The organism is Acidithiobacillus sp. HP-11 (assembly GCF_015100075.1).
Classification (GTDB): domain Bacteria; phylum Pseudomonadota; class Gammaproteobacteria; order Acidithiobacillales; family Acidithiobacillaceae; genus Acidithiobacillus; species Acidithiobacillus thiooxidans.
On the sequence record NZ_JACKYY010000022.1, the window covers coordinates 1 to 44,082 of the forward strand.

At 46.2% G+C, this 44,082-nt stretch carries 34 protein-coding genes and 2 pseudogenes; 22 read left to right on the forward strand and 14 right to left on the reverse strand.

Going from position 1 to position 44,082, the window contains the following annotated elements; all coding sequences use genetic code 11:
• A pseudogene (locus H7F08_RS08030) lies at positions 1-282 on the forward strand (IS630 family transposase); the annotation flags it as partial.
• On the opposite strand, the gene H7F08_RS08035 reads toward H7F08_RS08030, so the two are convergent.
• A complete protein-coding gene (locus tag H7F08_RS08035; RefSeq protein WP_193640299.1) occupies positions 274-1,260 on the reverse strand; it encodes an HlyD family secretion protein in 987 nt (328 codons plus the stop codon). The pseudogene H7F08_RS08030 and the gene H7F08_RS08035 sit on opposite strands and share 9 nt — an antisense overlap.
• A gap of 385 nt (positions 1,261-1,645) precedes the next feature.
• Positions 1,646-1,837, reverse strand: coding sequence for a hypothetical protein (locus H7F08_RS08040; protein WP_024893049.1), 192 nt, complete (start codon positions 1,835-1,837; stop codon positions 1,646-1,648).
• A gap of 679 nt (positions 1,838-2,516) precedes the next feature.
• Here H7F08_RS08040 and galU (H7F08_RS08045) point away from each other — a divergent pair.
• The 11 genes from galU (H7F08_RS08045) to mdoH (H7F08_RS08095) all read left to right on the forward strand — a co-directional run bounded on the left by galU (H7F08_RS08045) (position 2,517) and on the right by mdoH (H7F08_RS08095) (position 20,909).
• Positions 2,517-3,500 (forward strand): UTP--glucose-1-phosphate uridylyltransferase GalU, encoded by a 984-nt coding sequence (gene galU, locus H7F08_RS08045; RefSeq protein ID WP_065975280.1) that lies wholly within the window; start codon positions 2,517-2,519, stop codon positions 3,498-3,500.
• Between the two features lie 45 nt (positions 3,501-3,545).
• Positions 3,546-5,828 carry a UDP-forming cellulose synthase catalytic subunit gene (gene bcsA / locus H7F08_RS08050; RefSeq protein WP_193640284.1) on the forward strand — a complete coding sequence of 761 codons (2,283 nt, stop codon included), beginning with the start codon at positions 3,546-3,548 and terminating at the stop codon, positions 5,826-5,828.
• A gap of 14 nt (positions 5,829-5,842) precedes the next feature.
• Complete coding sequence (locus H7F08_RS08055; RefSeq protein WP_193640285.1) at positions 5,843-7,921, forward strand: cellulose biosynthesis cyclic di-GMP-binding regulatory protein BcsB; 2,079 nt, start codon at positions 5,843-5,845, stop codon at positions 7,919-7,921.
• Positions 7,918-10,767 (forward strand): cellulose synthase subunit BcsC-related outer membrane protein, encoded by a 2,850-nt coding sequence (locus H7F08_RS08060; protein WP_193640286.1) that lies wholly within the window; start codon positions 7,918-7,920, stop codon positions 10,765-10,767. Before H7F08_RS08055 ends, H7F08_RS08060 begins: the two co-directional genes overlap by 4 nt.
• A 25-nt stretch (positions 10,768-10,792) precedes the next feature.
• Positions 10,793-12,031 (forward strand): cellulose synthase complex periplasmic endoglucanase BcsZ, encoded by a 1,239-nt coding sequence (bcsZ, locus tag H7F08_RS08065; protein WP_193640287.1) that lies wholly within the window; start codon positions 10,793-10,795, stop codon positions 12,029-12,031.
• 25 nt (positions 12,032-12,056) lie between these two features.
• Positions 12,057-13,280, forward strand: coding sequence for a GGDEF domain-containing protein (locus H7F08_RS08070; protein WP_193640288.1), 1,224 nt, complete (start codon positions 12,057-12,059; stop codon positions 13,278-13,280).
• A 170-nt stretch (positions 13,281-13,450) separates the two neighbouring features.
• Entirely contained in the window at positions 13,451-13,873 is a 423-nt protein-coding gene (locus H7F08_RS08075; protein ID WP_193640289.1) for a hypothetical protein, read from the forward strand.
• 187 nt (positions 13,874-14,060) lie between these two features.
• Entirely contained in the window at positions 14,061-15,392 is a 1,332-nt protein-coding gene (locus H7F08_RS08080; RefSeq protein ID WP_193640290.1) for a protease pro-enzyme activation domain-containing protein, read from the forward strand.
• A 1,212-nt stretch (positions 15,393-16,604) separates the two neighbouring features.
• Positions 16,605-17,612: a hypothetical protein gene (locus H7F08_RS08085; protein ID WP_193640291.1), complete on the forward strand. Its 1,008-nt coding sequence runs from the start codon at positions 16,605-16,607 to the stop codon at positions 17,610-17,612.
• The gene (locus H7F08_RS08090; protein ID WP_193640292.1) at positions 17,609-18,754 is read left to right on the forward strand and encodes a polysaccharide biosynthesis/export family protein; all 1,146 of its coding nucleotides are present in this window, start codon (positions 17,609-17,611) and stop codon (positions 18,752-18,754) included. The genes H7F08_RS08085 and H7F08_RS08090 overlap by 4 nt, the downstream gene beginning before the upstream one ends.
• 1 nt (position 18,755) lies before the next feature.
• The gene (gene mdoH / locus H7F08_RS08095) at positions 18,756-20,909 is read left to right on the forward strand and encodes a glucans biosynthesis glucosyltransferase MdoH (protein WP_193640293.1); all 2,154 of its coding nucleotides are present in this window, start codon (positions 18,756-18,758) and stop codon (positions 20,907-20,909) included.
• A 436-nt stretch (positions 20,910-21,345) separates the two neighbouring features.
• Here mdoH (H7F08_RS08095) and H7F08_RS08100 read toward each other — a convergent pair whose 3' ends face one another.
• The 8 genes from H7F08_RS08100 to galU (H7F08_RS08135) all read right to left on the reverse strand — a co-directional run bounded on the left by H7F08_RS08100 (position 21,346) and on the right by galU (H7F08_RS08135) (position 27,507).
• Positions 21,346-22,806 (reverse strand): PQQ-binding-like beta-propeller repeat protein, encoded by a 1,461-nt coding sequence (locus H7F08_RS08100; RefSeq protein ID WP_193640294.1) that lies wholly within the window; start codon positions 22,804-22,806, stop codon positions 21,346-21,348.
• A 151-nt stretch (positions 22,807-22,957) separates the two neighbouring features.
• On the reverse strand, positions 22,958-23,407 hold the full coding sequence (locus H7F08_RS08105) for a hypothetical protein (RefSeq protein WP_193640295.1): 450 nt from the start codon (positions 23,405-23,407) through the stop codon (positions 22,958-22,960).
• Positions 23,408-23,635: 228 nt separating this feature from the next.
• Positions 23,636-24,571, reverse strand: a complete 936-nt coding sequence (locus H7F08_RS08110; RefSeq protein ID WP_193640296.1) for a sulfur oxygenase reductase family protein — start codon at positions 24,569-24,571, stop codon at positions 23,636-23,638.
• Positions 24,572-24,635: 64 nt separating this feature from the next.
• Positions 24,636-24,809 (reverse strand): CsbD family protein, encoded by a 174-nt coding sequence (locus tag H7F08_RS08115; RefSeq protein WP_077218490.1) that lies wholly within the window; start codon positions 24,807-24,809, stop codon positions 24,636-24,638.
• A 44-nt stretch (positions 24,810-24,853) separates the two neighbouring features.
• The gene (locus H7F08_RS08120; RefSeq protein ID WP_031572450.1) at positions 24,854-25,489 is read right to left on the reverse strand and encodes an ABC transporter substrate-binding protein; all 636 of its coding nucleotides are present in this window, start codon (positions 25,487-25,489) and stop codon (positions 24,854-24,856) included.
• Between the two features lie 28 nt (positions 25,490-25,517).
• Positions 25,518-25,976, reverse strand: coding sequence for a DUF3568 family protein (locus tag H7F08_RS08125; protein ID WP_051690624.1), 459 nt, complete (start codon positions 25,974-25,976; stop codon positions 25,518-25,520).
• 83 nt (positions 25,977-26,059) lie between these two features.
• Positions 26,060-26,320, reverse strand: coding sequence for a hypothetical protein (locus H7F08_RS08130; protein WP_051690625.1), 261 nt, complete (start codon positions 26,318-26,320; stop codon positions 26,060-26,062).
• 209 nt (positions 26,321-26,529) lie between these two features.
• Positions 26,530-27,507, reverse strand: a complete 978-nt coding sequence (galU, locus tag H7F08_RS08135) for a UTP--glucose-1-phosphate uridylyltransferase GalU (protein ID WP_010642609.1) — start codon at positions 27,505-27,507, stop codon at positions 26,530-26,532.
• A gap of 862 nt (positions 27,508-28,369) precedes the next feature.
• Here galU (H7F08_RS08135) and H7F08_RS08140 point away from each other — a divergent pair.
• From H7F08_RS08140 to H7F08_RS08175, 8 genes are all read left to right on the forward strand, one after another.
• Positions 28,370-28,528 carry a hypothetical protein gene (locus H7F08_RS08140; protein ID WP_193640297.1) on the forward strand — a complete coding sequence of 53 codons (159 nt, stop codon included), beginning with the start codon at positions 28,370-28,372 and terminating at the stop codon, positions 28,526-28,528.
• Between the two features lie 208 nt (positions 28,529-28,736).
• Positions 28,737-29,786, forward strand: coding sequence for a hypothetical protein (locus tag H7F08_RS08145; RefSeq protein WP_031573928.1), 1,050 nt, complete (start codon positions 28,737-28,739; stop codon positions 29,784-29,786).
• A complete protein-coding gene (locus H7F08_RS08150; RefSeq protein ID WP_158025154.1) occupies positions 29,741-30,913 on the forward strand; it encodes a polysaccharide biosynthesis/export family protein in 1,173 nt (390 codons plus the stop codon). The genes H7F08_RS08145 and H7F08_RS08150 overlap by 46 nt, the downstream gene beginning before the upstream one ends.
• Before the next feature lie 3 nt (positions 30,914-30,916).
• On the forward strand, positions 30,917-31,177 hold the full coding sequence (locus H7F08_RS08155) for a hypothetical protein (protein ID WP_031573934.1): 261 nt from the start codon (positions 30,917-30,919) through the stop codon (positions 31,175-31,177).
• Positions 31,164-33,218, forward strand: coding sequence for a glucans biosynthesis glucosyltransferase MdoH (mdoH, locus tag H7F08_RS08160; RefSeq protein ID WP_193640298.1), 2,055 nt, complete (start codon positions 31,164-31,166; stop codon positions 33,216-33,218). Before H7F08_RS08155 ends, mdoH (H7F08_RS08160) begins: the two co-directional genes overlap by 14 nt.
• Positions 33,219-33,347: 129 nt before the next feature.
• Entirely contained in the window at positions 33,348-34,463 is a 1,116-nt protein-coding gene (locus H7F08_RS08165) for an NAD-dependent epimerase/dehydratase family protein (protein WP_031572457.1), read from the forward strand.
• Position 34,464: 1 nt separating this feature from the next.
• On the forward strand, positions 34,465-35,448 hold the full coding sequence (locus tag H7F08_RS08170) for an NAD-dependent epimerase/dehydratase family protein (RefSeq protein WP_031572456.1): 984 nt from the start codon (positions 34,465-34,467) through the stop codon (positions 35,446-35,448).
• 368 nt (positions 35,449-35,816) lie between these two features.
• Positions 35,817-37,211 (forward strand): sigma-54 dependent transcriptional regulator, encoded by a 1,395-nt coding sequence (locus tag H7F08_RS08175; protein ID WP_031572455.1) that lies wholly within the window; start codon positions 35,817-35,819, stop codon positions 37,209-37,211.
• Between the two features lie 647 nt (positions 37,212-37,858).
• Here H7F08_RS08175 and H7F08_RS08180 read toward each other — a convergent pair.
• Together H7F08_RS08180 and H7F08_RS08185 are read right to left on the reverse strand one after the other, a co-directional pair.
• Positions 37,859-39,772 (reverse strand): hypothetical protein, encoded by a 1,914-nt coding sequence (locus H7F08_RS08180; protein WP_031572454.1) that lies wholly within the window; start codon positions 39,770-39,772, stop codon positions 37,859-37,861.
• 1 nt (position 39,773) lies between these two features.
• Positions 39,774-40,990: pseudogene (locus H7F08_RS08185) on the reverse strand (ISL3 family transposase).
• Positions 40,991-41,568: 578 nt separating this feature from the next.
• On the opposite strand from H7F08_RS08185, the gene H7F08_RS08190 reads away from it, so the two are divergent.
• Positions 41,569-41,850 (forward strand): type II toxin-antitoxin system RelE/ParE family toxin, encoded by a 282-nt coding sequence (locus tag H7F08_RS08190; RefSeq protein WP_010642617.1) that lies wholly within the window; start codon positions 41,569-41,571, stop codon positions 41,848-41,850.
• A 16-nt stretch (positions 41,851-41,866) separates the two neighbouring features.
• On the forward strand, positions 41,867-42,226 hold the full coding sequence (locus H7F08_RS08195) for a HigA family addiction module antitoxin (RefSeq protein ID WP_010642615.1): 360 nt from the start codon (positions 41,867-41,869) through the stop codon (positions 42,224-42,226).
• A gap of 433 nt (positions 42,227-42,659) precedes the next feature.
• Here the strand turns inward: H7F08_RS08195 and H7F08_RS08200 are convergent, their stop codons facing one another.
• Complete coding sequence (locus H7F08_RS08200) at positions 42,660-42,932, reverse strand: EexN family lipoprotein (RefSeq protein WP_029316460.1); 273 nt, start codon at positions 42,930-42,932, stop codon at positions 42,660-42,662.
• Positions 42,933-43,292: 360 nt separating this feature from the next.
• Positions 43,293-43,454 carry a DUF1328 domain-containing protein gene (locus H7F08_RS08205; RefSeq protein ID WP_010642612.1) on the reverse strand — a complete coding sequence of 54 codons (162 nt, stop codon included), beginning with the start codon at positions 43,452-43,454 and terminating at the stop codon, positions 43,293-43,295.
• Positions 43,455-44,082: the final 628 nt, after the last annotated feature.

Consider the following 44,082-nt stretch of genomic DNA (forward strand, 5'->3'; position numbering starts at 1 on the left):
GCGTCAGATGTGTATAAGAGACAGCACATGCACTTTACGCCCACTTCGGCATCCTGGCTCAACATGGTCGAGCGTTTCTTTCGGGATATCACGACCCAGCGATTACGTCGTGGGGTGTTCACCAGTGTGCCTGAACTCATCCAGGCCATTGAGGGGTACATCGACCACCACAACACCCATCCCAAACCCTTCATCTGGACCAAAACCGCCCGCGACATCCTGCAAAAGGTCATTCGCGCCAATAGCCACTTAAGCAGCAAACAGAATGCAACACTACACTAGCATGCCCGCCCGAAGAGGACTGTAATGACCATCGACACGCACCACAGAACGGTTCATGTGGACCAAAACCTGATACAGAGAGGCGGTGCTATGTTGCTGGGTTAATATGGCAATTTCGGCAGGTGTCAATGCACTTTCAGAAATTCTTTGTACAATCCCATGGAAGGCACCAAAACTGCTGTAGGGGAATGCAGCATAGTGCAGCAGGACAGGTGTTCCCCGATGCAGATAGGCCACAGCGCTGCTGGGAACGAGAAACTGAGCGATGAGGGAATCGCCTTTAGGCATGATAGACAAGACTGGAGAGCCGGCAATAACCGCCTGACCAGAGGTTACAATCAAGGCCGATACCCTGCCGGACGACGGTGCACGCAGTACTACAGCGTGTCCTCCTGCCGTTTTAGCCAACTCCTGTCGGAGTGATGCTAATTTGGTCTTAATATCGCCTTCCTGGTTTTGGATGTTGAGAGGCAACTCCAATAGTTCCTGATGGGTATCATTGAGTTGCTGGGCCAAGACACTTTGTTTGGTTTGCAGGGCCGCCAACTGGCTGCGGGCATTATAAACAGACAGGCGTTGTTGCTGTAGCTCAGGGTCAGATACAAGACCTCGACTTTTCACGCTTAGGAACTCCTGCAGCACTTTCTGAGTGCTGGTGATGTCTTCCTGCTGAATGTGAATCTCGGTACCCAGCTGGGCATATTCCTTCTGCAGATCGGCGAGTTTGATCGATAAAGTTGCTCGCTGCATATGAGAAAGAAGATTTTCAGAACTCAGGTTACGCTGAAGGATGGCCTCCTCCTCGTTAAGGGATTGCTCAATCAGCGTATTGACCATTCCCACTTTGGGACTGTCAAGGTTGCTCGTGATATCAAGGAGTGGCGTTCCCGCCTGCACAGATTGATTGGGGCGTACCAGTACTTTGGCGACGGTACCAGCTAGAGGGCTGGTCACAGACAATAAACCCTGGCTGGGCATTAGTGTTCCTGATACAGACAAATGTCTGGTATAGCGCCCAAATATGAGGATCAGAAAAACGCTAATGACTAAGATTAAGGCCGACCAAGCATAAATTCTGTGATGAACTGGAGAGCCCAACTGAATGGGGCCGAGCAAATCAACATTAGGCCTTTTATGGTGACCTGACATTGGAACACCCTTGGCATTGTATAATATTTTTCAAGTGTAGATAACAGGGATGAGCCTTTGTTTTTGTTATGTACAATATTTTTGCAGTTATTGATGTCATAATTATTGCTTTCATTATGGCACACTAAATCGCCATATTTTAAAAAATTTCTCTGATAATCCATGACCAGGACATTTTAAAAACGGCCTGGTCATGATGTCGAAGCTTAAAGTATCAAGCTTTTGATAACACGCCTCCTAGTGTGCTTCCGACTAATGAGAGAACAGGGGTTAGTATTGGCGAAGTTTGAACTTCGGCATCCAGGACGGGCAAACCTAACACGTCGACTCCAGCGCCAACAGCTAGACCGCCAGTTACTTGTGCTGCCTCTTCAAGGGTGATCTCGCGAATTGAGTTCTGTTCCATATAATTACTCCTTCGTAATAAATTTACCTGTGGCATAATAAAGCCATAAAACAAACCGGCAGAACAACCTGCCGAAACGTCATTAAACAACTGATGTGAACAGACGTCAAGATGCAACATTCTAACTTTATTGGTCTTATTTTTAAAATATTATTATAATACGTGATCGCCCGGCGATGGGTTCACGCTTACATAGGTAAGAGACTGGTATGCATTAATTGAGCGACATGTATCCCGGATTTTCAGATGCAGAGTAAAGATCACGCAAGATGTGCTCTGAGGAGATCTTGGGTAATTGCGAATTCCTCGCCACTCCATCCATCGGCATCAGACCACTGGTTCTACGATGATCCAGCCACCTAGCCCACGGCCAATCAGCCTAATCGGACATTAAGCAATTACTTCGGTTAGCAGAAAACATCAAAGGGTGTGCGTTGCTAAATATAGACAGTGCAAATCCAAAGATTATTAGGTATATAAGAAGCTGCTACGTAGCAGTGTGGCTTTATGGCTACACATGAAATTTAATCTTGTGTTAAAAACATTAGATATTGGTTCGAAATTCTTGTGAAAACAATGGTTGGCACAATGCTTGCAAGACTCAGTTCGGGACTCTATTGGTTTGTCTGAGAAATCCGAATATATGCTGTCGATCGTGGATCATAAGGAGATTATGTCAATGAATAAGTTTTCTCATTTTGATAGTAGATCATCAAAATCAAGGATAAGAACAGCCGTGTTCCCCGTTGCAGGAATGGGTACTCGCTTTCTTCCCGCGACTAAAGCTACAGCTAAAGAAATGATGCCAATTGTTGACAAACCGCTGATCCAATATGCGGTTGAAGAAGCATTGGAGGCCGGTTGTGACAGGTTGGTTTTTATCACGGGTCGTGGAAAACGAGCTATAGCTGACCATTTTGATGTCGCCTACGAGCTTGAACATGAACTGGAGCGAAAGGGGAAGCAACAGCTTCTGGATGAGATAAGGCATATTGTGCCCAAAAAGGTCAGTACGGTTTTTTTGCGGCAGCCCTATCCATTGGGATTGGGTCACGCAGTGTTGATGGCACGGGATGTGATTGGAGAAAACCCATTTGCAGTGCTGCTGGCTGACGATCTGATTTTATCCAAAAAGCCTGTACTTGCACAAATGATTGAGCAATATGAGCGTTATCATGCCGCTATTCTAGCAATCCAAACGGTGCCACCAGAAGAGACGAATAAGTATGGAATCATACAATGCCAGTCTTGGGAGGATCGAATCTATCACATCTCAAATCTGGTTGAAAAACCCGAACCACAAAATGCGCCCTCTAATCTTGCGGTTATAGGACGTTATATATTTCCTGCACGGATTTTTTCCTACTTGGAGGATGTAGGTGTAGGAAGTGGAGGGGAGATTCAGCTGACAGATGCCATCGCCGCGTTGTTATGCGAGCGCCAGGTATTAGGATATGCGTTTGAAGGCGATAGATTTGACTGTGGGGATAAACTTGGATACCTGAAGGCGACGGTCGAATTTGCACTACGACACAATGGAGTGGGTAAATCATTCGCCGAGTTTTTGCATGGCTTCGCGGCAGAAGGATTATGCTGTCGACTTAGTGAACATAATTCGGACAACCCCCCTCTGCAAACCATGAATAAGAAGCATGTCGCATAACTTCATGAAGCCAGATCGCTTATTTAACTAATAAGGATGCAACCCATGCAAATCAAAAGAATACTAAGCACCCTAATGACCGCAATTATCTTTGCTATTATTGTAGTTGGAATGGTTGGCGTCTTTGTTTTGGCTGCAACGCCTGTTACGACTACGGCTCAAGGTTATGTAGGTGGGGTCATGTTGGCTTTGATGATCCTCGTTCTTTTTTGGGGACGTAAACTGAAGTTTCGTGGACCGCTAATTGCACCCTTACGCATAATCAGTATTTTTCTTGCAATCTTTCTGACCATGAGATACATGGTGTGGCGTGTAGAGTTTACTATCGGTGGTTACGGACTCATTAGCCTGATTGCCGGAATAACACTGTTTGCTGCTGAAATATACTCTGCTGGATTTGCCTTGCTGGGATATTTTGTTAATGTAAATCCTCGACATCGTCAACCAGTCCCCCTGCCAACTGAAGAATCTACATTCCCTACTGTTGACGTTGTCGTGCCTAGCTATAATGAACCTGCTGATTTGCTTGAGGTGACTTTATTAGGGGCACTTAACATGGATTATCCTTCCAATCGCTTCCATGTACATTTGTTAGATGATGGAGGGACAGATGATCGTTGTCATCACCCGAAGACAGCAAAGCAGTCTCGTGAACGTCGTCAAGATCTGCAGCATCTTTGCAATAGACTAGGTGTAACGTACCATACAAGAATTAAAAATGAACATGCCAAAGCCGGTAACATTAATGCTGCTTTAAACTCTCTTGAATACGACCTTATGGTTATTCTTGATGCGGATCACGTGCCGACCAAAGACTTTCTGAAAAAAACCGTTGGATTCTTTATTCAGGATGATAAATGCTTTCTAGTGCAAACACCGCATTCTTTTATTAATCCAGATCCAATCGAGAAAAATCTGGGAACATATAATGATTCACCTCCGGAGACTGAATTATTCCACAACGTGATTCAGACCGGGTTGGATGGATGGAATGCTTCATTTTTTTGCGGGTCAGCTGCTGTCATGCGTCGAAGCATGCTCCTGGAGGTGGGTGGTATTCAGGGGGATACCATTACGGAAGATGCTGAAACAGCAATGATTCTGCATGCTAAAGGCTATCATAGTGTTTTTCTGAACGAATCCCTAAGCATTGGACTGCAGCCAGAAACAGTCATGAGCTTTATTGCCCAGCGCGTTCGTTGGGCACAAGGAGCATTACAGTTGCTGCATTTTAAGAACCCACTTTCATTACCGGGACTTAAAATTACTCAACGTATTGCCTATCTGGCAAGTTTTTCATACTGGTTTTTCCCATTTTCACGCATTATTACCATTCTGGCACCTTCCATGTTTCTTCTTTTCGGGATCATGGTGTATAACGCGACAACGGAGCAGTATGCCATATATGGTGTTCCATATTTCCTGTCTACCATGTTGTTTTCTGATTTTATTTTTGGAAAAATTCGCTGGCCGCTTATCTCCGATGTCTACGAAATGGTACAAACACCGTTGGCAGCTCCTGCATTAGCTGCAACCATTCTTCGGCCAGGAAAACTTTCTTTCAAGGTAACTCCCAAAGGTGAGCAACTTGATCGTGATTTTTTAGCTCCGACAGTTTGGGTACAGTATTTTCTGCTGGCATTGGTTTTTGTTTCCTTAATCGCTGGGGGATGGCGTTGGCTCGATCATCCAGGAGAACGTCCGCAACTGGTTTTTACCATGATGTGGGAAGTGATCAATTTTATGATTGTAGCTGCGGCTGTTGGCGTAACGTTTGAGCGCAAACAACGTCGTAAAGACTTTCGTATAAAACCAACGACGCCCATTCCAGCGGTGCTCCATAGCGACTCTGGTTCTCAGATCTCGGTACGCATCGCTGATTTGTCAATGGGTGGCGCATCTCTTTACCCATCCCAATCGGGGGATGCTCTTGATGCCCTGCATGGAAAGGTCACGCTGTGGTTGCAAAGCTGCCAGAATAAGAAACGAGTTATTTATCTTCCCGCACGCGTGAAAGGAGAGGCTTCAGGGAAGATCGGAATACAGTTTGAGTACCAGAACACGCAGCAAAAATCAGAAATCGTGGATTTGATTTATGGTAACAGCTCGCAATTAGAGGAACGCCTGGAGCAACGTCGGAAACGGATTTCATTTTTTTCAGCTTATCTTTATATTGCGAAAAAGTCTGCGTCTGGATTGGTTTCAAACATCCAATTCGCTATAACCCTGGGCATGCGATCTGTCGCACAGGCTGCTCATGAATTGTTTATGGTCCGGACACATCATATATGGTCTTTGGTATTTTCTGACCGGTCTGATCGTAGATAAATAAGGAATAATTCATGCTTCGATTTTATCTGACTAACGTTTTATGGGCTTCTGGAATCGGTGTCCTCTTATTGGGTACTGTTCCGGTATGTGCGCAAGCTGGAACTCTTCCTGTGGCGATGCCTCTCACTGCTTTGTCTCAGGGCAAAAAGGTTACAGTGCTTCGCCAGGGGCATGATATTGCCCAGCTAACCTGGAAGGTGCAACCTCACCACGAGGATGAAAATCCCGCTATTCAAATTCGTTATCTGACTAGTCCAGATACCCCAGTGGGTTCCCAACTGGTCGTTTCTGTCGATCACAAAATCGTGGGGGCAGTGCGTTTGAACCCCAAGCTTCCAAGAGGCAGTTTTACGGTGCTTCTTGGGCATCGTGCTTTTACGGCGGGCTCATACCCGATAGCGATTCAAGCCATTCTTGGACCTGTTGTTTCTAAAACCTTGGCTGCAGAAGCCTGGACACAGGTTGATTACAGTTCTTCGCAAATCCGTTACACGCCGAAGCCCATCCCATGGAAACACCTTGATTTTGGACATATGCCCACTATTTTGAGTGAAGCGGCTACGGGAGGACATTTGCTTTTACCGGTTCGATTTTATGGCCCTAAAGACCCCGCAATGCTCACAGCCGCACAAGAAGCAGTAGCTGGGTTAGCCTTGCGAACTAAAAATGTGCTTCACGTTGACGTGCAAATGCCATCCTCTTCATCAGTCCTGGCAAAAAATACACCGGCAAAACTGTCAGTGGTCATTGGGAAAGCTTCAGACTTGCCTACAGATCTGCTGCCCCACAGGCCTGTAGAAACTCCAACCGTGTACCTCATTCCCGACCCGGCAAATCGTGTGGGAGCGGTTCTGGTTTTTACTGGTGCTAATAATGCCCAGATACTGGAAGCGGCAAGCGCTTTTGCTATGAATCGCAAGATGTTGCCTTTGGGGCATCGCTGGGACGTGACTAGCGGCGATCAGCTCGCGAGTATGCACCTGGGGCCAGAAAATGGACTATACCCCGACCAGTTGATGCCGATCAGTAACCTGCAGGGAATGCAGTCCACACTGAGTAAACCCCGAGGGACCGCTGTTATTCGGTTTTGGATGCCTGGTGGTCTGTTTGCCTCGCGGCAAAGTCGACTAAAAATGAAATTGACGATGGCGACTGAACCACTACGTGCGACTACAGACCACCCGATTATCACCGTCATGGCCAATCACCATTGGATATCAAGTTGGAAACTTACGCCCGGAGTGGTTAACTACCAGACCACGATACCTTTTTCGGCGCTGGTTGGGGGCGAAAATCAAATTCGTTTTGATATTGCAGGGGGTAAGGTAGCAGTTTTCCCCGATTCCACTCTGGAGTTGCCTAGAACGCACCGATATGCCGTTCTGCCCAATCTCAGACTGTTTGCGCACACCGGGTTTCCACTGGTCGCGAATGGTGCTGCGCGCAACTTGGTCATATGGTATAGCCAAAGAACGGCTACAAATTGGTCTGCAGGGTTAACCTTGTTTAGTAAAATAGCTCAGGCGGCACACTCTCCGTTAGCTGGAGCTCAGGCAACATTCTCCATGCCCAACAAAAAGAATGCACTGGCTATCGGAACGGTAGAATCTATTCCAGCAACGTGGTTGGCCAATAGTGCCGTGCGTTTTATACAGAATCGCATCCAATGGCAGTTGGGGAGCCTTTCTGGCAAACAAAAAACATGGGTTGGAGCCAGCTTGTTTCCTTCCGCCGCTTATTTAACAGAAGCGCGAACTCCCTACGAAAATGGAGTGGCTGTAACTTTTTTATCCACTAAATCTCAATACTTGAAGTCTGCTGCCTGGAAACTGGCCGATAGAGCCAGTTGGAATAGTTTGCATGGAGACTTTGCCAGGCAACAGCTTCATGGCACTTATCAATCCACCATGGTGGGTCGTCACTTCATATATGGCAATCGCCAAAATGACTGGTTTTGGATCTTCCTGTTTTCCAAGAAACCCTGGTTTTGGGTGCTGACGGGATTGTCAGCGGTTCTTTTAGCCACTTTCGCTGTTTGGATATTCACCCTGCGAAAAAAAGCGCAATGGCGCGCAGAGGATGCCCTATGAAAAAGAATAATCACCAGAAGACTTCCCGTATCCCTTATTGGGTGAGCCTGATTGTTGCAGGAAGCTTTCCCCTTGGGGTAACCAATGCTTATGCTATGCCTGCAGCGGGGCAGATCCAGAGGGGCGGCAATGTCTTGCAGACGCACCAGTCCAGCAATCTAATCAGCAACATCTATACGAAAAAAAATCATTCACTAGCCACTATTGGGGCCATAGAACAGAAGATTTGGACGGCTATCAACCATAATCACCTGCGGGCAGCGAATGAGTTGATTAAGCAAACTATCGCGCAATATCCTGGTTGGCATCCCCAACCCTCCATGAAATTTGTGCTGTTGGAAAAAACGATCTGGGCAGAAATTCGGCTTGGTCAAATAAGCCTCGCCAGGGTCAATATGCAGCATTTGCAAGAGCGCTTTGGACAGGGTGTCATGGCGCACCAGACCAATATATCTCTCGTTTCCATGCGCAATGTTCTGGAAGAAAATCGGCTCTGGCACCTTTTGAGTGAAGGGCACCTGCGCACATTACAGACCGCCATCCTCCAAATTCAGAAAGAAGATCCCAGTTACCAGCCTCCGCAGAAGCTCTTAGCACTGATGCAGCAGGGACTTGCGGGTAGAAAAGTTAGCCAGTTGGCCCTTAGGAAAGAATGGTCACAAATAGTCGCGCTCCACGCGCAGACACCCAGCGTCTTCACGCCTGCTTATGCCGGAAACCGGCAGGCCTGGGCCGAAGCGCTGGCGAAGACCGGGCATACACGGCATGCCACCCTTGTTTATCTTTCTTTATTGCAGGACTGCCACCATGCCCTGCAGGCGCAAAATATTTTAAACCAGGCTGCAACCAGCCGGATACCGTTCCAGGACCTGAAAGCACTTTATGCCCGGGCGCAGGCGCGTTTCCCGTCTGCTCAGCAGAGCCTTGAACACCACTTTCTCCAAAATGTGCTGATGCTGGCAGCACGTGCGCACAACGCCCATCAAAATGCGCAAGCAGCAGCCCTGGTCACACCAGAATCCATGGCGATAGAACAGTTGCATAAAGCCCGTGATGCCGAACTTATGGGCGCCATATTTTCAGCCAATCACCAACCGCATAAAGCCTTACAATGGTGGGTCAGGGCGGCCCAGTGGTCTGGGAAAGTGGGTGACTGGCAAATAGTTGGCAATCTTGCCATGGCTGAAAATGATCTGCCCATCGCAGACGAAGCCATAGCGCATTTACCGGCCGGCACACCTGCGTCGGAGCATTTCCGTCGCCACAATGACATCATGGCCGCACTGCGCGATTACAAAAATCGGGATTATCCAGGTACCCTCAGGGAATTGCATGCCGCGCAGCAGTTTGGTCCCTTATCCTCAGGCATGGAAACCATTAAAGCATGGTCTTTGGTGCATACCCGTCATTACCAAGCGGCCAGCACCCTGTTTACTCGCCTCTATCAAAAACATCCTTCCTCCGGGAATGCGGCTGGCGTGTTGATTACTGACCAGCAGACGCACAACCTGGCACACGCTTACCGGTTGGCGACCGTTAGCAAAGGCCCACTGGCATCCCATTTACCCATGGCGAGCATGCGTGATCACCTGAACGACATCAATATCATTCCCTGGCGTTTTATGCCTCCAGATCAGATCGTGCCGCCGCCTACCCGTCAAAGTTATCTGGCATTGGGTGGTTCCTGGGAGGAGCGTGGCGGGAACGATAGCGGAATGACCCAGATAACTGAATACCTGCCTTCCTTGCAGGCACAGTGGGGGATCAATTGGCACATGGCAGCTTTTGCCCAGGTGTCCTCGCCCGATTTGTACGGAGGTCAGCCTTCCAGCGGACAATTGCCGACCTTGAATGTTGCCTCAACGACTTCGAGCCATGCGACCGGGCATGTCTGGCAAACTCCCCAATTCCTGCTGGGGGTGGATAACCGTGAACCCCACCAACACTGGCGCGCAGCTCTGGGTTGGACCTCACCTTCGGGCATTGGAGGGGGGACAGTACAAGGCTTGCTGCGGTATACCTTTATCCCCTCCAGCACCGGAAGCAACTGGAGCGTTCACCTGCTCCGTGACAGCGTGCGACAAACTCTTTTGTCCTACAACGGGGTGCAGGAAAATATTCAAACCACCGCCGCTGGCCATACCCTGGACCTTCCCTATACCTGGGGAGCAGCCATTCGCAACCAGGTTGGAGCCAGCGGATATCTGAGTGGCGGGAAACATGGCTGGTCTTTAATTGGCACCTTGCACCTCAATGCCATCACCGGGCAAAACATTCAGACCAATTTAGGGGCCAGTACTTATCTGGCCGCAATGAAACCGGTATTTACCGGAGCCGGTTGGTGGATCACGGTAGGACCTTCTGTTTATGCCGAAACCTACGCACGGAATGCGGATTTCACCTCGCCGGGATATGGTGGGTATTTCAGTCCGCAAATGATGGTACAACCCTCCCTCAGTGCGAGTGCCAGCCATTGGTGGCATGGCGGTGGAGTCAATATAAGCGCGGCTGTCGGCTATCAGTGGCTGCATCAGGCGGGTGGCCCATACCTCGGTTTCGGCGCCTTGCGAAATCAAGTGACCGCTTCGCTGGGAACGCAGGGGCTGGCTTTATCCCCATATGCGAGTTCCAGCGGACACAATATAGCCGGATCGGTCAATGTCGTGCTAACACAGCAGCTCTCGACCCACTGGTATCTTGATGCCGGGGCTTCCTATCAGGCTAATCCGGCATTTCAACAAGCTCAGGCAGGGCTGGATATTCGCTATGTGTTTGGAAAACGGAAAGCGCCCAAACGGACCTTCCTGCCTGCCCAGTTTGTTTTGGGCATGGGTCGTTATAGCTAGATGGTGCACTAAAGGGAGAATCGGCATGCATACGTGGGAAGTTCTACCCGAACCTACACACGAAAGCAGGATCAAAAGGATACGTGACTGGTTTCAACTCAAGACCCGACTCATGGGCATGGGATCGCTAGCCATGTTGTTCGCCATGGGCGGTTGTGCTCTGTTACCAGCGGGGAAGTACTCAAGTCCGAATCCCGCTCCTTGGTACCATTTATGGAGCAGTTATCAAGCCCGGTTTGTTGATGCGCAGGGGCGGGTCATCGATTGGGATGATGGGGGGGTTACCACATCTGAAGGTCAGTCATACGCGCTGTTTTTTGCCCTGGTCGCCAACAATCCCGCATTGTTCCAGAAAATACTTTCCTGGACGCAGGACAACCTCGCGCAAGGCAGTCTTGCCGCTCACTTGCCCGCCTGGCGGTGGGGCGAACGTCCCAACAAAACCTGGGGGGTACTGGATGAAAACTCGGCCGCAGACGCGGATCTATGGATCGCCTACACCCTGATTCAGGCAGGCCGCCTATGGGACCGCAATAGCTATACTGCCATGGGGACCCTGCTGGCGAAGCGGATCAACCAAAAAGAAGTGGTCGATCTCAAGGGCTTGGGACCGATGCTCATACCGGGCAACAGGGGCTTTCATATTGCTCCGCAAACCTATGTATTCAACCCCAGCTATCTACCCTTGCCGGTACTTGAAGGCCTGGCACACGCCCTACCGCATGGTCCCTGGCATGCCATGGCAGAGCACCTGCCGGCTTTTATAAGGGCCACAAGCCCGCATGGGTTTACCCCGGATTGGGTAGCCTACTCCCCCACGAAAGGATATTACGAGGCACCACAGGGTCCGAGTAGCAGCTATAACGCCATCCGTGTATATCTCTGGGCAGGCATGAGCAATCCGAAGAGTGCTGGAACACAGCGTATTTTGCAGAGCATTTCCGGGATGAGCCCCTATTTGAAATCGCATTTATTGCCACCAGTCGATGAAAACTGGCTAACCGGAAAACCATCAGGAACCGGTCCCGTAGGTTTCTCGGCGGCACTTATCCCCTATCTGACACAAAAAGAGATGGGCAAGGCCGTTCATAACCAATGGCTTCGGCTCAACGCCGATTATGACCAGGCCAATGGCCTCTATGGGAAGATGCCCCATTACTACGACCAGAATCTGGCGTTGTTCGCCCTAGGATGGGTGTATCACACCATAAGGTTTAATCCGAAGGGGGAACTGCAACCCTCATGGTCCACCGGGAAGCCGTAGAATGGACACAAAAGAGGACAACAACATGGCACAAAATATCTTCGGCGCATTGCCCTGGAAGTCAGGTTTTCGTTATAAGCATAAAATAAAGCCCACAAGTGCTGCGTCTGTTGTTCTGGCGCAGACCATGTCGGTGCATAGGATTGGAATCACTGGGAACATCAGCATTCAATGGCGCGACTCTATGATAAACACGAATGTGAAAAGTGCAGGCACACACACTGAGAGAACATTTGACGTCATTACGACACGTGATTATCAGAGATTTAATAAAGTGTTAATATCAGTGATTAATAACGGCGAAAATCTACATGTCGAAACAGAAAAAATATTTAATCAATTCTGTAAAAAAATATTGCGTGAGCTAGGACCATTAAAGTGGTCCAGTCTCGTTGAGATATCCGACGCTGGACATCCCTTGCAGAGAGAACGGAGCTTGATCTGTGAAAATGCACAAATAAAGTCGAAAATACGATCTCTAATTAACAAGGGGATACCAGAAAAGGCCGCTTTATACGATTTATTCGATCCAACGACACCCATGTTTCTAAGGATGTTGCAAGACTATGCTCAAGAAGTGGCTATAATTCCTGTCCGGCTTGAACGATTTAAGGGACTGTGGATTGTGGGTAGTAATGAACCCCGGTACATTGAAAAATTTGGTTTCGAAAATCTGGCTGTTGCTCCGCATATGCTAGAAATTATTGCTAGCGCAAGGGAGCACGCACAGCGTGATCCCTTAACCGGCCTTCCTAATCGAACATTTCTGCATTACTGTCTTACAGAAGCCAGATCACGAAGTGTCAGAAAAAAAAACCAGATGGCAGTTAGTCTATTAGATCTGGATGGATTTAAGATGATAAATGATACTTACGGACATAAAGCAGGAGATTGGATATTGCAGGAAATAACTTCACGTTGGAAAAAAGTTCTACGCTCATCAGACACACTATTACGTTTGGGTGGCGACGAATTCATCATTCTTATTGAAGATCTTAAAAGCATTAATGATTTGAATAGGTTGATGAAAAGGGTTCATGCACAGGCTGCAGAACTATTTGTTTATAATGGACACAAAATTCAACTAGATGTAAGTGCCGGGATCACTATATTCCCTCATGATACAGGAGATAATGACATACTGTTAGATCATGCAGACCAAGCTCTATATTGGGCAAAATCCAGCAAATCAAAACGTCAGCGGTGCTATTTTCTTTACAGTGATGTAAATAGTAGTGTGGCTTCATGAGTGAGGCATAAATATATCAAATGAAAAATGATTATTTTTTGTGGATTAAATGGCTTGTCCTTGTCGATATGTAATTAGTGCAATATGGATTTACGATTTGTTGTTGGGAACTCAAAGATGTTATGTCTAGACTTATGTATTTATGACCTATGAAAAAGGAGGTATCTACAATGCGAGCTAATGGAACTGATAACTTGCTCACCATCGGATTATTCCATGTCGCTTTGGTTGCAAGTGCGAACAGAGAAAGTAGCGATTTACTTGTGGATGGGTTGCGAGAGATGATTACTGGATTACACGCATTAATGGATCAAGAGCATTTCAAGATTGAATTTTTTAATGGTCAAGATTTAGAAAGAGATCTCTTGGATTTAGAACACTTGATATTATTGATGCTTGAAGAGGCGCGCAATGAATCAAAGAGCCTTGAGAGGCAGTGTGCATTGAGCCAGTTGCTTGATGCACTGACTGGGTTACGCTGGGAGGTCGTCTATCATACCAGGAATAACAGTCATCGCCTAAAGGCTTTTGGTACCATGAATAACGACAATCAACTATCCAATATAAAACTTCATAGACTTAAAACACATTGAATATTTATCCAACTGATGATGGAAATCGCTATTCGCATTTTCCTGGCAATGGGATAGTTTGATGACCATTATTATCTGGTTTATGGTATTTATGATATCAATCCTCTGAATTTTAATTTGGTGAATGAATACCAACAGATGCGATCTAATGCTAATGTGAACAGCGGTTTCGACAAGGAGCGCACCAATGAATAATTGGGTATATGAACCGTTTCCTGAAAGTTTGCACGGAGAACCTGCAGACTCTCGCCGGCTTTCCCGTGTGGAAGATCATGAAAACATTCAAATCAGTCTGTATGTAAAGCGACGCCCGGTGAATGATATTCTGCTTTCTCGTGAGAAAGTGCTGGCGAGAAGGGAGACTCTGTATCGTTACGACCTCGATATTGTCAGTACATTTGCCCAGGATCATGGTCTCAAAGTGTTGGAGGCGGATGCACGCCGCAGGCGGGTGCGTATTTCCGGGACGGCGGCGCAAATGCGGACAGCCTTCAAGGTGGATCTGTATTGGTACCAAGGAAAAGCAGGCAAATTTCGTGCATATGTTGGTGTTCTTCAGGTACGCTCAGACCTCAAAAATGTCCTGGAATCTGTACTTGGTTTGGATGAACGGGTTATTGCTCACCCCCGGCTGAGGCGTATCGATAGATCTTCAGCCACAACATCCAGTGCCTATCTTCCCAATCAGATCGCTGGATTTTACGGGATTCCCGTACATCCGACAGGTGCTGGAGAGTGCATTGCAATTATCGAGTTGGGTGGAGGCTTCCATCAGTCCGATATTCGTACGGCATTTGCGGCGATGGGGTTGATACCCCCCAATGTGTTAGCCGTCAGCGTGGATGGTGGTGAAAACAGTCCCACTACGCCTGACTCAGCGGATGCCGAGGTTGGGTTAGATATCCAGGTGGCCGGCGCCGTCGCCCCTGGAGCCTTGATTGTTGTTTACTTTACGCAAAATACTGATGCGGGTTTTGCTGACGCCGTATCTTACGCGGCTACCGACAGTAGCCATAACCCATCTGTCATGTCCATCAGCTGGGGATCACCAGAATCAGAGTATTCTGCGCAAGCGCGCAACAGCCTGAATTCTGCTCTGCACGACGCAGCAGAGGCAGGGGTAACTATCACGGTCGCTGCAGGAGATAACCTTTCTACCGATGGTCTCAACGATGGCGCCGTACATGTCGATTTTCCAGCCTCCAGTCCCTATGTGGTCGCCTGCGGCGGAACGTCGATTACTGTCAGTAGCGGACGGATTAGTCAGGAGGTGGTCTGGAATAATGGTACCAGTGGTACTGGAGGTGGAATATCTGGAATATTCCCGGTCCCTTCTTATCAGTCTCAGGTGAAACTTCCAGTCAATGTTAGTTCTGGATCCTCTGGAAGAGGTATGCCCGACGTGGCTGCGGATGCGAATCCTTTCACAGGATATCAGGTGACTGTAGATGGTGAGACTTTCCCGGTAGGTGGGACCAGCGCAGTAGCACCGTTATGGGCAGGTTTTTTGCCCTGGTGAATAATGCTCGTGACAACGCGTTAGGATATGCAAACCCAATTTTATATAGCCAGACAAAGGGATTTCGTGAAGTTTTACATGGGAATAATATTCCCGCCAATTTCAATCTAGGGTATCGAGCGGGCCCAGGGTGGAACGCATGCTGTGGGCTCGGTGTAATGATTGGTCCAGATCTGTTTAAAAATTTGATTCAATGAGGTTGAAAACTGGAACCAATTATTATAAATTTTTAAAAAACCGAAAACGGATTAAGTTTACGGAAATAAAATGTTAGTCAGGATTCATTATGGTGCGATCTGTTACAAACCGATCAGCGAGGCCACTGGGATTAGAGGCTGTAGTCATTTAATATGCCATAGAAAGTATGATGCTGACTGCAGGCATAATCTTCTTTCTGACTGATGAAGTATTAACAAGTATACATTATAGGTTTGATACTATGTTTGAGCTTGTTATTTTTTGTGGATTATATTTCACCTATTTTAAAAAACGGTTTGCAGGCCTGCTGCAATTGGTAAGTGAAGAAATATGGTTGTCGCCAATGAGCGACTCCATCAATAAGCATGCTTATTTACACAAGTTTATGTATCATTTTGATTGTAATAATGTTTATATTATTTGTAATAAGGCGTGATGAATACCAGTGAGGAAATATGTATTCACGAGGCTACTTGTTCCATAAAAAAATTATGTGTTAATTGGTTTAAATACATTGGAATCAGTTAGTTGTAAAAGTGGCATGAGTATTGCTATTAATTAAATGGTTTTTATTGATTAGGGATAAACAATGTGGGGCATTGTTATACAAGCTATTAACAGTTTTAATTGTTGATTTTAGGATGCATGAAGATACCATTGCTGGGCTTTTTTATTTTCCTGCAAAAGATTATACTGAGTAAATAATCAATGATATTAATCGCAAAAGTTTACTGCTGATAGACGGGTGCGTCATATTTGTTCGGGTGCCTATACCTAATTTTTGTGTGCAATATTTGTGGAGGTGGATTATTCTGGATTCATGTGGTAAGCGAAACTCACCCTAGGTGTATTAAATAAGTGTTAAAGCCATCACAAATTTGTTATTTATTTTTTTGCCATATATCGCCGAAATGTTTAATTTCGCGCTTATGTGTTAGGCTTACTCCTGTCAGGTTGGCGAGTGAAAAAAGTTAAGAGGCATGTTTTATGTTGAGAAAACACAGGTTAATTACAATGGTTATTATTGTACCAAATGTCATCGCGATAATTTATTATTTTTTTATCGCATCGGCAACGTACAATTCATCGGCGCAGGTGGTTGTGGAAACCACTTTGCCCCACTCAGGAATTGGCCAATCCAGTCTCACTTCCTATGCTCCAGAAAGAGTAAAGAATGCTTACACCATAAAGAATATAATACTTTCTTGGTCAGCCTACCAACATATCCGAAATGAGTTACCACTGAGGAAATGGAATGCATCCGGTGATTTTATTACAGCCTACGGCGGAGTAGATACATTTTTTTCACGAAGTGACGTTGCGCTATGGAAATACTTCGATCACCATTTTTCTGTAAGCATTAATAAAAATGATGGGGTGATGTCCTTAAAGTATACTGCATACAAACCGCAATGGGCCCAGAAAATACTGCAGTCAACGCTGCAATATGCCATAGGAAAAATGAAGAAGATGGGCCAGAAGGTAAGAGAATCTCGTTTGGTTGCTGCAAAGGCTGCAGTCGCTTCTGCACAGTCTGGTCTAAAGACAGCAAATAACCAATTATCTCTTTATCGAAAAAAAACATCAATCTATAACCCAAAACTTATTTTACAGAATGAACTACACTTGCTGACCAACCTTTCAACAAGGTCTGCGGAGTTAAGCGCAGATGCAACAGCGTTATCTCACGCCGCACCAAAAAGTCAAGCTGTTTCAGGATATAATAAAGCAATTTTTATGCTTAATAAAAAAATTAAAAGTGCAAAGCAAACGCTACTTGCGAACGATAATATAGCTCATCTTTATCCTGTTCTAATCGCCAATCAATCCATTGCTGAAAGACTTTTAAGTCTTGCTAAAGAAAGCGAACAGAAGGCCTTGACACAGGCTGATGCTCCCAGTTTCCTAGCCGTAAAATTAAGCGATCCTTCTTTACCAAAAGGATCTTCAGGGCCTGAGAGAATGGTTGATACCATGATTATTTTTGGGATCACCTTATTATTGTGGAGCTTCTTAAGATGAAATGGCAGTTATATCCAGTACCTTTTATGATTAATTTATTATTGTTAGGTTGTTCCAGCCTTCCACATAGCGGACCCTCTGTGTCGGCTATGCAGCATGCTAATTTGGCAAACTTTATCATTGAACCAGTGACTCCTGGCAAAGCGCTTGCATTAGCATTAGAGACTAAAAATAAGAGAGAGATTAGATTTGATAAGGCGTTAGGCAAGCTGCGGCATTGGTCTCAAAAAAAAATAACCAAGGATCTCATTCAACCTGGTGATCAGTTGCGAATCACGCTTTGGACAACCCATCTTTCATTATCTGGTGGGCAATCGTTGTCATCACCGCTTCATAAATCCCGGTTGGGTGATTTTTTAGTCGGACAAAACGGATCTATTCAATTGCCTTATTTGGGTAAAGTTGAAACCGATGGATTAACACTGAACGGGCTGGAAAAAAAGATTAACAAGAAGTACAAGAGTACTGATAAATTTATTATGCCCTATACAAAAGTGCAATGGGCTCCACATGGTCATTTACAAGGCGTACTCATTAGTGGAGCTGTAATGCATCCTGGTTTATTTCCTTGGCGGCCAGGTGGGTTGTCGATTGCTAAAATTCTTGCCAAATCAGGTTTAAAGGATGTTCCGTTACAATCCAAAGATAAGAACCATTCTGTAGAGGATGCTTCTACTTTGGTGGAAATAAGTTATCATCATCAACAGGTAACCTTACCTTTTCAGATTCTATATGTGCACCATCTGCGTGTGCCTTCTGGTGCACATATATTGGTTTCACAGACGGCTGCTTATAAAGTCACACTTCTTGGTGGAGGGGTACTGCATCAAGGCCTGTATTCGTTTGGATCGATACCGAATATCAATGGGTTGCTTGCAATGAGCGGCGGGCTTCAGAGCAATACAGCAGATGATCGGGAAATATTTATCATGCAACCATCCCACAGAGTAGGAACTAAGTCCATTCTATATGTATTACGCTGGAATACAGCTGAAGGATTACTCTCTGCTCAAAGAATGCCTTTACATAATGGCGATTTAGTCTATATACCAACGGCGCCAGTGGTGCCGATTGAAAAAGCGGCACAAATATTCAGTGATTTCTTGCTGCCACCTGCTTTAATTAGTAATGCGGTTAAATAAAATGATAAAAAAGACATGGGTTCAAAAAAAACCTAAAAAAAGACTGTCTGTCAGTTCGCATGCTTTGCATGGTCGCTGGAAAGCGTGGCAAATAGGGAATAAACTACCGGATATGGGCGCATCTCCCTGGGAGTCTAGAGTAAGGCTACGTATGCGATTGATACGCTTTTTATCAGTATTGACTACTCTGGTTTTGGTTTTTTTATCCGATCAATTGATCACTGGACAACATTTGCAGTTGCAATGGCGCATAGTGTATCTATCGATCTATGGTGCCATGATGTTTTTTATGGCCGGCAATTTCTATAAGGTGCTTTTTGGTGCATGGTATGCTCGACGTGGGCCAAAAGGAAACCCATGGCATCCGATGAACCATCTGGAAATGCCTACAGAAAATGATCGTGTGGCAGTGCTCTTCCCGGTTTACCATGAAGATGTTTCAAGAGTGGCGGCAGGGATGGCTGCATGCTATCGATCTCTTGCAGAAAACTATCCAGCTTATCTACCCTTATTCGATTTTCATCTTTTGTCAGATAGTCGTAAAGCAGGTTACCGGATTACGGAATTGGCTTCGATTTACCGACTACGCAACCTTTTTCAATCTCATCAGTTTTTCTATCGCTCCCGACCAGTCAACAGTAATGCCAAACTGGGTAATGTCACAGACTTTTTCCGGCGGTATGGGTCTGAGTATCCATTCGCACTGGTGATGGATGCCGACAGCGTCATGGATGGAGAAGCTATAGTGACTTTGTTGCAAGGTATGGTTGGCAATCCGCGTATCGGTATATTGCAAAGTAATCCTCGCCCTGTGTTCAGAGAGACTGTTTTCGGACGGATGCAACAATTCGCATCCCATCTGTATGGTTCCGTTTTTTCCTATAGCATGCAGGCTATGTATATGGGGCATGCCATTTACATAGGGCACAATGCCATGATCAGGGTAAAACCGTTTATGAGATATGCCATTTTACCGCAGCTGAAAGGAAAAAAACCTTGGGGCGGAAAGCCGCTTTCTCATGACATAATTGAAGCTGTAGCATTAGGCCGTGCTGGATATGAGGTTTGGTTTCTTCCTGAACTATCTGGAAGCTATGAAGAAATTCCCGCCAACATGCTTGGTTTTCTGATCCGAGAGCGACGATGGATGATGGGAAATCTTCAACATATCCGTTTCTGGTTTTTGCGCGGAGTGCAGGGATTACATCGCGAAACTCTCATCAATGGGGTAATGGCTTATTTTTCTGCCCCGCTCTGGTTTGCTTTTCTTTTTGTATCAGCTTATGGCGTCCTCCACTTTATGGGGGTTGTTCGTATTTCTGTCGTAGGGCTAAAAATGCTTAAAGTTCCTGCTGGCATGCTTCTTGCTTCGAGTCTGGTTTTTTTATTTCTACCCAGAATTATGGCGGTGATGTTTCATATTGATTCAAAGAGAGCCACACATTATGGTGGCAAGGATAAACTACTTTGGTCTGTCGTATTGGAAACGGTATTTAGCTTTTTGTGGTCGCCCATCATGATGATCTACATCAGCTTGTTTTTTTGGCAATGGATTCGTGGAAAATCTGTGAGCTGGGGAGCGCAGGATCGTGGCGATACTGCGTTGTCTTTGAAAGATTCGTGGACCTATTTCGGCAAAGTTTCCATTTTCGGTCTATCAGCCTGGGTAGCTCTGGTGTACTACGTCAAGCATATACCATCGGCAGAAAAGGCGCTTCTATACACTCTATCGTCCGGTTGGGTTCATCCATACAGTTTGCTTGTTTGGTATTTTCCCGTGCTGGGTGGGATGGCCTTGTCAGTATGGCTTGCTAGATGGTCAAGCTTTCGACTGCAATCACTTAAGAAAATAAAATTATTCATGATCTCTGAAGAGGTCAGAGAACCCAAAGTGCTGCAAGATACACGTAGAGCTGAGGCCAAGTTTAGGAATATGCTTCCAGATCCTGATGACTTCCATCAGGTTTGGGATTTTGCAACAACCTGCGAAAGCTTTATACGTTGCCACCTCCCTGAGATTAGGGAGAGGCCCCAAATATATAAAAGATTTACTCAAAATATACAAAGTAAAGTCTATGAAAAAGATGCCTGGTTATGGATCACTGATAAACTATGTTACCAGAAAATTATCATTCAAGCGCAACAGATTGGCTAGTTGGATGTTTCCGCTAATGAAAGCGGTTGGGCAGTTTTTAAAATTCATTTCTTGAGCTGTTGTCTGCATGATGAGTTCTCCTTTTCTTTTAGGCTGATTCGTTCCGCATTGGCTGCTTAATGCCGTCCGGATCAAGTAGTGGCTCTTATGAATCGTCGCGCTGCCATCCTGGTAAGGGGGAGGCATCCATTACGTCTTCACTGCAACAGTGTCAATTGCTGAGACGCAGCTGTTTTTTTACCTGGAGGTCGTTCAGAATCTCGCTTTAACATTCTTGGATGGAGGACATCCCAGATACGGGTGGCGCTATTGTCGTGAACTTGGTTGCATCACTCACTGTTTCAGGTGCTGGCGCAAGAAATACTGATAAATGATACGCCTTATTCGGTGTGTTATCCTCATAGCTTGCATATGAATAGGTTTCATTAATATAAACTCATAATCCCGTTTTTACGGAGACAACCTTCCCAGAAGATCCTCCCACAACTAAATGGTTTCTACTGAGCAAAACATCTGCTGGTCCAGGAGACCCAGCAGAAAGATGTCTTTTAAATAAAACCCTTCCATTGTTTGGGTTAATCACAAACAATACACCGTGACTGTTCACTAAATACAATTTACCGTTATAAATATTAGGATTGCTGACATCTTCTCCGGTATCAACGGACCAAAGTAAACGCCCAGTACCAACCCTCAAAGCATATAGTATATGAGTTATCCGAGGCTCTATAAAGATAGTACGATGCCAGGCAGTGAGTGGAGGATCATAAATTCCTGCCTTTTCCGGATCATGATTGGACATCTTGCAAAAATGAACGGGGATGTCTAAAAAATGCGCCACTCTACGAATGGCAGCAATAGTCCAATTGGACCAATAGTACTTTTCATCCAGTAGACGTTGATGTATCCAGGCTTTAGGAGGCAGTCTCTTTGTATAAATGGTTTTATTAAAGATCACATCACCTGTTTTTGCCTGCATACCAACAACCTGAAAGGTGAAGTATTTCATCTTTTCATGTCGCCAGAGATGGTTGATAATCTGTAACATACCATATGGTGGATTTCGCATATATGCTGTATAAACAATTCCATGCGAGAGGACTGGAGATGCTTCAGCGAGATTTTGAGCATGAGAAAGATTTTGTGACCATACCACCTTATGAGTTCGCCAATCGATATCATAAAAATAATTTTTGTCTGTAAATGAATTATCAGTCCCAAAATAAAGCTGATTCTGTGCATGCAGAGGTGAAGACATTGCTGACCAACCACTAATTGCTGTTTTCCATAGAATATGACCCGTTTTCTCGTTCAAAGAAAAGAAATGACCACCGCCATCAGGGCCAAGGATTTCGTGATTTACATACGCAGGTGTTGGCATAACTTGACAGCGGGTCAAATGTTCCCAGGCAATATGGCCTGTTTTCCTGTGAAGCGCTATCACTCCATGCAGATAGGGTGAACGGCAAGAATAACCTTTATTTACCGCAAACATACGTTTTCCACCCATTCCAATAATGACCAAATGTCGTGTAACAATAGGTTCTGTCATGCTGATATTAGGTAATTTTGTGGACCAAATTACCCGACCATTTTTCCCATCAACCATGACGACCTTTCCTTGTTGAGGTTGTGAGCTTCCAGCGCTTATAAACAGATTATTTTTGTGGATATTGATGGGTGCGATAATTCTTTCACCTAGATTTATCGTAAAACTTCCCAACTTCTGATTCGAAGTATTCAAGTGGTGAATATTATCTTCAAATTGATACACTGAAGATCCCGAAGCTCTAGCCAAGAGCATACTCGCAAGACATAGAATCACAACTATTAATAAAACATATTTTAATGCATTAATATTTTTTGTGGTGACAGACAATAAACCCGCATTTCTCATATATGGCCACCATGATTAACAATCAGCCCAAATGAATCGACTACGATTTTTTTGATTAATCTATTGGCGCCATAGAAAAGGATACGGCTTACAAATAATAGGACAGTACTATTTTCATAAGTATCATCAAATGTAATGTTCATCATCTTTATTACTCTCCGACTACATTTCCCTGAATCCTCACAACGATGCGTAATACAAGGTTAGCAATAAACCCACCAATAATAAGAATAATATTAGCAATTTGCATGTCGACATAAGCCCCCGATTTTTTTTGAAACACTAATGCCGCTGTTTTAGTCCCGTTGGCAAGAAGCTCCAAAGTAAACAATGAAGATGCAAATATGATCAGGACTATCAATATAACATTAATTGCAACATTCCATGTATTATGATTAATGCGTTTTGCAATTAACACCGAATCAGAATAGTAAATAATAGACATCAAAGACATTTCTAAGGCAATTTCAGTAAAATTCCCAGAATAGATTCTTATCACAATAAAAAACAAATAAATAAGCACGGGAATGCTTAATATGGAAATCTCCGAAAATGAATCGATGCAAATGTGGATTATTTTTTCTATTTTATTAAGATTCATACGCACTCCACGTGATCAATAAAGCGAGTAATATTAGCTCGCAAAAGTATTGATAAAGAAAATTATCTTTTTATATTTATTGGCAAGCATTATCCAATACCTGTCATTCAATTTAAATGACCATGATGAACAGCCCCATCATTACCCATTACGAAGCAATTCCCCAGGGGCTGTTTTTGAAAAGTTCAGATCTGTAAGTGAAAATGACAGATCTTTTCCAGCTTGCCATTAAATTACTAATTTTTTACGCCATTGTCCCTGTTCCATCATGGGCTCAAAAAGCATGTAGTAAGGCCCCTTATCCAAATGAGCAAGTACGCCCTCATTGTGAATCTGCCGCAACTCGTAATCCAGCATCGCATGGGCTATGCCCATATGTGCATGTTCAGGAGACTCCAATTCCATATGCACCAAGTACTGCGTTGGCTTCTGTCCCGGAATCAGTGGCTTATCAGGCACCTGACTGCCATAGTTGGTATTGTACTCCGGTGGATTGGCGCCCAGTGTGGCCTTCAGCATCCCTTTGGGGTCAAACTGAAAGGATCCTATGGCAGAAACGCCAAACTGTTTCATGATCATCCAGCCGATCATGCCCGGAACATTTTCTTTCATCCAGGTGAGCGTCTCTATGGCCCCTTTTTCAAAAGCTTCCTCATGCCCGTCCATCACCCAATGGTCACCAATGGCAATACTCCGCTTTGCCGATAATGCTACTTTAGGCACGGGCTTCTGCTCTGCGAAAGACTTTCCTAAAACTGCAGGGATATCGGTCATACCCATAATCAGGGGGAGATCGGAACGAATGACTTCATAGTAGGGTTCCCATGGCCCCTCTATGACCATATCCAGGCAGCTTCCACATAATTCAAAAATTTCCTTGAAGTTTTCATGATGCATCTCTTCATGCGACTTCACGTCTTTCCATGCGGTGTACTGAAACATGGAAATAGGATTCAGGGTTTCATGCATATCTACAGCGCCACCACCATATCTTCCGGCCATGGGATGAATGCCCGTCTGCAATAATTGTTCAAAACCTAAAAACCCGGGATGCGAGGCCGTAGTGATACAAACCTTAGGCCCAACCTTCATCATGGTTTCATAACTTTCCGGTCGATTGGCTACTTTTGACTGATTGATGGCAATAATAGGATTGTTACTCATAATCTTAAACTCCAGTAGTTACTCATGGAATAATTTTCTCAATCAAGAGAGGACGAGAAAACATTTAATCGGATAGCTTCTTTTTGAATTTACCCCATTTTTCCTGTAATTCTCCTGCTTTCTTTGTGACTTCACCTTCAGCCTCTTGTTGAGCATTTCCGGTAATTTTACCGGCGACTTCTTTGACAGTACCTTTGACCTGTTTTACCCGACCTTTCACCTGTGTTTTATTCATCATAATCTCCTTTATGGATAGCGCTATTCATCCAATGAACGGAGCTATTATCGCGCTGCGTGGGCCAACATTTCCGAGCGTTTATTGATGCCATTCATCAGTGCATGGATCCCGCCTTTGTTCAGAGCACCCGTAAATTCGGCTTTCTGCATCGCCAGGTTGCTGACGCCGTCTGTCATTACATTGATAATTTTCCATTGGCCATGGTTTTGGCTGAGCAGATAATCAAACGTATTGTTTTTACCGCCATTGCCGGACTTCAACGTAGTGCTGACCATCATTCGGTGGCCAAGCACGCTCTTGGAGACGGGGCTGCTAAACTTTTGACCGGCGTAATGGGTGAAATGCGCGGCATAATTTGCCACAGAATAATGGGTCAGTGCCTGCACAAACTGCTTCTTTTCCGGAGCAGACAGCTTATCCCACGCGGTCCCCAGGCTGTAGTGCGCGATTTTTGGAAAATCATAGGCTTGGATCATTTCGGGATACAATGCGTGAAAACGACTCTCATAGCTACTGGATGGTCCCATTTTCATGGAGTGAATGAGCGCCATGTTGAGCTTGGCCACGACGCTGTCAGGCGCATTACCTGTTGACGCAATAGCGCTTCCTGTACCCAACATGAAAATCGCTATACAAGCACCCAAAAACTTTGGGGTTTCGGTAAGTTTTGAAAATTGCATCCACCTCTCCCTTATCATTTAACTACCATCAAATAGATGGAGCCTTGACGGTAGCCTGGACACCCAGCTTCTGGTTCAATAACGAGAAAAACTGTCTGGAGAGCGCTTTATTGCCAAATAGTCCAACACCCATCGTCACTTTGGTAACCCCTGGACTCGTAGATTTCAAAATGACGTTGACAGCCGTGCCTGCTGCCGTTTTTCCATCAATGATCCATTTGTCTGGATTTTTCTTCACATTACCCACATAGGTAATATGCATTTCCGAAAAGACTTGCAGAACGGCAGCCTGAACCGTTCCGAGTGGCCTTGGATAATAGGCATGATAGTCGGACAGAATTCCGGCATTGACAGCAGCGACGCTACCGGCTCCCGCACCGGCTGCAGCAATAGCAACGCAGCCATTTAAAGGCAGTACCGCCCCTACACAGAGAGCTGCAACCATCCAGCCGAGTTGTTTCCCATAGTTTGGATATTGAATACGCATTGTTTATTCCTTGTGTTTGCTGTAAGCATGGAACGGATAGGGCGTCAGGATCTTACTCAACGAGCATGACGTTCTATTCCAGCTTACTGAGTACCGCTCGCTGCCCGATCTGCCTGGTTTGCCGTCTGTTGCGCAGCGTCTGCCCGGTTTAATGCTTCATTTTGTTTATGCTCTAGCGCATCGGTTTTCGCCAAGGCCCGATTGGCCGTCTCCTGGGCAGCGCGTGCATCATTCTGCGCTGACTCGGCTTTAGCGCTAGGGCCGCCTCCGCACCCGGCCAGGGCTAGAGGGGTCAACATGATCATTGTCAGCGTGAGCGTCTTCATCGTTTTCCATACATTCATGATAATTTCTCCTTTGAATCAAAGCACCTCAAGACAAGGCTTTGCCGACCCTATGTAGGGTTTTTCTAGCGTTATAAGACAATGCATCACCAGAGGCTCGTTCCGCACTTTTGCAGGATTCCAACTTGTCTCGAGCTTGCACTGTTTTTACATCAGCCTACTTCCTGCGACATTTTTCCTATGAATTAACAACATGACAGAAAATTTTGTTACGCTACTCGCGATTTTTTCTTGCGTGTCAGTAGAGCTATTGGCTTGTCTGCAATATAGGAACAAATTCCATCCGTTGCGAGCGTGTGCAAATACTCAGCAAAGGATGTTCCAACGCCAGCGTGACGTAAGCCATACTCGACCGTGGCCTGTAGAAAGCCAAGCTTATCACCACAATCAAACCTTCGACCTTCAAATTCGAACCCAAGAACTTGCCGTTCTCGTAATAGAGCCGCAATCCCATCGGTGAGTTGAATTTCGCCACCCGTTCCGGCAGGTAAATTTTCTAAATAGTCATATATTCTTGGAGGTAAAATATATCTGCCCACCACACCCAAATCAGATGGTGCATCATCGGGGTTGGGTTTCTCTATAATATTCGATATCTGATGAATTCTATTTTCCCACGCCCAGGACTGAATAATGCCGTATTTATTGGTTTCTTTGTGAGGTACATGTTGAATGGCTAGTATGGCCGCATGATAGTGTTCATACTGTTCAATCATCTGGGCTAGCACGGGTTTCTTGGCTAAGATGAGGTCATCGGCGAGTAGCACGGCGAAGGGGTGATCACCAACAACATCTCGAGTCATCAGTACTGCATCGCCTAACCCCAAAGGGTGAGGTTGTCGGAGAAAGACCGTACTGACTCCGCGCGGCACAATACTCCTCACTTCTTCGAGTAGTTCCATTTTCCCGCAGCGCTCAAGCTCATACTCCAATTCAAAAGCGACGTCGAAGTGGTCAGCAATGGCGCGTTTACCACGGCCACTGACAAAAACCAATCTGTCACATCCAGCTTCTAAAGCTTCCTCAACCGCATATTGAATAAGTGGTTTGTCTACAATCGGCATCATTTCTTTAGCCGTTGCTTTTGTTGCGGGTAGAAATCTTGTGCCCATACCGGCGACAGGGAAAACGGCCGTGCGAACGGAATTAGGGGCCTTCATGGTCGAATGGCGGGCTGGTATTTTCATGCTAAACTCCAAAATTATATATTTTTAACCCATGCTGCCTACCAATGCACAAAATCTAATTCCTTTATGGACGGTGGATTACTACTTTTTCTAATCTACGACTTCACATCAGATCTGCGTGCAACTGAAACAGCTTACTCGATTGGTGATAGGCCAACTAATGATCAATCATATGAAGTTTATGGTGAGTCGTCTGTGCGGTAGGGCACATATGTGACTCGGGCAGATGAAGGGACGCCCCTATTTGGGCCCCATTAGGCTGTTTCATGAGTCATGCCATTATTTTCTCACGTCATTTTTTTGTACGTTATGATCGCCGTGGCACAATCCAAGACCGATTATCTCGATGAAATAAAAGTTATCTGATGTAGGGCATATCGAAATACCAAATATAATCCAGTAAGTTGCGCCACATTTCCGCAGTCCGCCGATATTCCTTCGCATTTCCAAGTGCATTTCTTATGGTCTGCTCGGTCCACATCCAGAAGGACTATTCAACACACCAGAAAAACCAGAGACACAATACTGATCAGCCATAAATTACGTTGTATCTGCATGATTAATAACCATAATTATTGTATTAAGTCAATTAAATTAGAGTTCGTGTATGAGTTTCCTTACAAATTAATCGAAAGATTCCTCTGAGATTGTACCTGTATGATAAATAATTGTTTATTTTGCGGCGAGCCGATTTAATCAGGCGCCTTGTGTGGGTTTAATTACAAATTAAGCAAAAATCTCTCTGGCATTATATCTACATGAAACTTAACTGCTATTTTCATGGTGAATTAACTTAACTAGGTATTATGTATAAATTTAGTTACAAATTGACCGGATATTTCCTCCACTACCTCTTGAGAAAATGAGCAATCATTCTGGAAAAGGCTGTCAAACTAAGCCATTGCAACAAGTGGCACATAACTTGCTGAGCGACAAATATCAACAGGAAACCTTGACGCAACATTTTTGCGCGCTAAAAACAGAGCAGCAAAAAAACGGCCAGCCGACGGATGCAATCTAAGGCAAGCGGCACTTGAAATTAGGCGTTGTTTCACATCTTACCAAGATTGTAAGTATGCGACGTTTGCTTATTATAGTCACGGAGTAATAAGCATAAACACATTACAGGGGCGCACCATGGGAAACGGAAATGCAATATATGAGATGGATAAACCCATGATTTCCTTTGATCAGACACATAATTTAAAGCTCAAAGGATACTCTTAAAAATGAAAAAGCCGTTTTATAAAAGACCATTATTTTTCTGGATAGTCGCAGTACCAAATGTTTTTTCGATAGTATATTTTGCAGGAATTGCGGCGCCGGAGTATGTCAGCCGTTCATCTATTGTGGTGTACCAGCCTCATCAGCACAGGGCTACCATGACATTGCAATTGTCACAGTCAGGCAGTGAGTCTCTCGAGGGCGACTACATCCTGAGTCACTACATTCATTCCTGGACGGGATTTCAGGCGCAAAATGAAAAGCATCTTGCAGATATTTTCTCACATGGCGATTTTGTATCAAGATTTGGTGGTTTAATGAACGGCTTCTCTACAAAACAGACTGTCCTCTGGAAGTATTATAGGCATCAGGTACGAATAACAATTGATAAAAAGAGCGGTATTATGGAGTTATCTACAATAAGTTACTCGCCAGAAGGGTCCTACAGATTAAATCGTTCAGTTTTGCAGGCAGGGCAGTCGGCCATTAATGCGCTCAATACGCAAGCGCTTCATAAAGCGGAAGCTTTTGATGAAAAAGTTGTAGAGGCCGCAAAACACCGCCTTCATCAGACTATCGACGCTCTATCTGGTTATCAGGTACAGCACCACATCGTAAGCCCAGACATTGCCTACACGTCAAAAATGTCTTTATTGAATAGCTTGATGGTCAAAAAAGCTATCATTCTGGCGCGCATGCAGGTAATCGAAGGGGCAGCCCCACGCAGCCATCAGATTGTTAACCTACAGGCGAGCGCTGAGGCTATTCAGTCAGAGATTAGCCATATTCAAGCTTCAACTGATGGAGTGTCTGGTCTGACGAAAGGATACGGCACCTATACTTACAAACAAAACGCAGTACAAGTAGCAGAAAATTTGGTCAAGGCTGCATACAGCCAGCTGGCGGTAGCACAACAATCAGCTATTCAGCACCAGTATTACATCGAAAACATTAGCGGCCCTTCCTTGCCACCGGATCCCACCTTACCTCATCGCATTGAATGGATCGGGTGGACTTTGCTTATTACCTCTATTCTTTTCCTGGTGATCAAATGATTAAGGACCTGTTGGAATCCACTAAAAAGCCGGCCTCAGCCATTCTGGTAGCTGTTTCTGCGCTCAGCGGCTGTGCCTACCTCCCTAGTGGAGGTCCATCAGATAGCCAGATACACGCGCAGACCAAACATACCAATGTACGTCTAATCACAGTCAGCCCGAAGTTCGCCCGTACACTCTGGCGAAAAGAGTTGGAAGACAGAAAATTGAAGGCCATCCGTGAAATAGATCCCCTAAAAAAGAGATTAGAAACTGTGGCGGTACGGCTTATGCCGGGCGATGTAGTGCGTGTCACGTTTTGGACTATGCCCGTTCAAACAGGATTGGGTTCAGGCGGTGGAAGTGACCATAATCCACGTAAAGAAGATATGGGACAGTACACGCTTAATGAGACCGGGTTCGTGAACCTACCTTATATCGGCGAGGCAGAAATCGGGGGCTTGTCGACTACTGATGCGGATAACCGTTTGGATTATCTGGTGGAACGGTTACGCCGTTTTCAGTCACCAGAAATACGTGTGCATATGATAAAAAATCGTGGTCAGCATGTCGTCGTGACAGGTTCAGCCGCAAAACCAACTATTCTGAATTGGCAGAATGCTGGAATTACATTGGCAGAAGCTATCACCCGCGCAGGTGGATACAGAAGCACCGGACGGAATTATGGTCATAGTTTGCAGGCTAACGAAGTTGTTGTAGTGCAAAATGGGGAGCCCCACACACTTTCCATAAGAGCCTCGCTGATGCACCACGTGCCGCTCGCCCCTGGGGATCGGGTGATACTGACACATCGCACACTGGTACGGGCGAACTGCCTTGGACCGGGTCTCACTCAGAGTGGTCTACTTTCCTTTGGCTTCACACCCACCTTGGCACAAACTCTGGCCAAAGCGGGCGGTATTGGCCCTACGGCTCAAGGCCGCTCTGTTTATGTGCTCTCGCCGTCTCACAAAGTAATCTACCGATTCGCCTGGGATCATGTATCGGGTCTGCGGGCAGCACAACAGTTTCCCATCCAAAACGGAAGCGTCATTTATGTAGCTAATGCGCCTAGCGTTCGTCTCCAACAGATTACTTCTATTTTGTTCAGTGCTGCTTATCCTATTGGCATAGCGAAGGGGTTATAATTTATGAAAATGACACAGGAAGAAAAAGCAAATTATCTGCAACAGATGAGAATACCTGGTGTGTCTGATAATGAGACGCTATGGTTCATCGCCGGAAAAATAAAATCATGGTCAGATTTGTACAATATAATCGATGAATTTGCAACTGCGAGTTGTTCCATCGAAATAATAGTCCAGAAGACGGCCCACCATAATCTGCTAATCAGTACGCCATTTCCCAGAGACTCAATAGCACACATGGTGTTGCGTCATGCACTATCCTGAAAGTAATCATCCAGAATGGGAACGGGCATCAAAAAAACGGGTAACAATCAGTCGGTTGTTGTCTTTCGCCCTGATTTCAATTATGACTTATATTACTTATCTGTTCATGCTCATGTACCACTTCTCACCATGGATATATGGACCATTTCTGCTGGCTTATTTCAGTCTTGGTTATCTGGGTATGACCTATTTCGTTGGCATGTTTTTCGGTTTTGTTGTGTCTCTACGGGGCATCGATAAAGATCCTTATCATCCGTTACATAGTGCGGTAAAAATCATTAATCCGAGCACTCACGTAGCAATTATATGTCCTATTTATAACGAAGATCCTAGGCGAGTCGGGGCGGCAATTGCAGCCAGCTGGACGGATTTGTGCGCTCAATTTCCTGAAGAGTCATCACGATTTGATTTCTTCATATTGTCCGATAGTAAAAAAGTTGAAAGCTTTATTCAAGAAGAGTGGGTTGTTCATAAACTTATCGAAAAATATCCAGGGGGACGATTTGTATACCGCCATCGCCGTGTGAATAGTAATTCAAAGTCTGGTAATGTGACTGACTTTTGCCGGAGATGGGGTCATAATTATAATTACATGATAATGCTAGATGCTGATAGTATTATGCCCGGTGAATCGTTGGTTAAACTTACTCGAATCATGGACGGGAATCCAAGAATTGGTATTGTTCAATGCTATCTTTCAATGGTTCTACGTAAAACATTGCACGCCAGGATTAGTCGATTCATCTCGGCGTTGACACTAAAAATAGGATTTTATGGACAAAACTATTTTTACATGGGGCATGGCTATTATTATGGTCATAATGCCATTATCCGCACAAAAGCTTTTATGGACAACTGCATGCTTCCATCCTTGCGTGCCAAAGGGCCATTCGCTAGTGGAAAACCTATTTCACACGATTATATAGAAGCGGCACTGATGGCTGGTTCTGGTTATGAAATATGGTCACTACCGCAGATTGAGGGCTACGAGGAGCTGCCGACAAACCTGATTGATGATATGAAACGTGAAACTCGCTGGATGTACGGAAGTATGTTGTACTTTCGATTCTTTATGTCTACGCGTATCAATACGCTGTATAAGGCAAGACTTTTTACCAGTGCTATTAACTACGTAAATCCAATTCTTGGATGGATTTTCTTCTCAATGGCATTATTCGGTTTGATCTATATTTTTAAGCATCCAATGATCAGTGTCCTTGTGATGTACAAATACCGTATTTTTTTTCTTTTCTCTTTGGGATTCTTGGCATTTTCAATTTTCATGAAAATGTTGCTTCCCATATTATACAACGTCAAGAATGGTACAGCACATCTTTTCGGCGGTATCGTAAAGATGATTTGGTCCTATCTTCTTTACTTCATTCTGAGCATCATGATGGCGCCGATCTATATGGCTCAATTTACCCTCATAATTTTGTATTGGGCTCGTGGAAAAAAACTGCACTGGGGAGAACAGGTTCGCGATGACCGACATCTCACATGGAGTGAATCAGCTGCGCAGTTTGGCTGGGTCAGTATTTTAGGTGTGGTGCTGTCAGTGCTGGTTATTGATTATGTCTTCTCCATGGATACTGCTGCAGTCCAATATATTCTCGGTATACCAAAAATCGGGCTTTTCTTCTGGTATATTCCATTACTTTCTGGATTGATATTGTCTGTATGGCTGGTACGATTTCTTAGTTTTGAGTCACCGTTAGTAGAGCGTATGGGATGGTTCATGTCCCCTCAGGAAGTTGAACCGCATTTTGTCCTGACTGAAACACAAAGAATGGAAGAGGTTTTTCGGTTAGAGATTCCTGAATATACAAGATTTGAAGAAGCCATACAGAATCCGTGGTTTTATGTTCGGCACCGTGCGGTGTGCACGGAAAGGAATAAAAAGACGTTATTTTGGCTGCGCCGGTTATTAAATAAACCGTTTTCTTCATATAGTGAACGTGAGAAGTTCATTCTACTTAATGTGCGAAACTTATATGATATGGCGCACAAACACACATTAGAAAAAAAGAATGGTTCATAGCATGTTTTTCTCAAAATTATTAGACACATACTATCTTGACTCGGTACGTCTTCGAAAGCAAAACATTGGTCGAGGTGTGAGTAACGAAGCTTATCCACGCACAAACGCAGCACTTGGAGAATAACGAGCATGTACACGCAAAATAAAATTTCAATACTACCGCAGCAACTCCCCAATGAATATTTTGAAGCTAAGAATATATTAGTGACTGGTGGGTTTGGCTTTTTGGGTGGACACCTTGTAAAGCACTTGGTGGAGTATGGCGCCAATGTTACCGTTGTGGATATCAACATTGATCCTACCCGCGATTCCATATTGAACTGTGCCTCTATGCAACTGCGATCCAAAGTGCTTGTTCAAGAGGCAGATGTGACTGACGCCGAAGCTATGAATAAAATTGTTTCAGAGGGCCGATTCCACTATATTTTCCACTTTGCCGCCTACGCAACGGTTGTCGAAAAAGCGGTTTTCGCACCGCAAGAGACCATCATGGCTAATACGATGGGTTGGGTTAATATACTCGAAGCCTGTCGCGTGGCTCCCTATAAAGTAAATATGGTTTTCTTGTCTTCTACTGACAAGGTTTACGGAGAAATGGAGGGGGATTCCTATTTCGAACATCTCACTCCCCTGCATGGAATCGGGATCTATGACTCAGCCAAACTAGCCGCAGATGTTTTCTCCCGAACCTATCATGAAGCATTTGGTATCCCTACGGTAACCCTGAGAATGTGTAACATATATGGTCCATGGGATTTTAATATTGGTTACCGCTTACTGCCAAAAGCTATGGTCAGCATTTTCGCCAATGAGGAGCCTCAAGCGCCAGAACTTTATTTTGATGCCATCGAACACCATCGAGATTACCTTTACGTCGACGACCTAATCCGTGCCATCCTTTTAGTCGCCCACTCCAAGGGGTGTCGTGGAGAAGTGTATAACCTGGCAGGAGGGACCTATATGTCAACCCCTTTGATGCTAAAAGCCATCGTTGAACAAGCTGCCGAGGTGGAAAGGGAATTTGACCAGGAACGTGCCGACACCATTATTGAAAATGGCATTGCGATTAAAGTACGTGCGAGTACATCTCCCGTACGTGCCATCACAAAACAACATCTGAATGGGGAAAAACTCCAGAATGCGACTGCCTTCGCACCTCAGTCAGATTTTCTGGAATCTATCAAAACGACGATTCGTTTCTATCGTAACCTTATGAAAACCGGATACCAGCACGAGGGTCAGTAAAATGAGCAACTTTTGGCTTGGACGACAGTGTCTGGTAACCGGTGGATCTGGGTTTGGTGGCTCACATCTGTGCGAAAGCCTGCTGGCTCTTGGCGCGCGAGTGTACATACTTGATCGTTGGTTACCAAAAAACTCCTATCTTGTCTTAGCCAACATTGCTCCGCAGGTGAATTATATACAGGGGGACATTCGTGATATTGATTTATTGCGTCAGACACTGCAACGATTCGAGATCAATACGGTGTTTCATCTTGCTGCCCAGCCCATTGTCCCTATAAGTAACGTACTGCCCTTTGAAACACTGAGCGTCAATACTGAGGGAACCTATACCGTTTTGGAAGCGATCAGAACCTCCGGGTGTGTCGACCGTCTGGTCTTTGCGTCCAGCGGGGCCTATTACGGAGCGACCAGCACGGACCATGCGATCACTGAAGGTCACCCGCCTCTTAGTGCGCAAAACATTTATGCGCCATCCAAAGTTGCTGGAGATGTGGCAGTCAGAACCTATGCAAGCGTATATGGGATGAAAGCTGCGTGCTGCCGGTTCATGAATACCTATGGCCCTGGTGACACCAACTTCAGCCGTATTGTTCCGAGGGCTATATCCAACATGATCACCAGTGCACCTTATGATTTTGGTACGCGCGATGATGGATCCTCACAGATCGACTGTCTGCATATCAGTGACATGGCCAGAGCATATATTGCTGTAGCGGAACATCTTGACTCGGAGGCAGGAGAGGCTTTCAACTTTGGATCAGGACAGCCTATCTCCACAAAAGCTCTTGTAACCGTAGCCAGCAAAATGTTCGGTGGAAAAGCGCTGACCCCCGTTTTTTCTGGTCCAATAAAAACCACGCCCTCTATTAAGTACCTGGATATTTCCAAAGCCTATTATAGTCTCGGATGGATACCTATGATTCCACTTGACGATGGGTTGGCGATGACGATTTCTTGGTACAAGCGTCACTGGCAGAACCTATAATCATGGAGCCGACTATGTCATCCGCAATCCAAGCCGAGTTTGCAGATGTACGCGATAGCGTGGTGCACAAGTGCCCCGCGACATGCTGCAAAAGGTCATTCGCGTAACAGCCGCTTACACAGTAAAAAGCATGTAACATTACACTAGAATATAAGGAGATGTTTGAATTTTGAGCCCTCAGTGGGTGAAATAGCCAATGTCTTGCCGTGTGGTAGCCCCGGCCTTTCCACTCTCAAGATCGGCAGCTGCAGACTAAGGGCGGGAATGACGTTCACCGATAGTATCATTTTATTAGGAATACTATAGTGTTATAAACACGGCGCTCGTATTATGGTTTCGCGATACATAGATGACGGGATGGAGTTAATATGTCACGCAGTCAACTTTGCGGAGTGGGCACCCTTGATGCCAGTCGCCCACTACTGTATTTCGGTGCGAAGCGGGCTATAGGACCGTGCGCGGTGCGTTTATGCAGCGAAGGATGGCATCTGCAGTACGCAGAGGATATCAGTGACCTGCAACGACTCTTGGCCACAGCAGATTTTAAAGTGGGGATCGTCGCTCTAGATCATCAAGCTATCATTGATAATGACCGGCGCTTGGTATCCGTCATCGCCAAGGCCGAGCAAATCCACTGGATCGCCTTGCTCCCTAGGGAGGCCATGGACTTACTCCCCTTGCGTGAGCTGATCGGTAGCACGTTTTACGACTACCACACCCTGCCCATTGATCCCAACCGGTTGCTGCACACACTTGGACATGCCTTGGGGATGGCAAAGATCATCGCGGACACGTTCTCGCTCGAAGAACGGGAGGTGCGCAACAATGGCGAAAGTGAAATGGTCGGCACCAGCCCACAGCTGCAAAAAGTGTTTAAGCGTATTCGCAAAGTGGCCGGGGTGGTGGCTCCCGTGCTGATTACCGGAGAAAGCGGCACGGGCAAGGAACTGGCCGCGCAAGCCATTCACAGACGCTCCCCGCAGGCCGGTGGCCCTTTCGTGGCCATGAACTGTGGGGCATTGTCCGCGAACCTCATCCAGTCCGAGCTCTTCGGTCACGAAAAGGGCTCGTTCACAGGCGCCCACCAGCGCAAAATCGGCCGCATCGAGGTCGCTTCCGGCGGCACCCTCTTCCTCGATGAAATTGGCGATCTGCCTATGGAACTTCAGGCTAACCTTCTACGTTTCCTGCAGGAAAAAACCATACAGAGGGTAGGTGGTGAAGAAGACATTAACGTAGATGTGCGGGTGCTTGCGGCCACACACGTCAATCTGGAAAAGGCTGTGCACGAGGGCCGCTTCCGCGAGGATCTCTACTATCGTCTCAATGTCCTGCAGATTAAAATGCCCGCCTTACGCGAACGTATCGGGGACGTGCCCCTGTTGGCCCAATATATCTTCCGCCACTTCGCCGACGAAAAAGGGTGCAGGGTCAAAGGGTTCAGCGAAGATGCTCTGTACATCATGAACCACTACGATTGGCCGGGTAATGTCCGCGAGTTGGTCAATCGGGTACGCGGAGCCATGGTAATGTGTGATAAGTCCCTTATCTCCCCTGTCGATCTGGGACTAGATCGAAGAAACAGCTTCTCGACCCGCTCGGTTACTACTCTGAGCGAGGCGCGCGACAAAATGGAAATTAACACCATTCGCACCGCGCTAGGCCACAACCGGGGCAGCGTCACACGGGCGGCGACCCAACTTGGCATCTCTCGTGTCACGCTATATCGTTTTATGGAGAAACACGGGATCAGTAGAATATAATGCCTTTCTTATTATGGCTGAAGTTTAGGTGGGTGGCCTCCTCACCATCCCCTGTAGGTGGCGGTATAGTTCGGCATATCCAGAGCAGAAGTCCGTAATCGCATTGTCTAGATTATTTGAGAATGACTAAAAACTCAGCGACAACGCTACTGGGGGCTGAGAACAAATTTACCGTGGCGGGTGCTGTGAAGCGGTTTGTGGATCTGCCGTATTGAGATAAATGTATCGCAAATGAGGAGTTCTTCCGGCGGATTCCTTCATGGCTAGCAGGCTGATTGCGCTGCATCAAAGGCCGGATATAAGGCAGCAACTCGACCACAATATGCCAGGTATCGAATCCTCTTTCACACAGGTGGAGGCATCGATATAAGTTATTTTCAGGAGATTACCATGACGACGATGGTGTATGTCCGTGTCGATGAATAACTTAAGGTTCAGGCCAAAGAAGCCTCTTATGTGGGCCATGGAGTTTGCTGTCTCGGATGCCGTTCGGGTTTTTTAACCCGGGTTGTAGCGGACAGAGGATGCTATTTGCTGCAGGTACCTACTGCAGAAATCCGGGAGGCCATGGTGAATCCTGTTTGATGAGGCGGCGGCGCACGATGCGCGATTTGAGACGGCGGATACACCTGTTGGCGCACTCGAGATTACTGCCCCCCGATTATGATGTTGCCGCTGGCCGCCGCCGTCATGCTGACGGGCCACGTGATTCCGTTGGTGGATAGTGTCGGATTTATGCCGGTATTATTGCCTAATATAATAGGGATCTGGGTAAACACGGTTGGGAACCTTTGCGTTTGCGCCGTTGCTGTGTTGTTCATGTAGCCAGTAAGCATAAAACTGACTACCTTGAAGACTCCCTGTAAAGGGGGAGTCATGACGATGGAACCGCCGCCAGTGCCAGCGATAGAAAAATTGGCGGTAACGGACACGGTGTTCAGGAACAGAGACCCTTGTGTATAAGCATTCCACGCCCCCCCGTTCCAGATGAGCTTGATATTCTGGGCGCTTCCGTTTCCACCCTGCATTATGTAAGTATAAACAGCTACGTTGTTTGGTAAATAAAAGGCCGGTTCTCCAGAAGTAACATTCGAAGCCACTGTGACATTGCCCGAATAATGGCCATAAACCGTGACGCTTTGCCCAATGTACTTCCCCGGCTCCACGGTTACCGTTATCGGTACAGGCAAGTTTTCAGGGTAAACCTCCGTGTTATTTGCGGTGGGGGTTACGGTAATACTTTTAGATGTAACTATAATTTTTGCTAACGGCGTAACATATTGCCCCATTGCCGCGCTGAACAGCATAAGGTTATTCGAACCTGGCCCAGCGATGCTTATAAACGACATATTATCGGCTGCCACATTGTAAATAAGAGAGCCATTTAGCGACGCTCCGAATGCGACATGAATATCATCAACGAATGGAAACGATGTATCGCGCTCGATGTCTAACACTCCGCATATGGAGTTTTCCTCTGTTGCCTTTCCTGATGCTGCGCCGCAGAAAATCGAATACGAGCACCCCTGTGTTGTCACACGCTGGTATGAAGCGATATGGCTGTATGACTCAGGAATCGTTATTGCGGATACACAATTTTGGATGAGTCCGTTGAGCCGCGCGTGGGAAGCATGCTGCAGGCCGTAATAATACCCGGTTATGTAGAACTTTTCCGCGTAGGATATTCCAAAATTACCCGGGCCAGGAAGGATCAAGCCCGTGGAGATAATTGTGGGTGGGACGAAGCCGCCAGGTTTGGAGTTTATGTCCGCCGTGACATCTTCAAACGAGCCGTTCACACATGAGTAAAGGTTTGCGCCTATGACGCCACCGTTGGTCTGCGTCTGAAACTTGATTTTTTTGAAGTGGATGCCCAAGTTTGTCCAGGACGGGGTGCCCGAGTTTTGGGCCACTGCTCCTATTAAGGACGGTAGCGTGCCGCTTCCTGTGGCTTGAGATAAAAGCACGGTTCCTGAGTTCGGAGCTACGGCCCCCGCTGCACGAACCGTGAAGTCACCGGAGATGACGATGTCTATGTATGGCCCAGAGGTTGACAGAATGGGCAGCGGGACCAATGAGTTAGTCCCATTTGTGGTTATAAAGTTAGTCCCAAGATTGTATCGAACGGCCCTTAGATGCAGAACACCTCCCCCTATGGAAACAAGGAATTCCAGTGCCGCGACAAACGCTGGCGCGTCGTTGGCCTCGCCGTTTCCGATCGCGCGGAAATGCTCGGGGGTTACTTTTAGGGGCAGCAGCAGCGGTTGAACGGACGTGATATTACTAGAATTGCTGGTCACCTGCGCAATAAGCACGTATCCGCTGGGCGCGGATGATCCAGCGGAGTAGTTCACCGATCCCGCGTTGTTGACGCTGACATAGATAGCACTGCTGGGAGGGTAAGTGTTGGTGAAAGCTGCCTGAGAAGCGATAATGACGCGGGTACCGTTCAGGTAAGCCGTGCCAGGGTTTAATGTGGCCGTCAGGCTCCCTGGATTCGGCACGGCGATGTTCAAGCCGGAAATAATGAAATTGGGGAACGCATCCAGATTCTTCGTCATTTTAAGTGGATAGCCTGAGATCCGGCTTATCCAAAATGAGGCAAGCCGTGTTGATAAACGTCTTGTAGGTGCGATAGCCCCGCCGAGTCTTGGCGGATTGGATAAGGCTGTTGAAGCCTTCGAGAATTCCGTTGGTGATCTGGCTTTCGAACCATCGGAGTACGCCGACCCAGTGATTCATGATGGTGTAGACGACCTTGACCATAGGCGATAGACCGCTGTTCTTGATGTTTTCGATCCAGACCTTGCGCGCGGTGGCGCCCTGGTGGCGATTCTTGACCGTGAATATATCCTGAAAGGTCAGCCAAAACTGGTAGGCCTGTGCCGTTTTGAGGTTCTGGTCTTTTTTGAGTGAGTTCTGCAGCTTTTTTTTCTGCTCAACCTTGAGGTTGCTATCATTTTTGAGCCAGTGCCATCGGGTCTTTACGAGGTCGAGCAGAGTGAGGACTTCCCCCTTGCGTACGACAACTACGGCCTCATTGACGAGATTCATGAGGTTAAAACGATCGAAGGTGATCTCAGCATTGGGCAGGTGCTCGGCAGCCTCTTTCTGGACGGCCGGCGAGAGGCCGGTGCCCATATTGGTAATCGCTTCCGCGCTACCTCCATGGACCTGTAGATCTCCGGAGATTTTCTCAAAGGTCTTGGCATCCTTGCCGGGAGTAGCAAACAACAACAAGAGTCGCCGGGCATTCAGATCAATGAATAGCGTGATGTAGCCATGACCGCGCCGACTGCTGGTTTCATCGACGCTGACAGCATGGACATTGGCCATATCCACCGCCGCACGAGCTTCGGGCACATAATGGTCAATCACTCGCCACAGGAGCGTGTCGGTCTCGCCGGCCATGCGGTCTGCCGTCAATACCGGCTTTCCCGCACCAGGGTCATGATCAGCGCTTCGAAGAGCAGGGTGAAATGTGAGCCTTTCCGTGCCAAGGAAACAGATATCTGATGAACACTATGCTCCGGGCACTTCACACGAGGTACGTGAGCATGGAGATAGGCTTCATGCTGGAAGAAATCCATGTGCCGCCAAGTGTGCACGGGTGTCATATACTACTCACGCCCCACCACAGACGGGGCAAGTTAAGCGACTGTCCTTGGGAAAGTTGATATGCAGATCCAGGCGTTTTTCCTCCACTGTGAAAGTCACATGATCCACCCCTTCGGCGGAACCAAGTCCTAACGAGAGAGAGACAGATCTTCCGGGACTATCATCAAACTCCTATTCAGGGCGCGAGTGCTCCACAGCATTCTGCCCCCTGCCACTCAATCAGACGAAGAGCCTGGCTCTGTAAGGGGCCTTATCTGCTCTTTTATCGCATGTGCCATCATATGCCATGACGATCTCTTTCTTTTGCCTATTTGTCGTCATGTCGGAATAATATAGTGCTATTCATCGGATCGCGCCATTCATTACTTGGCGCGTTGTGAATACGCCACCGGCGAAGCTGATGGCTTCTGGTTACTGCTGGAAGCCGGATTGGTCGGCAATAAGACCGACGACTGTCGCTCACACCTTGAAAAACATCCTCCGGTTCAGGGGCGAAGACACATGAAACGCCTCAATAGAGACCAGCCATAATTTCCGGCATGTGGAAGGATATGATTGGCACAGTCAACCAGATAGCTCCCTCGGGGTTCATTTTCTTTCAGCTGCTGAATGACCGCTTCCAGTCTGGGCCAGCCATCAGACGGCGCTGTTTCCTGCGGTCCAGTTTGGAAACTGAGAAGTGCGGGACTAACAGACATCGTTATTTGACGCTACTATCGGATCGCGTTAGCATTCACCGATGATCATGAGCTTTGCGGACAAGCAAACCGCCGCAGTCTTCGCTGGCCTGAAAGTGCGCCGCTTTGGAACGGAATTATTGCGGATGGCGCAGCGGAAACTGGCACAGTTGCATCGCGCCGGCCGGATCGAAGATCTGGCTGTACCGCCAGGCAACCGCCTGGAGAAGCTCTCCGGCGATCGGAGCGGCCAATGGAGCATGCGCATCAATGACCAGTGGCGGATTTGCTTCGTATGGCGCGACAGCAACGCCTGGGACGTGGAGATCGTGGATTATCACTGATGGATGGAGGTATATCGTGAGCATTCGTGTGGACGAGATCGAAAAGATGGATTTTTCCGATGTGGCGAATCTGCGCGAAGGTCGGTCTGCCCCCATTCACCCCGGCGAGATCTTGCTGGAAGACTTTCTGAAGCCGATGGGCATCACCCAGTATCGTCTAGCCAAGGAAATCGGCGTCCCGCAGCGCCGTATCGGGGAGATCGTGATGGGAAAGCGGGCCGTTACCCCGGATACCGGGCTGCGGCTGTCCCGGTTTTTCGGGATGAGCGACGGTTTCTGGGTGGGCCTGCAAACCGATTACGATCTCGCCGTGACGCGCCACGCGATGCAGGCAGTTCTCAATAAGATTCAACGATACGACGTGCATGCGGCGTAACGACCAGAATCCGCTGGTAACGACTCCGGCAGGTTGAGTTTGCCACACTCTGTGGCAGGCGGGCTGAAAGGCTATATTGCAGCGGAAGCGGTCATTCGGTCTACTGGCCATCACGTTCTCAAAACTCGCCACTAAAGCTATTGCATTAGATTTTGAAGAGGCTCCTTTCAAAAATAACACATGTAAATTTTGATTTTTCTAATAGTTGCAGCAAAAAAGCTAGGTCAGCTTGACAAAGAGAGATACGATAGTGCCAGACTTGGTACCAGAACCGCCCAGTTATTGCGCAGAGAGGTGCCTTGGTTATAATTCATCTGCAACAATCCTTGGCGTGAGTTATGAAGTGAATTCGCCTGGAAGCGATTGTCAGCGTGAACGTCTTCATCGTTTTCCATGCATTCATGGATAATTTCTCCTTTGCCATCAACACACCTCAAGACAAGTCTTTACCGAAACTATGTAGGGTTTTTTTAGCGTTATAGGACAATGCATTACCAGAGGCTTTTTCAGCATTTTTGCAGGATTCCAACTTGTCTCGGCCTGCACTGTTTTTACACCAGTCTACTTCCTGCGACATTTTTTTCTGATGATGCAAATACCAGGAAACGGAGTGTCCCCCCTGGGGTCCTTGAGAAACAGCTGAACAACCGGCAAGAGCTATTCCGAATAATGGCGGTATCACCAGAAACAGTTTTGATATTTTCATCATTTCCTCCTTACTACGCATGAATGAATCATAGGTCAATATTTTATATTCGTGATCACGTTGATAATAAAACATGTCGAATTGTTAAAAAAACCATTAAAATTAATCAACTGACGCTCCGCCAATAAAATCCACGATTAAAGAAAATTATGCATCTTTAATGTCAATGATAGAAATATTTAAAGCTTTAAGTAATTTTTAGTAAGTTCAGGTTGTCGCCAACAGCCGACAACCTGAAGAAGCATGACCTTACAAGAAAATGCCAGTCATGTGGATTCACCCTTTAAAACATAATATTCTAGGACTTTCGGTTGAAGGGACGCCTAAACACTAAGCAGTGCCCAACGAGTATCTGTATAGTCACAGTCTTCGCCTTCCCGTTACAAGTGCCACCAAAAATAGAATGATAAATATCACAAAGAGAATTTTAGCAATTGATGCTGCAGCACCTGCAATTCCGAAGAAGCCTAACATTCCAGCGACCAACGCTACGATAAAAAACACTAAAGCCCAGTAAAGCATGATTCCCTCCCGCAACTTTATATAATCCAAGGAACTTGAATATAGTTTAAAAATAAATATTCCGCAATCAGAAAACTATTCTAGTACAAGCAAAAACCATGAAATTCAAACATAAACTTATTTAATGCGTTAATAATCAATCTGGTAAATTATATAATCTTTTACTGTTTTTTATTTTAAAGATGCTGTATCGGTATTTTAAGGAGGCATAAGGGATCGAAGGTTGGTTGAGAAGGATAATTCAGCAGAGTGCCAGGTTGCGGCACGCTGGAAGATAGTGCGGCCCTTGAATCTGGCTGTGGCGGAGTTGGCTTAAGTGGGGAGGCCTTTCTGCCAGGAGTCATGAAAGCCGGTATTTCGATATGTCTATGCTCTACATCAGATAATTTTTATTTCAACGAGATAACCGGTCTTGGATTGTGCCACGGCGATCATAACGTACAAAAAAACGACGTGAGAAAATAATGGCATGACTCATGAAACAGCCTAATGGGGCCCAAATAGGGGCGTCCCTTCATCTGCCCGAGTCACATATGTGCCCTACCGCACAGACGACTCACCATAAACTTCATATGATTGATCATTAGTTGGCCTATCACCAATCGAGTAAGCTGTTTCAGTTGCACGC

Coding starts and splice junctions, on each gene's coding strand:
- H7F08_RS08035 (WP_193640299.1), bottom strand. CDS start 1,260: ATGCCCAGCCAGGGTTTATTGTCTGTGACCAGCCCTCTAGCTGGTACC.
- H7F08_RS08040 (WP_024893049.1), bottom strand. CDS start 1,837: ATGGAACAGAACTCAATTCGCGAGATCACCCTTGAAGAGGCAGCACAA.
- galU (WP_065975280.1), top strand. CDS start 2,517: ATGAATAAGTTTTCTCATTTTGATAGTAGATCATCAAAATCAAGGATA.
- bcsA (WP_193640284.1), top strand. CDS start 3,546: ATGCAAATCAAAAGAATACTAAGCACCCTAATGACCGCAATTATCTTT.
- H7F08_RS08055 (WP_193640285.1), top strand. CDS start 5,843: ATGCTTCGATTTTATCTGACTAACGTTTTATGGGCTTCTGGAATCGGT.
- H7F08_RS08060 (WP_193640286.1), top strand. CDS start 7,918: ATGAAAAAGAATAATCACCAGAAGACTTCCCGTATCCCTTATTGGGTG.
- bcsZ (WP_193640287.1), top strand. CDS start 10,793: ATGCATACGTGGGAAGTTCTACCCGAACCTACACACGAAAGCAGGATC.
- H7F08_RS08070 (WP_193640288.1), top strand. CDS start 12,057: ATGGCACAAAATATCTTCGGCGCATTGCCCTGGAAGTCAGGTTTTCGT.
- H7F08_RS08075 (WP_193640289.1), top strand. CDS start 13,451: ATGCGAGCTAATGGAACTGATAACTTGCTCACCATCGGATTATTCCAT.
- H7F08_RS08080 (WP_193640290.1), top strand. CDS start 14,061: ATGAATAATTGGGTATATGAACCGTTTCCTGAAAGTTTGCACGGAGAA.
- H7F08_RS08085 (WP_193640291.1), top strand. CDS start 16,605: ATGGTTATTATTGTACCAAATGTCATCGCGATAATTTATTATTTTTTT.
- H7F08_RS08090 (WP_193640292.1), top strand. CDS start 17,609: ATGAAATGGCAGTTATATCCAGTACCTTTTATGATTAATTTATTATTG.
- mdoH (WP_193640293.1), top strand. CDS start 18,756: ATGATAAAAAAGACATGGGTTCAAAAAAAACCTAAAAAAAGACTGTCT.
- H7F08_RS08100 (WP_193640294.1), bottom strand. CDS start 22,806: ATGAGAAATGCGGGTTTATTGTCTGTCACCACAAAAAATATTAATGCA.
- H7F08_RS08105 (WP_193640295.1), bottom strand. CDS start 23,407: ATGAATCTTAATAAAATAGAAAAAATAATCCACATTTGCATCGATTCA.
- H7F08_RS08110 (WP_193640296.1), bottom strand. CDS start 24,571: ATGAGTAACAATCCTATTATTGCCATCAATCAGTCAAAAGTAGCCAAT.
- H7F08_RS08115 (WP_077218490.1), bottom strand. CDS start 24,809: ATGATGAATAAAACACAGGTGAAAGGTCGGGTAAAACAGGTCAAAGGT.
- H7F08_RS08120 (WP_031572450.1), bottom strand. CDS start 25,489: ATGCAATTTTCAAAACTTACCGAAACCCCAAAGTTTTTGGGTGCTTGT.
- H7F08_RS08125 (WP_051690624.1), bottom strand. CDS start 25,976: ATGCGTATTCAATATCCAAACTATGGGAAACAACTCGGCTGGATGGTT.
- H7F08_RS08130 (WP_051690625.1), bottom strand. CDS start 26,320: ATGAATGTATGGAAAACGATGAAGACGCTCACGCTGACAATGATCATG.
- galU (WP_010642609.1), bottom strand. CDS start 27,507: ATGAAAATACCAGCCCGCCATTCGACCATGAAGGCCCCTAATTCCGTT.
- H7F08_RS08140 (WP_193640297.1), top strand. CDS start 28,370: ATGAGCAATCATTCTGGAAAAGGCTGTCAAACTAAGCCATTGCAACAA.
- H7F08_RS08145 (WP_031573928.1), top strand. CDS start 28,737: ATGAAAAAGCCGTTTTATAAAAGACCATTATTTTTCTGGATAGTCGCA.
- H7F08_RS08155 (WP_031573934.1), top strand. CDS start 30,917: ATGAAAATGACACAGGAAGAAAAAGCAAATTATCTGCAACAGATGAGA.
- mdoH (WP_193640298.1), top strand. CDS start 31,164: ATGCACTATCCTGAAAGTAATCATCCAGAATGGGAACGGGCATCAAAA.
- H7F08_RS08165 (WP_031572457.1), top strand. CDS start 33,348: ATGTACACGCAAAATAAAATTTCAATACTACCGCAGCAACTCCCCAAT.
- H7F08_RS08170 (WP_031572456.1), top strand. CDS start 34,465: ATGAGCAACTTTTGGCTTGGACGACAGTGTCTGGTAACCGGTGGATCT.
- H7F08_RS08175 (WP_031572455.1), top strand. CDS start 35,817: ATGTCACGCAGTCAACTTTGCGGAGTGGGCACCCTTGATGCCAGTCGC.
- H7F08_RS08180 (WP_031572454.1), bottom strand. CDS start 39,772: ATGACGAAGAATCTGGATGCGTTCCCCAATTTCATTATTTCCGGCTTG.
- H7F08_RS08190 (WP_010642617.1), top strand. CDS start 41,569: ATGATCATGAGCTTTGCGGACAAGCAAACCGCCGCAGTCTTCGCTGGC.
- H7F08_RS08200 (WP_029316460.1), bottom strand. CDS start 42,932: ATGAAAATATCAAAACTGTTTCTGGTGATACCGCCATTATTCGGAATA.
- H7F08_RS08205 (WP_010642612.1), bottom strand. CDS start 43,454: ATGCTTTACTGGGCTTTAGTGTTTTTTATCGTAGCGTTGGTCGCTGGA.